The organism is Lelliottia sp. GFLA7 (assembly GCF_056490165.1).
Map to the genome: position 1 here is coordinate 1 of NZ_JBWLAQ010000001.1, position 57,671 is coordinate 57,671.

Annotated in this window: 50 protein-coding genes and 3 pseudogenes (1 of these 53 running past the window's edge); 26 read left to right on the forward strand and 27 right to left on the reverse strand. The window is 51.3% G+C overall.

The window, feature by feature from the left end; translation table 11 throughout:
• Positions 1 to 415 precede the first annotated feature (415 nt).
• Genes AC07RN_RS00005 through AC07RN_RS00015 form a run of 3 tightly spaced genes read right to left on the reverse strand, consistent with a single transcriptional unit; the run spans position 416 to position 3,571 of the window.
• Positions 416 to 736, reverse strand: coding sequence for a YdbL family probable chaperone protein (locus AC07RN_RS00005; protein WP_478335248.1), 321 nt, complete (start codon positions 734 to 736; stop codon positions 416 to 418).
• A 7-nt stretch (positions 737 to 743) separates the two neighbouring features.
• On the reverse strand, positions 744 to 935 hold the full coding sequence (locus AC07RN_RS00010) for a YnbE family lipoprotein (protein ID WP_012017335.1): 192 nt from the start codon (positions 933 to 935) through the stop codon (positions 744 to 746).
• Positions 932 to 3,571 (reverse strand): YdbH family protein, encoded by a 2,640-nt coding sequence (locus AC07RN_RS00015; protein WP_478335249.1) that lies wholly within the window; start codon positions 3,569 to 3,571, stop codon positions 932 to 934. Before AC07RN_RS00015 ends, AC07RN_RS00010 begins: the two co-directional genes overlap by 4 nt.
• 210 nt (positions 3,572 to 3,781) lie before the next feature.
• Between AC07RN_RS00015 and AC07RN_RS00020 the strand changes: the two genes are divergently transcribed.
• Positions 3,782 to 4,771 (forward strand): 2-hydroxyacid dehydrogenase, encoded by a 990-nt coding sequence (locus tag AC07RN_RS00020; protein ID WP_478335250.1) that lies wholly within the window; start codon positions 3,782 to 3,784, stop codon positions 4,769 to 4,771.
• A gap of 104 nt (positions 4,772 to 4,875) precedes the next feature.
• Here the strand turns inward: AC07RN_RS00020 and AC07RN_RS00025 are convergent, their stop codons facing one another.
• Both AC07RN_RS00025 and dcp read right to left on the reverse strand, forming a co-directional pair.
• Positions 4,876 to 5,406: a hypothetical protein gene (locus AC07RN_RS00025; RefSeq protein WP_478335251.1), complete on the reverse strand. Its 531-nt coding sequence runs from the start codon at positions 5,404 to 5,406 to the stop codon at positions 4,876 to 4,878.
• A gap of 339 nt (positions 5,407 to 5,745) precedes the next feature.
• On the reverse strand, positions 5,746 to 7,785 hold the full coding sequence (dcp, locus tag AC07RN_RS00030) for a peptidyl-dipeptidase Dcp (protein WP_478335252.1): 2,040 nt from the start codon (positions 7,783 to 7,785) through the stop codon (positions 5,746 to 5,748).
• Positions 7,786 to 7,938: 153 nt separating this feature from the next.
• Here dcp and ydfG point away from each other — a divergent pair, with 153 nt between their 5' ends.
• Positions 7,939 to 8,685 (forward strand): bifunctional NADP-dependent 3-hydroxy acid dehydrogenase/3-hydroxypropionate dehydrogenase YdfG, encoded by a 747-nt coding sequence (gene ydfG, locus AC07RN_RS00035; RefSeq protein WP_407434708.1) that lies wholly within the window; start codon positions 7,939 to 7,941, stop codon positions 8,683 to 8,685.
• A 91-nt stretch (positions 8,686 to 8,776) separates the two neighbouring features.
• Positions 8,777 to 9,463: a GntR family transcriptional regulator gene (locus tag AC07RN_RS00040; protein WP_478335253.1), complete on the forward strand. Its 687-nt coding sequence runs from the start codon at positions 8,777 to 8,779 to the stop codon at positions 9,461 to 9,463.
• Between the two features lie 43 nt (positions 9,464 to 9,506).
• Here AC07RN_RS00040 and AC07RN_RS00045 read toward each other — a convergent pair whose 3' ends face one another.
• Positions 9,507 to 9,938, reverse strand: a complete 432-nt coding sequence (locus tag AC07RN_RS00045; protein ID WP_478335254.1) for a universal stress protein — start codon at positions 9,936 to 9,938, stop codon at positions 9,507 to 9,509.
• 294 nt (positions 9,939 to 10,232) lie between these two features.
• Here AC07RN_RS00045 and ydfZ point away from each other — a divergent pair, with 294 nt between their 5' ends.
• Positions 10,233 to 10,436, forward strand: a complete 204-nt coding sequence (ydfZ, locus tag AC07RN_RS00050; RefSeq protein ID WP_012017327.1) for a putative selenium delivery protein YdfZ — start codon at positions 10,233 to 10,235, stop codon at positions 10,434 to 10,436.
• A 44-nt stretch (positions 10,437 to 10,480) separates the two neighbouring features.
• Here ydfZ and AC07RN_RS00055 read toward each other — a convergent pair whose 3' ends face one another.
• The 5 genes from AC07RN_RS00055 to AC07RN_RS00075 form a co-directional block, all read right to left on the reverse strand.
• Positions 10,481 to 11,944: a mannitol dehydrogenase family protein gene (locus AC07RN_RS00055; RefSeq protein WP_478335255.1), complete on the reverse strand. Its 1,464-nt coding sequence runs from the start codon at positions 11,942 to 11,944 to the stop codon at positions 10,481 to 10,483.
• A 226-nt stretch (positions 11,945 to 12,170) separates the two neighbouring features.
• On the reverse strand, positions 12,171 to 13,550 hold the full coding sequence (locus tag AC07RN_RS00060; protein WP_478335256.1) for an MFS transporter: 1,380 nt from the start codon (positions 13,548 to 13,550) through the stop codon (positions 12,171 to 12,173).
• Positions 13,551 to 13,600: 50 nt separating this feature from the next.
• Positions 13,601 to 14,620, reverse strand: a complete 1,020-nt coding sequence (locus AC07RN_RS00065) for a Zn-dependent oxidoreductase (RefSeq protein WP_012017324.1) — start codon at positions 14,618 to 14,620, stop codon at positions 13,601 to 13,603.
• Positions 14,621 to 14,634: 14 nt separating this feature from the next.
• On the reverse strand, positions 14,635 to 15,849 hold the full coding sequence (manD, locus tag AC07RN_RS00070) for a D-mannonate dehydratase ManD (RefSeq protein WP_235135537.1): 1,215 nt from the start codon (positions 15,847 to 15,849) through the stop codon (positions 14,635 to 14,637).
• A 109-nt stretch (positions 15,850 to 15,958) separates the two neighbouring features.
• Positions 15,959 to 16,285 (reverse strand): YnfA family protein, encoded by a 327-nt coding sequence (locus AC07RN_RS00075; RefSeq protein WP_012017322.1) that lies wholly within the window; start codon positions 16,283 to 16,285, stop codon positions 15,959 to 15,961.
• Between the two features lie 152 nt (positions 16,286 to 16,437).
• Between AC07RN_RS00075 and AC07RN_RS00080 the strand changes: the two genes are divergently transcribed.
• Positions 16,438 to 16,776 carry a DUF1283 family protein gene (locus tag AC07RN_RS00080; protein ID WP_478335257.1) on the forward strand — a complete coding sequence of 113 codons (339 nt, stop codon included), beginning with the start codon at positions 16,438 to 16,440 and terminating at the stop codon, positions 16,774 to 16,776.
• A gap of 24 nt (positions 16,777 to 16,800) precedes the next feature.
• Complete coding sequence (gene speG, locus AC07RN_RS00085) at positions 16,801 to 17,361, forward strand: spermidine N1-acetyltransferase (RefSeq protein ID WP_012017320.1); 561 nt, start codon at positions 16,801 to 16,803, stop codon at positions 17,359 to 17,361.
• Positions 17,362 to 17,383: 22 nt separating this feature from the next.
• On the opposite strand, the gene AC07RN_RS00090 is transcribed toward speG, so the two are convergent.
• Both AC07RN_RS00090 and AC07RN_RS00095 read right to left on the reverse strand, forming a co-directional pair.
• A complete protein-coding gene (locus AC07RN_RS00090; protein WP_478335258.1) occupies positions 17,384 to 18,094 on the reverse strand; it encodes a YnfC family lipoprotein in 711 nt (236 codons plus the stop codon).
• Positions 18,095 to 18,223: 129 nt separating this feature from the next.
• Complete coding sequence (locus AC07RN_RS00095; RefSeq protein ID WP_478335259.1) at positions 18,224 to 19,255, reverse strand: methyltransferase; 1,032 nt, start codon at positions 19,253 to 19,255, stop codon at positions 18,224 to 18,226.
• Between the two features lie 307 nt (positions 19,256 to 19,562).
• Here AC07RN_RS00095 and AC07RN_RS00100 point away from each other — a divergent pair, with 307 nt between their 5' ends.
• From AC07RN_RS00100 to osmV, 6 genes are all read left to right on the forward strand, one after another.
• A complete protein-coding gene (locus tag AC07RN_RS00100) occupies positions 19,563 to 19,868 on the forward strand; it encodes a DUF1161 domain-containing protein (protein ID WP_012017317.1) in 306 nt (101 codons plus the stop codon).
• A gap of 130 nt (positions 19,869 to 19,998) precedes the next feature.
• Entirely contained in the window at positions 19,999 to 20,613 is a 615-nt protein-coding gene (gene dmsD / locus AC07RN_RS00105; protein ID WP_478335260.1) for a Tat proofreading chaperone DmsD, read from the forward strand.
• 289 nt (positions 20,614 to 20,902) lie between these two features.
• Positions 20,903 to 21,616, forward strand: coding sequence for an osmoprotectant ABC transporter permease OsmY (gene osmY / locus AC07RN_RS00110; RefSeq protein WP_478335261.1), 714 nt, complete (start codon positions 20,903 to 20,905; stop codon positions 21,614 to 21,616).
• 18 nt (positions 21,617 to 21,634) lie between these two features.
• Complete coding sequence (osmX, locus tag AC07RN_RS00115; RefSeq protein WP_478335262.1) at positions 21,635 to 22,531, forward strand: osmoprotectant ABC transporter substrate-binding protein OsmX; 897 nt, start codon at positions 21,635 to 21,637, stop codon at positions 22,529 to 22,531.
• A gap of 8 nt (positions 22,532 to 22,539) precedes the next feature.
• Positions 22,540 to 23,187, forward strand: a complete 648-nt coding sequence (osmW, locus tag AC07RN_RS00120; RefSeq protein ID WP_133632265.1) for an osmoprotectant ABC transporter permease OsmW — start codon at positions 22,540 to 22,542, stop codon at positions 23,185 to 23,187.
• On the forward strand, positions 23,187 to 24,335 hold the full coding sequence (gene osmV, locus AC07RN_RS00125) for an osmoprotectant ABC transporter ATP-binding protein OsmV (protein ID WP_478335263.1): 1,149 nt from the start codon (positions 23,187 to 23,189) through the stop codon (positions 24,333 to 24,335). The genes osmW and osmV overlap by 1 nt, the downstream gene beginning before the upstream one ends.
• A gap of 69 nt (positions 24,336 to 24,404) precedes the next feature.
• Here osmV and bioD read toward each other — a convergent pair whose 3' ends face one another.
• The 3 genes from bioD to AC07RN_RS00140 form a co-directional block, all read right to left on the reverse strand.
• A complete protein-coding gene (bioD, locus tag AC07RN_RS00130) occupies positions 24,405 to 25,100 on the reverse strand; it encodes a dethiobiotin synthase (protein ID WP_012017311.1) in 696 nt (231 codons plus the stop codon).
• Positions 25,101 to 25,226: 126 nt separating this feature from the next.
• Complete coding sequence (gene mlc / locus AC07RN_RS00135; RefSeq protein WP_012017310.1) at positions 25,227 to 26,450, reverse strand: sugar metabolism global transcriptional regulator Mlc; 1,224 nt, start codon at positions 26,448 to 26,450, stop codon at positions 25,227 to 25,229.
• Between the two features lie 133 nt (positions 26,451 to 26,583).
• Positions 26,584 to 27,477 (reverse strand): LysR family transcriptional regulator, encoded by an 894-nt coding sequence (locus tag AC07RN_RS00140; protein ID WP_478335264.1) that lies wholly within the window; start codon positions 27,475 to 27,477, stop codon positions 26,584 to 26,586.
• Positions 27,478 to 27,597: 120 nt separating this feature from the next.
• On the opposite strand from AC07RN_RS00140, the gene AC07RN_RS00145 reads away from it, so the two are divergent.
• From AC07RN_RS00145 to AC07RN_RS00165, 5 genes are all read left to right on the forward strand, one after another.
• Positions 27,598 to 28,851: an MFS transporter gene (locus tag AC07RN_RS00145; protein ID WP_012017308.1), complete on the forward strand. Its 1,254-nt coding sequence runs from the start codon at positions 27,598 to 27,600 to the stop codon at positions 28,849 to 28,851.
• Between the two features lie 73 nt (positions 28,852 to 28,924).
• Positions 28,925 to 30,409, forward strand: a complete 1,485-nt coding sequence (locus AC07RN_RS00150) for a carboxypeptidase M32 (RefSeq protein ID WP_012017307.1) — start codon at positions 28,925 to 28,927, stop codon at positions 30,407 to 30,409.
• A 149-nt stretch (positions 30,410 to 30,558) separates the two neighbouring features.
• Positions 30,559 to 30,957, forward strand: a complete 399-nt coding sequence (gene asr / locus AC07RN_RS00155; protein ID WP_012017306.1) for an acid resistance repetitive basic protein Asr — start codon at positions 30,559 to 30,561, stop codon at positions 30,955 to 30,957.
• Between the two features lie 91 nt (positions 30,958 to 31,048).
• The gene (gene ydgU, locus AC07RN_RS00160; RefSeq protein ID WP_150099611.1) at positions 31,049 to 31,132 is read left to right on the forward strand and encodes a small membrane protein YdgU; all 84 of its coding nucleotides are present in this window, start codon (positions 31,049 to 31,051) and stop codon (positions 31,130 to 31,132) included.
• 101 nt (positions 31,133 to 31,233) lie between these two features.
• Entirely contained in the window at positions 31,234 to 32,055 is an 822-nt protein-coding gene (locus AC07RN_RS00165) for a trypsin-like serine peptidase (protein WP_012017305.1), read from the forward strand.
• Between the two features lies 1 nt (position 32,056).
• Here AC07RN_RS00165 and AC07RN_RS00170 read toward each other — a convergent pair whose 3' ends face one another.
• The 4 genes from AC07RN_RS00170 to AC07RN_RS00185 form a co-directional block, all read right to left on the reverse strand.
• The gene (locus AC07RN_RS00170) at positions 32,057 to 34,219 is read right to left on the reverse strand and encodes a bifunctional diguanylate cyclase/phosphodiesterase (RefSeq protein ID WP_478335265.1); all 2,163 of its coding nucleotides are present in this window, start codon (positions 34,217 to 34,219) and stop codon (positions 32,057 to 32,059) included.
• A gap of 83 nt (positions 34,220 to 34,302) precedes the next feature.
• On the reverse strand, positions 34,303 to 34,632 hold the full coding sequence (gene mdtI, locus AC07RN_RS00175) for a multidrug/spermidine efflux SMR transporter subunit MdtI (protein WP_012017303.1): 330 nt from the start codon (positions 34,630 to 34,632) through the stop codon (positions 34,303 to 34,305).
• Positions 34,619 to 34,981, reverse strand: coding sequence for a multidrug/spermidine efflux SMR transporter subunit MdtJ (mdtJ, locus tag AC07RN_RS00180; RefSeq protein ID WP_012017302.1), 363 nt, complete (start codon positions 34,979 to 34,981; stop codon positions 34,619 to 34,621). Before mdtJ ends, mdtI begins: the two co-directional genes overlap by 14 nt.
• Before the next feature lie 116 nt (positions 34,982 to 35,097).
• Complete coding sequence (locus tag AC07RN_RS00185; protein ID WP_133632274.1) at positions 35,098 to 35,268, reverse strand: protein YdgV; 171 nt, start codon at positions 35,266 to 35,268, stop codon at positions 35,098 to 35,100.
• Positions 35,269 to 35,401: 133 nt separating this feature from the next.
• Between AC07RN_RS00185 and AC07RN_RS00190 the strand changes: the two genes are divergently transcribed.
• Positions 35,402 to 36,436: an AI-2E family transporter gene (locus AC07RN_RS00190; RefSeq protein ID WP_478335266.1), complete on the forward strand. Its 1,035-nt coding sequence runs from the start codon at positions 35,402 to 35,404 to the stop codon at positions 36,434 to 36,436.
• 41 nt (positions 36,437 to 36,477) lie between these two features.
• On the opposite strand, the gene AC07RN_RS00195 is transcribed toward AC07RN_RS00190, so the two are convergent.
• Entirely contained in the window at positions 36,478 to 37,407 is a 930-nt protein-coding gene (locus AC07RN_RS00195; protein WP_478335267.1) for a zinc-dependent alcohol dehydrogenase family protein, read from the reverse strand.
• Positions 37,408 to 37,470: 63 nt separating this feature from the next.
• Positions 37,471 to 38,298 (reverse strand): annotated as a pseudogene (gene umuC / locus AC07RN_RS00200) (translesion error-prone DNA polymerase V subunit UmuC); the annotation flags it as partial.
• Between the two features lie 89 nt (positions 38,299 to 38,387).
• On the opposite strand from umuC (AC07RN_RS00200), the gene AC07RN_RS00205 reads away from it, so the two are divergent.
• The 3 genes from AC07RN_RS00205 to AC07RN_RS00215 are packed head-to-tail and all read left to right on the forward strand — an operon-like array spanning position 38,388 to position 43,121.
• Positions 38,388 to 39,725 (forward strand): tyrosine-type recombinase/integrase, encoded by a 1,338-nt coding sequence (locus tag AC07RN_RS00205; RefSeq protein WP_186753535.1) that lies wholly within the window; start codon positions 38,388 to 38,390, stop codon positions 39,723 to 39,725.
• Positions 39,722 to 42,655 (forward strand): site-specific integrase, encoded by a 2,934-nt coding sequence (locus AC07RN_RS00210; protein ID WP_478335268.1) that lies wholly within the window; start codon positions 39,722 to 39,724, stop codon positions 42,653 to 42,655. Before AC07RN_RS00205 ends, AC07RN_RS00210 begins: the two co-directional genes overlap by 4 nt.
• 19 nt (positions 42,656 to 42,674) lie before the next feature.
• Positions 42,675 to 43,121: a hypothetical protein gene (locus tag AC07RN_RS00215; protein WP_186753539.1), complete on the forward strand. Its 447-nt coding sequence runs from the start codon at positions 42,675 to 42,677 to the stop codon at positions 43,119 to 43,121.
• Between the two features lie 15 nt (positions 43,122 to 43,136).
• Here AC07RN_RS00215 and umuC (AC07RN_RS00220) read toward each other — a convergent pair whose 3' ends face one another.
• From umuC (AC07RN_RS00220) to AC07RN_RS00230, 3 genes and pseudogenes are all read right to left on the reverse strand, one after another.
• Complete coding sequence (gene umuC / locus AC07RN_RS00220; protein ID WP_186753598.1) at positions 43,137 to 44,399, reverse strand: translesion error-prone DNA polymerase V subunit UmuC; 1,263 nt, start codon at positions 44,397 to 44,399, stop codon at positions 43,137 to 43,139.
• Positions 44,400 to 44,401: 2 nt separating this feature from the next.
• Positions 44,402 to 44,821 (reverse strand): translesion error-prone DNA polymerase V autoproteolytic subunit, encoded by a 420-nt coding sequence (gene umuD / locus AC07RN_RS00225; protein WP_478335269.1) that lies wholly within the window; start codon positions 44,819 to 44,821, stop codon positions 44,402 to 44,404.
• 172 nt (positions 44,822 to 44,993) lie between these two features.
• Positions 44,994 to 45,191, reverse strand: a pseudogene (locus AC07RN_RS00230) (GNAT family N-acetyltransferase); the annotation flags it as partial.
• Positions 45,192 to 45,680: 489 nt separating this feature from the next.
• On the opposite strand from AC07RN_RS00230, the gene AC07RN_RS00235 reads away from it, so the two are divergent.
• Complete coding sequence (locus AC07RN_RS00235; protein ID WP_478335270.1) at positions 45,681 to 45,839, forward strand: YnfU family zinc-binding protein; 159 nt, start codon at positions 45,681 to 45,683, stop codon at positions 45,837 to 45,839.
• Between the two features lie 155 nt (positions 45,840 to 45,994).
• Positions 45,995 to 54,577 (forward strand): GH36-type glycosyl hydrolase domain-containing protein, encoded by an 8,583-nt coding sequence (locus AC07RN_RS00240; protein WP_478335271.1) that lies wholly within the window; start codon positions 45,995 to 45,997, stop codon positions 54,575 to 54,577.
• Between the two features lie 18 nt (positions 54,578 to 54,595).
• Here AC07RN_RS00240 and AC07RN_RS00245 read toward each other — a convergent pair whose 3' ends face one another.
• Entirely contained in the window at positions 54,596 to 54,829 is a 234-nt protein-coding gene (locus tag AC07RN_RS00245) for a hypothetical protein (RefSeq protein ID WP_063925936.1), read from the reverse strand.
• Between the two features lie 1,221 nt (positions 54,830 to 56,050).
• On the opposite strand from AC07RN_RS00245, the gene AC07RN_RS00250 reads away from it, so the two are divergent.
• Together AC07RN_RS00250 and AC07RN_RS00255 are read left to right on the forward strand one after the other, a co-directional pair.
• Positions 56,051 to 56,251 carry a hypothetical protein gene (locus AC07RN_RS00250; RefSeq protein WP_478335272.1) on the forward strand — a complete coding sequence of 67 codons (201 nt, stop codon included), beginning with the start codon at positions 56,051 to 56,053 and terminating at the stop codon, positions 56,249 to 56,251.
• Between the two features lie 197 nt (positions 56,252 to 56,448).
• Positions 56,449 to 56,925, forward strand: a complete 477-nt coding sequence (locus tag AC07RN_RS00255) for a YciE/YciF ferroxidase family protein (RefSeq protein WP_186753549.1) — start codon at positions 56,449 to 56,451, stop codon at positions 56,923 to 56,925.
• Between the two features lie 197 nt (positions 56,926 to 57,122).
• Here the strand turns inward: AC07RN_RS00255 and AC07RN_RS00260 are convergent, their stop codons facing one another.
• Positions 57,123 to 57,296 carry a GnsA/GnsB family addiction module toxin gene (locus tag AC07RN_RS00260; RefSeq protein ID WP_186753551.1) on the reverse strand — a complete coding sequence of 58 codons (174 nt, stop codon included), beginning with the start codon at positions 57,294 to 57,296 and terminating at the stop codon, positions 57,123 to 57,125.
• 178 nt (positions 57,297 to 57,474) lie between these two features.
• Between AC07RN_RS00260 and AC07RN_RS00265 the strand changes: the two are divergent.
• Positions 57,475 to 57,671 (forward strand): annotated as a pseudogene (locus AC07RN_RS00265) (IS3 family transposase); it runs 936 nt beyond the window's last position.

A 57,671-nucleotide genomic window follows, 5' to 3' on the forward strand; every position in this document is an offset into this window, starting at 1 on the left:
TGTGGTGGTACAGCACGAAAGTGGGGGTGGTCGACCTGAAGAAAAAGTCGATCACCCTGGGTAAAGGATGTTAAAAAGTGTTCACCATGTCTCCGAACACCTGTCTGCCATGTCTCCGGACCGTACACCCACGGGGAGAGGGAGAAAACACACAACGGCAGCACCGCCGAGCGCCGAGCGCCGAGCAGTAATGTCCCTGACCCGCTACGCGCGAAAAATGAAAACGGATGCAGAGGTTTTAGTGAAGGGTTTGCCGGCGGTTTAAGTGAAGTATTTGCCGACGCAAGCCCTTTATCAGCGGCCTTTACGATGGTCACTCTTTATCAGCGGCCATTACGATTATCACTTTTTATCAGAGGCGTGCAGGCCGTACTTTGGCGTCAAACCTTGCGAAGGTTTCAGGCACAATCAGGGCTTACTTTTTCAACCATTTCCCGTTAATGCCTTTGACGTATTCGCCCGGCTGCGCCCGTGAAACTAGCTTTTCCCCCGCCATTTTTGCCACTTCATCCACCGGCAGATTATTGCTGTCAGCCAGTTTTTGGTAGCTCTCACTGCGCGCGGCGTTGATGTCGCTCACCAGCGCCAAGGTTTCTGGATCCTGACGGACCGGCGCGAGGTAACCACTCAGCGTTTCCCCAACGCGCCCCTGCGCACGCGCTTCATTTAGCGTTATCGCCTGCGCCTGAGCGCTGATAGCCAGCACCAGAAGGCCGATTGCGAGTCGTTTTTTCATGGCATCCTCAGAACAGATCGCTGCGCGATTTCAGCAACGTTTCGACGTCTTTATCCACTTTAATATGGATTTCGTGTTCGATTTTGACGTTCATATTGATGGTGATCGGCTCTTTGGGGGCGGCCACTTCGATACGTGGCGTACAGCCTGTCAGCATTGAGACAATCACTACGCCCAGCGCGCCTGCCAGCTTTTTCATCGTTGTTCCTCACATTCCTTGCCTGTCGGACAGCGGGCTTCAGGTAACGCCGCATGTTGCTCAAGCCATGCCTGTAAATTATCGCCATAGCGCAGGCTGCGCCACAGGGTGAAAATGTTCTCTTCATGGGTGTAATTGAGGTTCACCGCATTGCTTTTACCTTCGACGCGGCTGGTGCCTTTTATAGCCGCCTGCATGGTCAGGACACCTAAATTATCTACATTGATTTTCGTCCACGAGCGAGAAATTTCCATATAACGAAGCCAGTTAATCGCCACGCCCGCCACCATATTGTCTTTGACGATGGCATCTGCCGTGTCTTTATCAATGCGTAACGTCATCGGGCCGGGGTTGGTTAACCAGCCGTCTTTGATTATCCATTTTTCGTTTTCCAGCCAGAACGGCAGCGCCCCGCTGACCGGGCCGGACATCGTAAATTGCTTCGGATTGACTGCGCTTATCAATTCGCTGGCAGAAATATTCTGCACCCGAAGCAGCGCCGGATCGTGTTGGGGCATCCGCAACTGTTGCATCGTGATTTTCCCACCCAGGACGTCGGTGCTGACGTTGGTGAGCAGGAGCGGATTGTCTTCATTCCACGGGTAATCGCCTTGCAAATCGGCCGTGATATTCCGCGCGGTGACCTGGTTAACGACTTCTGCGATACGCAACGTCACCGGACCGCGCGTTCCGAGCGACCATGTACCCTCGCTAAAGCGGAACGGCAGGACAAAATCCGCGCCGTTGATTTGGTTATCCGGCATCCAGACGCTGCCGCTTTTCAGCACGCCGTGCCCGCCCGCTTCAAAGCCCTGACCTGCAGCCGCCGAAAATGCCACTTGCGCATAAAGCTCACCCTCGCGCAAGTTCATTTTCCAGTCGGGCGGAACCAACGGCTGGAATACGTTGAGTGATTGTTTTGGCCACCACGCCTGGCCGCGCAGGCGTTCTCCGTCCCAACGACCGTTTACCTGAACCGGGCCAATCTTGCCCGCATGCAGATCGCCTTTAAACTGGAAAAACGTGGGATCACGCCCGTCGACGCTGAATTTAAGCGTCGAGGGCGGGAGTACGCTCCCGCCAGAAAACGTCGTCTGCTGCGCATCTAGCGATAGCGCCCCGCTAAAGTGCGGAGTGGTTTCATCACGCTGCCAGCGTACCGGGTGCTCCAGCACCAGTCGGGGTTTGCTCACCAGCATGGTGCCGTATTCCAGCTTATCGAATCCAGTCGACAACGCGGTCAACTCGATAGCACTGTCGCGCCATTCGCCTTTCCCGGCCACATCCCAGCGCGCATTCATCGGCGTGAAATGTCCGTCACCCCAGTAGCGCCAACGCCACAGACCTTTGTCCGCCAAAAAGTCGTTTGCCTGTCCGTCGAGATGCAGCACAAAATCACCCATCTCGTTTTCATGCGCCTTGAGGATCGCCTGCAAACGCCCGTCGACGCCGTTTTGCGAGAGCTTAACCCCCGCCAACGGCCAGCGAATTTCGTCTATATTCAGAGAATCAATAATTCGACCGCGCGAACGCAGCAGTGCGCCCGGTTCAAACGTCAGCTGCGGATCAGCCAGGCTGCCCGTAAATTGGGCCGGAAGAATGGCATACAGAATCAGATCGTTTTGTTTGGCTTCGCCCGTCAGCTGGAGCGGCATGGCGCTGTTGTCCATGCTGAGTTTGCCCGGCCCGAGGGTCAGCACCGCGTTCCCTTTACCGGCATCGCCCTGCGTCAGGATGTTCAGACGACCGCTGATCGTTGCGGATTCGAGGCCCTGCTGCCAGTTCTCCACTTTGACGCCAACGCGCCCACTCAGCGGCAAACCGGAGAGATCCCAGTGCCAGCGTCCGTCACTGACCGTTAACTGTTCTGCGGTAAGCTGCCAGGGCAAATCAAGCAGCGGATCGGGATTACCCCGCGCCATGACCACCAGCTGCCCACGGTTGTCTTCCCAGTCGAGATCGGCATCCACCAGCGACGGAATTTGTGGCACGTTAAACGTCGCCTGCGCGTGGCCTTGCACGGGAGCGCCATCCAGAATTAATGGCAGAGTAAATTCACCGGCCAGCTTGATAGGCTGTTCCGCCTGAGGAAGGTGAAGCTCGAACTCACTGATGGTCAGGCTTTGTCCACGTAATGTGCCGCGTACTTTGACCTGTTCACCCTGATAAGCGATTTCCTGCATTGATGGCGTCAATGATACGTTGAGCTTTCCCTGCCACTGTTGCCATGGCGACAACGTCAAACGATCGATGGTGAGCCAGGTGTACGGCAGCATAGATTGCCATTCGGCGAGCGTTTTGGGCGCGGCCTGGGATTGCTCGGCTTGCGGCAATTTATTGAGGCAGGCGGTATTGAGATCCAGCGCGCCGACCTCAAGTTTCCAGCGACTGGGGTGCGAAAGCGTGGCGTTCTCGACGCGGGCGATTTCGCAATCTTCGACCAGATAGCGGAGATCGGGAATCACAATGTGGTTACGGCTGAGGCGTGGGCTTTGCTCGAACGCAATGCGCGTCCCGACGGGCAGCCAAATCCCGGCAAGCGTCGGTACCCACTGGGCGAGCGTCATCAGCAGCGTCAGCGGCAAAAGTATGATCAGTAACAGGAGCGCGATTGCGGCTTTGTATTTACCCTTCATGGGCAGTTAATATCCTGATTTTGCGAAATAAATAAGCCTGCATTGCCCCGTATTGTGTCATGTTTAGCCAATCAAGTGTAGCCAACGCCTTTTTTAAGGATAGATGCTGTAAAATTATTCATCGAACTTATTGAAATCAATAATATTTTAGAAATTGTAAGAATATTTTAATCATGCTAACGTGAATGTAAAATCACTGGAGAAAGTCTTATGAAACTCGCGGTATATAGCACGAAACAGTACGATAAAAAGTATCTGCAGCATGTTAACGAGTATTACGGATTCGAACTTGAATTTTTCGACTTTCTGCTGAACGAAAAAACCGCCAAAACTGCGCATGGCTGCGAAGCCGTCTGTATTTTTGTGAACGACGACGGTAGCCGTCCAGTTCTGGAAGAGTTGAAAAAGCATGGCGTGAAATACATCGCTCTGCGCTGTGCCGGCTTCAATAATGTCGATCTGGACGCCGCCAAAGAGCTGGGTCTGAAAGTGGTTCGCGTTCCGGCGTATTCGCCTGAAGCGGTTGCGGAACATGCCATCGGCATGATGATGTCGCTTAACCGTCGTATTCACCGCGCTTATCAGCGTACCCGCGATGCGAACTTCTCTCTCGAAGGCCTGACCGGCTTCACTATGTACGGCAAAACCGCCGGGGTGATTGGTACGGGCAAAATCGGGATCGCCGCCCTGCGCATTCTGAAAGGTTTCGGCATGCGCCTGCTGGCGTTTGATCCGTACCCAAGCGCCGCTGCGCTAGAACTGGGTGTTGAGTATGTCGATCTGCAAACGCTGTTCTCCGAGTCGGACGTCATTTCTCTGCACTGCCCGCTGACGCCGGAAAACTATCATCTGCTGAATGAAAGTGCGTTCGAACAGATGAAAGACGGTGTGATGATCATTAACACCAGCCGTGGTGCTCTGATTGATTCTCAGGCCGCCATCGAAGCGCTGAAAACGCAAAAAATCGGCGCGCTGGGGATGGACGTTTATGAGAACGAACGCGACCTGTTCTTTGAAGACAAGTCTAACGACGTGATTCAGGACGACGTGTTCCGCCGCTTATCCGCCTGCCATAACGTGTTGTTTACCGGGCACCAGGCGTTTTTAACCGCCGAAGCGCTGATCAGTATTTCGGAAACGACGCTGGGCAACTTGCAGCAGCTGGAAAAAGGCGAAACCAGCCCGAACGAGCTGGCGTAAACATCTTAAAAAGCCGGGTTAAAATCCGGCTTTTTTATGCTGTGCTATTTTAGGGAACAACATCCCCTCGACGAACAGTAAGCATCCTGTACCTACGACGCGCACTACCCATTACCTTTGTCAGAGACAATAGTACATCGAGTAACAGGGCCATTTTCATATCCCTGAATCTCGAAGTCCGGGAAATCGGTCACTGTCACCATGCTATCGGATTGATAACTTTCAGGTGCATTACGCAGTTGGGATTCATTGTTTTTGGCCATCTCCGCAGAGTATGGACTTGTTATGCTGACGCTGTTCGGATCGATTTTATGTGTTTGGCCTGTTTCGTCTGTAATGACGTTGAGGCGGTAGTGTTGTGTGATAACAGGTAGGGTTGTGCCATTAGGTACAAACGTTGCGATAACCTGATATGTCCTGGTGCTACCCCGATTTGAAATCACCGTCATACTGTTTTTAAAATCCAGTGTGACGGGCTTTTGGTCGACGATAATATTCAGTGGAACATGACAAACAAGCTGACTACCCGCCTTTTGTTCTGCATTTAAACGCAATATTTCTTCATGCGCTGCCCCAAAACAAATTGCCGGGGTCAGCAGGAATGTTGCAAAAGCGAGGCATCTAAACATACTCATATTTTCCTTTCTTATCATACATTTCTAATATACGTGCGTTGTCTCATCTTAAAAACACCCCCTTGATAAATTAACTATGAAGATGCGCATTTACGCTATATATCATGCCAGTTCTCAAGCAAAGAGAAACGATTACCCGTTAACGAGACCTCCCCCTGCGGGGCCTATTGGATAAAAGTTTTTTTACATGCATCGATGTAAGGAAATATAGGATCCAAAACGTGACAATATTTGGGATGGTTAACCGTGGAATTGCGGACGCGGAGCCATTTTGTGAAAGGAAATCGAATATAAAAAACCGGGTATCGCACCCGGTTCTTTTTCCAGCATAAATAAAGCTTATCCGTTCAAGCCACGATTCACCAGCATCGGTTCAAGCTTTGGATCGTGTCCACGCCAATCACGATAAAGTTCAGCTAAATCCGTGCTGTTCCCGCGCGATAAAATGCCTTCACGGAATTTCTGTCCGTTCTCGCGCGTCAATCCGCCGTGCTCTTCAAACCACTGATAGCCGTCGTCGGCCAGCATTTGCGTCCATAAATAGGCGTAATACCCCGCCGCGTATCCACCGCCGAAAATATGGGCAAAATAACTGCTGCGATAGCGCGGTGGTACGGCAGGCAGATCCAGCCCCTCTTTTTTCAGCGCGGCAGATTCGAAGGTGTCGAGTTCTTCCACGTTTTCCTGCGCATCAATCGCATGCCAGTTCATATCCAGCAGCGCCGCGCTAAGCAGTTCGGTCATGTCGTAACCTTTGTTAAACTGCGTGGCATTGAGCATTTTCTCGCGCAGGGCATCTGGCATCGGTTCGCCTGTCTGATAGTGCCGGGCAAAACGGGCAAAAACCTGCGGATGGCTGGCCCAATGCTCATTGATTTGCGACGGGAATTCGACGAAATCGCGCGGCGTATTGGTCCCGGATAAGGTAGCAAAACGTTGATTGGCAAACAGGCCGTGCAGGGTATGGCCAAATTCATGGAACAGCGTGATGACGTCGTCCCAGGAGAGCAGCGCCGTCTGCCCGTTGGCCGGTTTTTGATAATTACAGACGTTGTAAATCACCGGGCGTGCGGCAAACTCGTGCGATTGCTCAACGAAATTACCCATCCACGCCCCGCCACCTTTGGAATCCCGCGCGAAGAAATCGCCGTAAAACAGCGCCATGCCTTCGCCGTTATGATCGAATATTTCCCACACGCGCACATCCGGGTGGTAGACGGGAATATCAAATCGCTCGACAAAACGGATGCCAAAAAGCTGGCTGGCCACCCAGAACGCACCATCCTCCAGCGCTCTGTTAAGTGCTAAGTACGGTTTGATTTGCGATTCATCCAGTGCGAATTTCCCCAGACGCACCCGCTCGGCGTAAAAGGCCCAGTCCCAGGCCTGCACGCTGAATCCGCCCTGCTCGTCGTCGATTACCGTCTGGATATCCGCCTGTTCCCGCTCGGCGCGAGCGCGTGCTGCCGGAACGATTCCGCGCATAAATGCCAGCGCTGCCTCCGGGGTTTTCGCCATCTGATCGGCGGTGCTCCAGCTGGCGTAATTGTCAAAGCCAAGCAGTTGCGCCTGCCGCGCGCGTAACGCCACCAGCCGACGAACGATGTGCTGCGTATCGTTTTCATCACCTTTTTGGGTGCGTAACCAACCGGCCTTAAACAGATTTTCGCGCGTTTGTCGATCGCGCAACGCTGCCAGCACGGGCTGTTGAGTGGTGTTCAGCAGGGGAATCAGCCAGCGATCGGCTAGCCCTTTGTCAGTGGCGGCCTGCGCGGCAGACGCGATTTCATCGGGCGATAATCCATCGAGCTGATGAACATCATCCACCACCAGACCACCGGCTTTATCCGCTGCCAATAGACGTTGATTAAACTGGCTGGTCAACGACGCTGACTCGGTATTGAGCGCTTTTAGCTCCAATTTTTGCGCATCACTGAGTGTTGCGCCCGCCAGGACAAAATGCTGATACGTCTGTTCGACCAAGCGACGCGACTCGCCATCCAGCGATTCCCGCTCTTGCCAGACGGCCTCGACGCGAGAAAACAGCGCGTCATTCAGCCAAATATCATTGGATAACCCCGCAAGTTCGGTAGAGAACGCCTCATCGAGTTCCTGAAGATAATCGTTGGTATGGGATGACGTCATGGCGAAAAATACGCTGCTGACGCGGGAAAGCATGACGCCACTTTTCTCCAGAGCCAGTACGGTATTGGCGAAATCGGGCGCAGCCGTGTCTGCAATAATGGCGGCGATTTCCGCCCGCTTCTGGCGCGTCGCCTCATCAAACGCCGGGCGATAATGGCTGTCCTCCATAATATCAAAACGAGGCGCCTGGTAAGGTAACAAGCTGACTTCAAAAAACGGATTGGCAACGGACATGTTTAACTCCTGCGCAGTATCATTTTCCCAGAGTAAGACAGGCCGCTGCGGGCTGCAATCCCTGGCACACGTCGGGTAACAAAAGTTGCCTTAACGCCGTGCCAACGGGCGTGCTATGGTAATACAACACAAAAAGCGTTGAGGAACAGTGAGATGATTATTTTAGTTACCGGGGCAACGGCGGGTTTTGGTGAAAGCATCACGCGTCGCTTCGTCGCCAACGGACACAAAGTGATTGCAACCGGCCGTCGTCAGGAGCGTTTACAGGAGCTGAAAGACGAGTTGGGCGACAGTATTTTGACGGCACAGCTCGACGTGCGTAATCGCGCCGCAATCGAAGAAATGATGGCAAATCTGCCTGCGGACTGGCGTGCTATCGACGTGCTGGTCAACAACGCCGGTCTGGCGCTGGGCATGGAACCGGCGCACAAAGCCAGCGTTGAAGACTGGGAAAACATGATCGACACCAACAATAAAGGGCTGGTGTATATGACTCGTGCCGTTCTGCCAGGCATGGTCGAGCGCAACCGTGGTCACATCATCAATATCGGTTCCACCGCGGGTAGCTGGCCTTACGCGGGCGGCAACGTCTACGGCGCGACGAAAGCGTTCGTTCGCCAGTTCAGCCTGAATCTGCGTACCGATTTGCATGGCACCGCTATCCGCGTCACGGACATTGAGCCAGGCCTGGTCGGCGGCACCGAGTTCTCTAACGTGCGATTCAAAGGTGATGATGCGAAAGCAGGCAAAACCTATGAGAACACCGAAGCGCTGAGCGCTGAAGATGTCACCGAAACGGTCTGGTGGGTGGCGACGCTGCCAAAACACGTCAATATCAACACCGTCGAAATGATGCCGGTCAGTCAGAGCTTTGCCGGTTTAAGCGTGCATCGCGGCTGATAAATTCCTGCCCGGCCTTCGGGTCGGGTATGGGATGCCCGTCAAAAGAATGGTAGTATTCACGGCTTAACTCTCTGAGAAATCACACGCTATGGCCGCTGAATCGCAACTCAATCCCACCCAACCTGTTAATCAGCAAATTTATCGCATTTTACGTCGCGATATCGTGCAGTGCCTGATCCCACCAGGAACGCCCCTCTCTGAAAAAGAGGTGTCGGTGCGTTTTGACGTGTCTCGCCAGCCGGTGCGTGAAGCGTTTATTAAACTGGCGGAAAACGGTCTGATTCAAATCCGCCCGCAGCGTGGCAGCTATGTGAATAAGATTTCGCTCTCGCAGGTGCGTAACGGTTGTTTCGTTCGACAAGCGATTGAGTGCGCGGTGGTGCGTCGTGCGGCCTCGCTGGTGGACGATCATCAGTGCTATTTGCTGGAACAAAATCTCCATCAGCAGCGCATTGCCATTGAGCGTAAACAGCTCAACGATTTCTTCCAGCTAGACGATGAATTCCATCAGAAGTTAGCGCAGATTGCCGATTGCCAGCTGGCATGGGACACCATCGAAAATATCAAAGCGACCATTGACCGGGTGCGTTACATGAGTCTGGATCACGTCTCACCGCCTGAAATGCTGTTACGTCAGCATCACGATATTTTCACCGCACTGGAAAAGCGCGATGGCGAAAGCGTTGAAAAAGCAATGACCCTGCATTTGCAGGAAATTGGAGAGTCCGTGCAGTTAATTCGCATGGAAAATAGCGACTGGTTTACCGAAGATTAATTTATGCCGCATTCGCCGGAGCGTGGCGGACGCGGCATAATATTTAACGCACGACTAATACTGGAATTTTGGCATAACGGATCACGGATTCCGCATTTGAGCCTAGCAGATGTGACGACATTCCCGGCGTTTTTGACCCAATCACAATAACGTCGTAATCCTCTTTTGTACTCATCGCGATAATTTCATCGCGCACGTTGCCAAACCGCACTTCAGTTTTAATATTCTCAGGCGCGATAGCAAATAAACGTTTCAATGCGTTCATCTTTTTCTCTGATTCCGACACCATAAATGTCTCGAATTTTTTGATGTCAGAGTTGAATCCTCGCAATAAAGAGCGGCTGCTGTTCGGCAGGATGTTCAGCAGCGTGATGCTTGCGTTATCGGTTCTTGCCAGGAACTCGGCGTGGCGTACCGCTTTATCACTTAAGTCCATTTCAAATACATCAACAGGCATCAGTATTTTCTTGTACATAAGCCTTCTCCTTCTCATATAAATAGATTCTGTTCACTAAAAATAGAGTGCCATGCAGAAGCCAAACAAAGGTTAAACAGTCCGTCGCTGAAACTATCGCTAAAAGAAAACAAATGTCGGGTTTGTCAGTTCACGTCGTTATTCGTCAGAAGGATGTAAGATAAAAATTAACGAAAATAAATGTGATTTTGATCAAAAACAAAAAAATAAGATCTGAACAGGCGTATTTATATTCGCCGTCAGCGGTGCAGAAATGACAGCGTCGCGATGTGTTGAATTTGAGGAGTGATAATTATGATGACCTATGACCGTAACCGTAATGCTATTACGACTGGCAGTCGCGTGATGATTAATGGCACGGGCCGCACGGGGAGAATTACCGCTATCCACACGGATGGCCTTACCCCAGCGCAAGTACGCCGCGGCAAAACGGTGGAAGTAGAAGGATGTGAAGGGAAGTTTGAACCGGTCGAATTGATTCGCCTGGGGATGCACTGATCTTTGCAACGATATGCCGCCGCGAACGGCGGCATAATGGAGCCCTACATTGCTGCGGCGTACTGCGCGACAGTCGCTTGAGCGCCCTTTTCTACTAACGTCAGATACGATTTCATCACCGCGTCCACAAACGTTTCTTCCAGCGGCAACTCTTTGCCGAAAATCGCCTCAATGCCGAGCAAAGCCCGTACGCGGCTCTCCCCTTCGACACTCCCGTTTACCGCGGCCTGAATCACGGTCAGTAATGGATCGCAGACTTCAATTGCATTTCCGCGCTCATCAATACCGCCGACATAACGCATCCAGCCCGCAATCCCCAGCGCCAACAGCGGGAAGCTACGCTGATTCACAAGATGCCAGCGCACAGAATCCAGCATACGCTGTGGGAGTTTTTGGCTGCCATCCATCGCGATTTGCCAGGTACGATGGCGCAGCGCCGGGTTGCTGTAGCGCGCAATCAGCAACCCGGCATAACGCCCTAAATCGACACCTTTCACTTTCAGCGTTGGGGCTTGCTCTTTTAGCATCAGCGCGTGTGCGGCGTGACGATAATTTTCGTCTTCCATACAGTCATTAATGTGCTGGTATCCCGCCAGATAACCGAGATATGCCAGGAACGAGTGGCTGCCATTCAGCATGCGCAATTTCATCTCTTCGAACGGCACCACGTCGGATACCAGTTCAGCACCGGCCTTTTCCCACTGCGGACGGCCGGCAACGAAATTGTCTTCAACTACCCACTGGCGGAACGGCTCGCACGCCACACCGGCAGGGTCACGCACGCCCGTGATGCGTTCAATTTTATCGAGCGTTTCGGCCGTGACTGCGGGAACGATGCGGTCGACCATCGTCGAAGGGAACGTGACGTTAGCTTCGATCCAGTCCGCCAGCTCGGCGCCCACCGCGCGTGCATACGCGCAGGTGACATTGCGCATCACATGGCCGTTTTCCGGCATGTTATCGCAGGACATCACGCTGAAAGCCGGTAACCCCAGCGCTTTGCGTCGCGCCAGCGCCTCAACCACCACGCCCGGCGCTGATTTTGGTTGATGCGGGTTTTGCAAATCGGCGGCGATTAACGGGTGATCGAACATCAATTGCCCGGTCGCAGGCGCATGGCAGTAGCCTTTTTCAGTAATGGTGAGGGAAACAATGGCAACCTGTGGCTCACACATCGCGTTTAACACGGTTTCAAGGCCGTCAACCTGAGCGTGAAGCGCCTTTTTCACGACACCCACCACGCGTGCGGTCCAGGCATCAGCAGACATTTCCGCCACGATGTAAAGATTATCCTGGGCAGTGAGATCGGCAATCTGCTGCTCGCCACCAATCAGGTTAACTTCGCAGTACCCCCAGTCGCTGGCATGCTCAGCAGCCAAAATATCGGTATAAACCGCCTGGTGTGCACGATGAAATGCCCCAAAACCGAGATGGACAATCCGTGCCTTCAGAGTGTCGCGATTGTACTGTGGGAGCGTGGCGTTGGCCTTTAACAACGGGTTTTCCATGATTGTGACTCGTTTAATAAATGAAGCTGAGATTCGCTGTCGCTCCTGAGAACGACAGCGCCTGCTGACTACACCAACTAGAATGGTAGTTGAGGTAAAAAATGACTGCCATTAACCATACTGATACTTCCGATTCAGTTATTGATTTATATTAACTTTTGGTCACGTGGTGTGACATGATCGCCAGGTTGTGTGACAAGTCACGCAAGTTATAAACCAGTCATTGCTAACGACGCGATGACAGTGCTCCGAACCCTACCGACTCTTTGCGAGGTAATTCAGCTGCATCCTCGGCCAGACTCAAATCACGGTCACGCACTTCTGGCATCAGAATCGCGGAAATCAGACCCACAATTGAATAGGCAATCATCATCACCACGATAGGCCACCACGAACCCGTCATGTTACAGAAAATCCCCGCCAGTACCGGACCGAAACCAACGGCAACCAGTCCGCCCGCCTCTTTTGAAATCGCCATCCGCGTGAAGCGGTTACGTGAGCCAAACATCTCGGCCATGGTGATATTTTCAAGGGCGAACAACCCCAGCACCGCGAAGTTATGAATGACGATAATGGACATCATAATCACGCTCGGGCTGTAACTCTTGTCAACGATAATCGACAACATCGGGTACGCCAGAATAATGGCCGATATGTTGAGGATAATATAAGGCAACCGGCGGCCGACCTTATCTGACAGCCAGCCCAGCAGCGGGATGGAGATAAACCCAAGAATCGAGCTAATCATTAATGCATCGGTTGGGATGCTTTTATTAAACAGCAGTGTCTGGACCAAATAGCCTGCCAGGAAGGTCTGGATCAAACCGGAGTTGCCCGCCTGACCAAAACGCAAGCCGGTGGCAAGCCAGAATGATTTGCTTTTGAACATCGCCCCGAGGGAAATATCTTCCGCTGTTACAACCGGCCCTGTTTGCGCGTCATTCACTTTCTCAAACACCGGACTTTCTTTCAGATTCATTCGCAGCCAGATAGCGAAGATCATCACCACCACGCTTGCGAGGAACGGAATACGCCATCCCCACGCGATCAACTCTTCACGGTCCAACGCGAAGAACATCACCGCCCAGATTGCCGTCGCGCTCAACGTACCGCAGTTGGTCCCCATCGCCACCAGTGACGAGATAATGCCGCGTTTCCCTTTCGGGGCATATTCCGCCAGCATGGTGCCTGCACCAGAGATTTCTGCGCCTGCGCCAAGCCCCTGAATGATGCGTAACGTCACCAGCAAGATGGGTGCAAAGATGCCAATTTGCGCGTAGGTCGGTAGCACGCCGATAAGCGTGGTGCAGATGCCCATCATCGTGATCGTGATAAACAGCACCCTTTTACGCCCAATGCTGTCGCCCATTTTGCCAAAAATAAACGCGCCAACGATACGCGCAATATAGCCCGCACCGTAAGTCCCCATCGCCAGAATTAACGCCATGGCGGCGGATTGTTCAGGGAAGAAAATCTCGTGGAAGACCAGTGCGGCCCCCAGTGAATAGAGCTGGAAATCCATAAACTCCAGTGCAGTACCGAGCCAACCGGAAACGGCTGCTTTCACCAGATCGGATGTCGTTCTTTGAGGTTGTGCTTGAGTCATAATGGCTATCTCTAAAAGGTAAGATGCGTACCACTTATCCGCGTTTGTTGTTATTGACCGAACGTGAGCAAGACTTTGCAGCACTGCCGCTGATCTTTCTCAAACAGTTCGATTGCGTCTGTTACGTGGTGATAGTCAAAGGTATGGGTAACCAGTTTTTCTGGATTGATCAGTCCTTTTTCCAGCCAGTCGATAACGACCGGGAATTTGTTGGCGTTGAGGCGTGTAGAAAATATCGACAGCTCTTTGCCGGTGATGCCCTGCTGCACAATTTGGCTTGGTTCGCTGGAGAAGCCCATCAGCACAATCCGCGCGGCCGGTGAAGCCAGGGTAATCGCCTCCTGTAAAATCGATGGATGACACGCGGCATCAATGATTAAGGTCGGTTTAACACCCTTCTCGTCCAGTACCGCCTGAAGGGACTGTTCAGCATTATTGATGACCCAGTCAGCCCCGCTGCGCTGTGCCATCGCCAGACGTTCTTCAATACGATCGACGACGATCACCTGCTTCACGCGATAAACGCCTTTCAGCGCCTGTACGGTGACCAGCCCCATCGGGCCTGCGCCGTAAATCAACGCCACATCATGCTCTGTAGGCTGTGCATGCCCGGTGACATTGGCCGCGATAGTGAAAGGCTCTACCATCACCGCATGTTTATCTTCAATCGCATCGGGAATGTGCCACGCATTTTTCGATGGCACGACAGCGTATTCACTGAATCCCCCATCGCGATGCACACCCAATACCACCAGCGAAGTGCACACGTTTGGCTTGCCGACTGAACACGGATAGCAATTCCCGCAGCTAATGACCGGATCTACGGATACACGCTGACCAAGGCGCGTCTCATCAACACCCTCGCCCACCGCGTCAATCACGCCGAAAAATTCATGGCCGATTACGCGTGGATATTTTGCAAATGGATTATGGCCACGATAAATATGGCTATCAGATCCGCAAATACCGGCGAGTTTGATTTTGACGCGCACGTCACCTGCCGCAGGAGCAGGTAACGGACGTTCTTCAATCACCAGTTCATTCGGTTTTTGAATCACTACGCTTTTCATTTTTTGCTCCTGTCTTACCAGTTCCACAAGGTGCCATCTTCGAGCCGCGCGATCGGTAAATACGCGGGATCGTATGGATATTTGGCGGCCAGTTTTTCGTCGAACTCAATGCCCAAGCCCGGCTTTTCACCCGGATGCATGTAGCCGTTATCGAAGGTCCAGCTGTGCGGGAAGACTTCCAGCATTTGCTCGGAATACCCCATATATTCCTGTACACCGAAGTTTGGCACCCACAGGTCGAAATGCAGCGCGGCAGCGTGGCAAATCGGCGACAGATCTGACGGGCCGTGTGAGCCAGTACGAACCTGATACAACGAGGCAAAATCGGCGATGCGGCGCATCCCGGTGATTCCCCCCGCGTGGGTCATTGTGGTGCGGATATAGTCGATGAGCTGTTCTTCGATCAGCTGTTTGCAATCCCAGATACTGTTGAATACCTCACCCACGGCAATCGGCGTGACCGTGTGCTGGCGAATTAAACGGAAGCACTCCTGATTTTCGGCAGGGGTTGGATCTTCCATCCAGAACAGGCGGAATTCTTCGATGCTCTTACCAAAACGCGCGGCTTCGATAGGCGTCAGGCGATGATGCATATCATGCAAAAGATGCTCGTCGTAGCCAAACTTACTGCGCACGGCGTCAAACAGTTTTGGCGTGAAATCGAGGTATTTTTCGGTCGACCAGAGCTGCTCTTCCGGCCAGTCACCTTTGGTCGCAGGCTCGTATGCCAGCCCTTTTCCTTTTGACATCCCGTAGGTGGTTTTCATTCCCGGCACGCCGCACTGGACGCGGATCGCCTTGAAGCCCATCTCTTTATGACGCGCATAATCTTCCAGCACATCATCAATGGTGTGCCCGGTGGTGTGACAATACACCATCACCCCTTCGCGTGACGCGCCACCCAGCAATTGATAAAGCGGCATCCCCGCGGCTTTGGCTTTGATATCCCACAGCGCCATATCCACCGCCGAGATCGCTGACATCGTGACCGGCCCACGACGCCAGTACGCGCCTTTGTAGAAGAACTGCCAGATATCTTCGATGCGGTGTGCATCGCGCCCAATCAGCTGCGGGCAGAGGTGATCTTTCAGGTAAGACGCCACAGATAGTTCGCGTCCGTTCAGGGTGGCATCACCCAAGCCGACGAGACCGTCATCGGTGGTGATTTTGAGGGTGACAAAATTGCGCCCTGGGCAGGTAACAAAAACTTCAGCCCCGACAATCTTCATAATCCGTTCCTTGCATCGTGTGTTGTGATGAATGAAATTTACTCAACTGAACTACTACCATACAAGTATTATGATCGAAAAATCATCGCTTGATCACAAAATACGGGGCTTATGTCCGACCCCATCCGGCAACGATAATCAACATGCCGCAAAGCGCAACCAGCGCCCCCGCCCAGTCGTAGGCGCTTAATTTCACGCCATCAACGACGCGCAACCAAAGAAGCGCCGTGCATACATAGACTCCGCCGTAGGCCGCGTAAACGCGCCCACTCGCCGCCGGGTGCAACGTTAACAACCAAACGAATAAGGCCAAGGCGATGCCTGCTGGCAGCAAAAGGAACACCGACGCGCCGCGTTTTAGCCAGAGCCAGGGCAAGAAGCAGCCGATGATTTCGCACAGTGCGGTCGCAAAGAAAAGCAGCGTTGTTTTGATCATAATTATTATCGAGTGAGTCAGGGTTTAGACATGATACGCGATAATAAGATTTACTTTTCCATACCTGATGCGCGGGTATGCCGCCATTTTGGTTTGGTGTAGAATTGACGTCGGGTAAACCACTTCTTCGCGCCCAACAAAAGGAACACGCAATGACGACTTTACGCAAACGCCTCTGCCTGGCGACCCTGCTTTCCCTGACGGCACTCGCCTTCACCGCGCCGGTTTCTGCGCAAACCAGCAAACTGATTATTGAATCAGGTGATAGCGCCCAAAGCCGCCAGAATGCTGCCATGGACAAAGAACAATGGAATGACACGCGTAATCTTCGCCAGAAGGTAAACAAACGCGCTGAAAAAGAGTGGGATAAAGAAGATGTCGCGTTTGATTCACGCGATAAATGCCAGCAAAGCGCGAACGTGAATGCCTACTGGGAACCGAATACCCTGCGCTGTCTGGATCGCCGGACTGGCCGTACCGTTGCGCCATAAAAACGACAGCTAGAAAGGATAATCATGGCCAGCCCGTTAGCAGTAAAACTCAGACCGCTTGAGCGCGAGGATCTGCGCTTTGTGCATCAACTCGACAATAACGCCAGCGTGATGCGTTACTGGTTCGAAGAGCCTTACGAGGCATTTGTCGAGCTGTCTGACTTGTACGACAAACACATTCACGACCAGAGCGAACGTCGTTTCGTGGTGGAGTGTAATGGCGATAAAGCCGGATTGGTTGAGCTGGTTGAGATCAACCACATTCACCGCCGGGCAGAGTTTCAAATCATCATTTCGCCGGATTTCCAGGGGAAAGGCCTCGCCACCCGCGCGGCAAAACTGGCGATGGATTATGGGTTTACGGTATTAAACCTGTATAAGCTCTATCTGATTGTTGATAAAGAAAATGAAAAGGCGATACACATCTATCGCAAGCTTGGCTTTATGGTGGAAGGCGAGCTAATACACGAGTTCTTTATTAACGGTGAATACCGCAACACCATCCGAATGTGCATTTTCCAGCATCAGTATTTAGTGGAACACAAAGCACACGGCACCACGATTTTGAAACCAACCGCGCAGTAAATGCGCGGTTTTTCATGCCCAATCAATAATAATCAATGCTGTTTTTAATCGTAAACTTGCGCTCAACCGCAGGCTTGACGCTCTCATCCTTAATACTCAGATCGCAGCTCACCGGGTTGTCATGGCCATCGTATTCACAGCGTTGTTGCACCGTGCCAAGCTGCTTATCGTTGAGCAAACTCACCGCGGAATAATCCAGTTTTTTGCGCTTATCTTTTGATGGCGTTGCAGCCACGGAAAGCTGCTGCCCGCCAGCTTTTGTGATTTTACCCAGCGGATAACCATCAGCATCGTAGCGATAGTTCACTTCCATCTCTTTTCCGTGCGCGCTAACAATGAAACCTTTGTCGTCAGTATCCCAGGTCACGCCCGCAGAGGGTAATTCAGCCAGCTGGCATTTGCCCTGCAGCTTGATCTTTTGCTGCTGCGTCTCGGCATCGAGGTAAAAATTGGCATCCAGCACCAGCGCAACGCCCGTATTCGCGTCGAGATCGTGCAGCTCGAGTTTGTCGAAACACCCTTCAGCAGACAGGGTGCCGGTAACACGTTTGCTTACTTCACCCTTTTCGTTAAACAGCGTCTGGGTGAAATCTTTAACCGGTCCACGTAGTGGGTCAAAATCAAATTCATTCGAAAAACTGGCCATCTCTGGCGTGAACGACAGCGGCGCGGAGGCGTTATCACATCCTGCCAGTACGCTTGCCAGCGCAATCATCACTGCTAATTTCTTCACATTTTCACCAATACGTGGACGTTAATTCCAATAATATTAGCAATATACAGATGTTTACTTTCGGGGAAAACCTCAATTAAGACTATTTATACCCTGTTGAGCCAATAACGCGTTATCTGACGATAAAATTTAGGCTAAAACAGCTTCTATAATCGATAAATAGGACGGTGTATGTATCACCCGGTTGAGTTTTAACCCGGCATCTGCCAGCATATCGGCATATTCTTGCTCAGTGCGCGCTCGCCCTCCGTCAAAGCTGGTCAATAATAATAAGTCGATTTCATATCGCCCCGGTTCGTTATTATTGTCTTTAATAACAGGTTCCAGAATTAATAATCGGGAGTTTGGTTTCATCGATTTCCGACATGTCTGTAATATTTTACTGGCTTGAGCATCTGGCCAGTCCATTAAAATATATTTCAATAAATATATATCGGCTTGCGGGCAGGCTTCAAAAAAACTGCCTGCGACGGTTGTCCACCGGGTATCGTCGCCCAATAAATGCAGACGATTTCCAGCAAGCACGTTTTCCTGATCGAATAAGATACCGTTAAGAGAGGGATTCCTGCGCAACACGTTTAACAGCAAATTACCAAATCCACCAGCGATATCGACAACCGTGGCCCCTTCTGGAAAATCATAGCACTCGACAAGCACTTCATTTTCCACACTCGACATCGAAGACATTCCCGCATGAAAAACATTTTCCCTGGTTGCCGAACTATCTTGCCCCCAATAGTCATAGAAAGACATCCCGAACAAATCCTTAAACACTTGTTTTCCTGCAACAATATCGCTTATTTCCGCCGCCGGTTGCCAAAAGGTTTTATCCGTCAGCATCAGAACCGCTGCTCGTAAAGAGTGATTATGGTTGGTGCATAAAAATCGTGCTGCCGGTGTGAGTGAGAACAAACCATCCGGCGATTCATGGAATACCTTGCGGGAAGACAGTATTCTCATCACTCGCTGCAAAAATACCCCGTCGACATTCAGCTCATCCCCGAGTTGTCCGGCTGTTTTATCACCGTCAAGGAGTCGGTCAGCAACACCTAGCTCTGCCGCTGCCCGTAATGAGGCCTGCCAGACAAATCCCATACTCTGCTCTAACAAATACACGGCATCTTTACGCTCTACTTCAGATAAATTTGTTTGCGTTAACATTTCATTTCCTTATTTGATATATTGATAAAATAACTAAAACGAAACATCTGCTTGCAAGCCTAAGCATCAAATATTAAACACGCCAATCTACACGCGCAGTTTTAAATCACGCGATGGAAAGAAGTCTCTACGTTTTTTCTATAATGTAAAAAATAATGGCCAATCTCTGGTGTATATTTCCCATTTTAATTTTTAAACATAGCGTAAATATTATTTTCTAAGATTTTTCAGAAAGTTGCCTTACAGGGCAGAGAGTGAAACCCAGCCTGCTAGAATGAAAGACACACACAGACAAAAGGAGTTTTCAATGAAACGGTTAACCTGGATTACCACCCTGTTGTTGATTGGTGCTTCACCCGCGGCACTGGCCGCCCCGGATTCTTGCGAACGCGTCAAAAGCGATATTCAACAGCGCATTATCAATAACGGCGTACCTGAATCGGGTTTCACGCTGAATATTGTCCCTAACGATCAAGCCGATCAGCCGGACGCGCAAGTTGTGGGCCATTGCGCCAACGATACGTTCAAGATTCTCTATACGCGCACCAGCAGCGGTAATTCTCCCGCCAGTAGCGCAGGTGCACAAGAAAACGCGCCAACCGAGCCGCAATAATCCTCCGCATAATGCGCCCGCCATTGATGGGGATTAATGTTTAATCCCCCTGATTACGCCACACTCTCTCATCATTCTCCCTCCCTAATTTTGAAGCGTGAAAGCACTCACGCGAGCAAGGAATGTTGTGATGAAAGAGGTTTCAACCCGCGAGTCATTCGCCGTGTGCGCCCGAGTCCTCGGCGCATTATTTTACTTTTCTCCTGACAGTGAGCAGGCAGCGCCGCTGGTCGCCGCGTTAACAACGACCGACTGGTATCGCGACTGGCCGCTGGCGGAGAAATCGTTACTGCCCGTGGCCGATAAACTGCGCGCAACCGCGGATGAAACCCTGCCCGAGGCCTGGCAACGTCTGTTTATTGGCCCTTGGGCGTTACCTGCGCCACCGTGGAGCTCCGTCTGGCTGGATCGTGAGTCCGTGCTGTTTGGGGAGTCCACACTCGCACTGCGTCAGTGGATGCGCGATAACGGCATTACCTTCGACGTGCCGCAAAACGAGCCGGAAGACCATTTCGGGACATTGCTGATGCTGGCCGCGTGGTTGCGTGAAAATGGTCGCGATAACGAATGCGATCAACTGCTGGCATGCCACCTGCTGCCATGGAGTCAGCGTTTCCTGGCGGTATTTGTGGAAAATGCTCGCCATCCTTTTTACGTCGGTATCGCTGAACTTGCCCAGATGACGCTGGCTGACTGGCAATCCCACCTGCCGATCCCGGTCGTTGAAAAAAAGCTTTATCGTTAACCCTTCCCCCGTCCGCACGGCTAAATGCTCTGCCGTGCGCGCTCTCATTTGTTACGGCGTCACTTTTCACCTGTTATGTTTAGGAGAATTCTGGCGACACGCCTTCAGCCCTTCTCCCGTAAGGCATAACCCCCTGTTTATGTTGCTAACGCTGCTTTACTGATTTTGCCGCTTCGCTGGAACCCTTCCCATTCGCTTGCTATAGGTCATGTACCCCTGCCGATACATGGCATAACAACAGGCAATCAATGGGTTGCAATAACGCATGCGCACAGGGAGACACATCGCAATGCACTCATCTTTACTGAAACGCACGCTGCTTTTCGTCGGCGCGATAGTTGTGGTCCTCGCGCTGCTGACGTGGGGAATTGGACTGGATACGATAAAAGCGCGTCAGGTAGACCTGCTTTATTTGGGTCAGCAACACATGATTTTGGTCTTCTCTTCGATGTTTTTCGCCCTGCTGGTCGGGATCCCGAGCGGAATACTACTTAGTCGTCCGGCGGCGCGCGGTGTTGCCGAATACGTGATGCAAATCTTTAACGTCGGTAACACGCTTCCGCCGCTGGCCGTTCTGGCGCTGGCGATGGTGGTGCTGGGTATTGGCGATAAACCGGCGATCGTCGCGCTATTCCTCGCCTCACTGCTGCCGATTGTGCGTAATACCTATGCTGGTCTGTGCTCGGTGCCCCCTTCTTTGCTCGAAGCCGCGAACGGCATCGGGATGACGAAATGGCAGCGTTTATACCAGGTGGAAATCCCAAACGCCTTACCGGTGATGCTGTCCGGTATTCGTATTGCGACCGCGATTAACGTGGGTACCGCACCGCTGGCCTTCCTGATTGGCGCCAGCAGCTACGGCGAACTGATCTTCCCGGGCATCTATCTGAACGACTTCCCGACGCTGATTTTAGGCGCCGCAGCGACAGCACTTTTCGCTTTGATTCTGGACACGTTGCTCGCTGCGCTGGGTCGAGTCATGAGCCCGCACGTCGCGCGATAACAATAACAAGGAGCCTTTATGAGACTGTCTTCAAGCCTCGCCGCGCTGGCTGCAGCCGCATTCTTCGCGACACAGGCGCAGGCCGCACCGCTAGTTTTGGCCACCAAAAGCTTTACCGAACAACATATTCTTTCGGCCATGACCGTGCAGTATCTGCAAAAAAAAGGTTTTGAGGTGCAGCCTAAAACCAATATCGCGACGGTGATTTCGCGTAACGCCATGATCAACAAACAGGTTGATATGATGTGGGAATACACCGGGACCTCGCTGATTATCTTTAACCACATCAATAAACGCATGTCGCCGCAGGAGTCTTACGACACCGTAAAACGCCTGGATGGCAAGCTGGGTCTGGTCTGGCTGAAACCCGCGAATATGAACAACACCTATGCGTTTGCGATGCAGCGTAAACGCGCCGAAGCAGAACACATCAATACGATGTCGGATATGGTGGCGAAAATCGAACAGGTGCGTAAAACCGATCCGGATAACAACTGGATGCTGGGTCTAGACCTTGAATTCGCCGGGCGTAGCGACGGCATGAAACCGTTGCAGGAAGCGTATCAGATGGAACTGGATCGCCCGCAAATTCGCCAGATGGACCCAGGGTTAGTCTATAACGCCGTGCGCGATGGGTTTGTGGATGCCGGGCTGGTTTACGCCACCGACGGACGCGTTAAAGGATTCGACCTCAAAGTGCTGGAAGACGACAAAGGCTTTTTCCCGAGCTACGCCGTGACGCCAGTCGTGCGTAAAGACACGCTGGATGCGAACCCAGGTCTGGAAGAGGCCTTGAACACCTTATCCAGCCAGCTAAATAACGACGTTATCACCGAGCTGAATAAGAAGGTAGATATCGACCATCAGTCACCGCAGCAGGTCGCTCGTGATTTCCTGCGTAGCAAAGGGCTATAGGAGGCGCTATGGATACGATTCACTACATGCTTGATAACTGGGGCTTTCTGCTCACGCTGACCTTTCAGCATCTGTGGCTGGTGGGATTAGCGGTGGGTCTGGCGATCATTATCGGCGTGCCGCTGGGGATCCTGATTGTGCGTCACAAATGGCTGGCGACGCCCGTGCTGGGAATTGCCACGATCGTGCTCACCATCCCGTCGATTGCGCTGTTTGGTTTGATGATTCCGCTCTTTTCGCTGATCGGTCAGGGGATTGGTGCCCTGCCCGCCATCACCGCCGTGTTCCTCTATTCACTGTTGCCGATTGTGCGCAACACCCACACCGCGTTGGATAGCCTGCCACCGGGCCTGCGTGAAGCCGGGCGCGGGATTGGCATGACGTTCTGGCAGCGTCTGCGTTGGGTAGAAATCCCAATGGCCTTACCGGTGATTTTTGGCGGGATCCGTACCGCCGTGGTGATGAATATTGGCGTGATGGCCATTGCTGCCGTGATCGGCGCAGGGGGTCTGGGTCTGCTGTTACTCAACGGCATTGGCGGCAGTGATATTCGCATGTTGATCGCCGGTGCATTAATGATTTGTCTTTTAGCTATTGTGCTCGACTGGCTGCTTCATCGCCTGCAGGTCGTGCTGACTCCGAAGGGGATTCGATAATGATAAAACTGGAAAATCTCACTAAACAATTTTCGCAGAAAAATGGCCAAACGTTTAAGGCCGTTGACAACGTGAACCTCAACGTACCTGAAGGCGAAATGTGTGTTCTGCTTGGCCCGTCTGGCTGCGGGAAAACCACGACGTTGAAGATGATTAATCGCCTGATTGCGCCGAGCAGCGGCAATATCCTGATTAATGGTGAAAATACCAACAAAATGGACACCGTGACGCTGCGCCGTAACATCGGCTACGTGATCCAGCAGATTGGCTTGTTCCCTAACATGACCATTGAAGAGAACATTACCGTCGTCCCGCGCATGCTCGGCTGGGATAAAGCGCGCAGTAAAGCGCGTGCCGAAGAGTTGATGGATATGGTGGCGATGGACCCGCATAAATTTCTTAACCGCTATCCACGCGAAATGTCCGGCGGCCAGCAGCAGCGTATCGGCGTGATCCGTGCCCTGGCGGCGGATCCTCCGGTGCTGCTGATGGATGAACCGTTTGGCGCGGTAGACCCGATCAACCGCGAAGTGATCCAGAACCAGTTCCTGGAGATGCAGCGCAAGCTGAAAAAGACGGTCATGCTCGTCAGCCACGACATTGACGAAGCACTCAAGCTGGGTGACCGTATCGCCGTGTTCCGTCAGGGGCGGAATGTGCAGTGCGCCAGCCCGGATGAACTGCTAGCAAAACCCGCCAATGAATTTATCGGCTCGTTTGTGGGTCAGGACCGTACGCTCAAGCGCCTGCTTCTGGTGTCGGCGGGTGACGTCACGGATCAGCAGCCGACCCTTACGGTGCGCGAATCGACCTCGTTGCCGGAAGCCTTTGCGACTATGGATGACAACGATATCCGCGCGATTACCGTTGTGGATGACATGGGAAAACCGCTGGGCTTTGTGAAACGCCGCGAAGCGCGTCAGGCCACCGGTTTTTGTGCCGACGTGCTGCATCCATTCAGAATGACGGGTAAAGCGGAAGACAACCTGCGCGTGGTGCTGTCGCGTCTGTACGAGAGCAACACCAGCTGGATGCCTATCGTTGACGAAGACGGCCGCTATAACGGCGAAATTTCTCAGGATTATATTGCAGAGTATTTAAGCTCCGGTCGTACGCGTCGGGCGCTGAATATTCACAGCGACAGTTAAATCCCACGTTTTACAGGCAATAAAAAACCGGGCGCTCAACTGCCCGGTTTTTTGATTTCTGAGGACGCGCTATGCCACGACCCGGTCTACCGTTAGGGCGTCATCAAACATCGTGAGATCGATGTAATGAGCCAGATCGCGCTGTTCGGCGCGGGGCAGATAAGGCAGTTCACCCACCAGCGGCCCCGGCAGTTTCTTGCTGAGCACCTCGATGATTTCTGCATAATGCGCAAGGCCAGGATTGATACGGTTAGCCACCCAGCCGACCATCTGCAGGCCGTCGTTCGCGATGGCCTGAGCCGTCAACAACGCGTGGTTAATGCACCCTTCCTGAATCCCCACCACCATCAGCACCGGCAGTTGTTCCTGCACAACCCATTCGGATAAAGGACGCAGATCGTTCATCAGGCTACGCCAGCCGCCCGTGCCTTCCACTACCACATGATCGGCCATCGAACTCAGCTCAGCCAGACCGTTAGACAGTAAGGAATAATTAATAAGACCACTGTGCGCGACGCTACTTTCGTTTTCACTCAGCGCAATGGGATTGATCGCATGATAAGGCAGTTCAAAACTTGAGACGCTTTGCAGCACCAGCGCATCTTTATTGCGTAGGCCTTCTGGCGTCTCTTTACTGCCTTTCGCGACCGGTTTGTACCCCGCCACACTCTTACCACCCGCCGCCAGGGCTTGCAGCAACGCGCGGGAGACCACTGTTTTGCCAACAGAGGTATCGGTACCCGTTACAAAGAAACGCTTAAGCATGACTTACTCCACCGTTATGCTTTGAAAATATAAACCAGGTAAATAATTCAGTGGAGTGAGTCTAAGGTATGCGCGCAGAGTCCAGATTGAGTTAGCGCAAATTTTATGGCATCAGTGAAAAAACAGTTAACCCTGTAACAACCGGATCAATAGCGAGCCGTTATACATCGCATCTTTCACCAGCGCCGCGCCAGCCATGGTGCCTTGATTAGAAAACTGGGTGCTTTCTACCACGATATTTTTGCTGTACGCCGGAAGGGATTGCTGTCGAATACAGTCGGAAATCGCCGGGAACAGAATATCGGCGGCCTGGCTCAGGGGTGAGCCAATCAGGATTTTTTGCGGATTAAAGAGATTCACCATAATGGCCAAAATGCGCCCGACGTTGTTCCCCACGCCGGTAATAATATCTTTTGCCAGCAGATCGCCCTGCCGCGCCGCGCCACACAGCGAATCCATGGTTAAGGGTTGTCCATGCAAAGACGAGCTCATGGACTGGCTCAGGCGCAACTGCGCCAGCTCCATCACACTTTCGACGCTGGCGATAGTTTCCAGACAGCCATGATTACCGCAATAGCAGCGCTTACCGTAAGGGTCAACCTGCGTATGGCCAATCTCCACCAGGCTGCTGCTGCCCGCATGCAGTAACCGTCCATCGGTAATGACCCCTGCGCCCACATTGTGATCGATAACCACCTGAATCACATCACGCGCACCGCGGGACGCGCCAAACAACGCCTCCGCCATCGTCCAGGCGCTGATATCGTGCTGAATATAGACCGGCACGCCCGTATGCGCTTTGAGCACTTCGCCCAGCGGCATGTCTTTCACATCGTCATAAAACGGCATTCGGTGGACAATCCCATTTTCCGTATCAATGATTCCGGGCATGGTGATCGCAATCGCCGTTAAGCGCTCCAGCCTTTGCTGATGACGGATAAAGAATTGATCGATATGAATAACGATACGCTCGAGCAGCGTTTGTTCAGACTGGAGCGGCAGCTCAAGGCGGTCTTCCACCACCATTTTGCTGCTCAAATCACGCAGCGCGAGAAACACTTCGCCACGACTGATTCTGATCGACAGGTAATGCCAGGCTTCTGTTTCCACCACCAGGCCGACCGCAGGACGGCCACGGCTGCCAGGGTCCTGAATTTCGGTTTCCTGCACCAGGTGGGCTTCCAGCATTTCTCGTACAATTTTGGTAATACTGGCAGGCGCCAGTTGAGCCAGACGAGAAAGATCGATACGCGAAACCGGACCAAGCTGATCAATCAGACGGTACACTGCGCCCGCATTGGTCTGCTTAATCTGATCAATATGTCCAGGCTGACTATCAGCAGCAACCACCTCTTACATCCTTATTTTCGCGCTTCGAAATAAACTTTGGGCTATGGTGAAGCACTTGACACGTAGTCGTCAAATATTTACTTAGCCTTGTGATTTACCGCACATTTTTCGCGGGCATTATAGCAAAAATTGCTTACCGGGCCCCCTCAATCAGCTGTTTTTTGAAACGCTGTGCCGCGTTGCTGAGCTCGTGATGTTTTGGCCAAACCAGCCACATTTCCGATACGGCATCCTCTTCAGCTATCGCCACCCAGCGCATTTCACTTAGCTGCACGCGTTTAAACGAGGCGGGCAAAATCGACACTCCTAATCCGGCGGCGACCAAACCGATAATCGTCATCGCCTCACCGACTTCTTGCGTAATCACAGGCGATAACCCGTAACGACGCATCAAACCCAAAATATCATCGTACAAACCGGTCCCGACATGGGGATCGAAAAAAACAAACGGCTCCTGCGCCAGCTCGGCCAGCGTTACTGACGGCTGCGCTGCCAGCGGATGATCCCGCGGGATCATCGCCATTAACGGTTCCCGTAAAATCACCTCCCACGCCAGCGTGTCGGGTAGCTGCGTGTTGCGCATCAGCCCCAGATCCAGCGATCCCTCATTCAGCGGAACAATCTGTTCGCGGGTATTAATCTCGCGGGTCTGGATATGCACATCCGGATAATGGCGACGAAAGGAAGACAGCGTATGCGAAACCGCGCTGATAAACGGGGCTGACGAGGTAAATCCGAGACGCAATTCACCCGTCTCGCCCAGATGTAAACGCTCTGCGCGGGCAGCCGCGTCATTCACCAGACTCAAGACCTGTCGGCTATCTGCAAGAAACTGTTTGCCCGCAGCCGTCAGGCTGACGCTGCGGTTAGTGCGGGCCAGTAATCGCGCCCCCACCTGCTGCTCCAGGATCTGAATCTGCTGACTCAGCGGTGGCTGGGAGATATTTAGCCGCGCCGCCGCACGGCCAAAATGCAGCTCCTCGGCCACGGCAATAAAATAGCGTAAATGGCGCAACTCAATATTCATATGTTTAACGTATCATTTAAGATTATTAATATATTAGACAGAATATTACCAATTTCCTACCCTGATCCTGTGGTCATTCCCATCCCCCGTCATCGCGGGACGTTTTCGCAAGGATTTTACGTGAGTCGTACAACAACCGTTGATATCGCCCCGGCAAGCGACATTGATGATTTACCCGCAGCACCTCAGCCAGCCCAATTTATCAAACGTGGTACAACCTCTTTCATGCGCGTCACGCTGGCGCTCTTCTCGGCAGGACTGGCGACATTTGCCCTGCTGTATTGCGTTCAACCTATTCTGCCCGTGTTATCGCATGAATTTGGCGTGTCGCCTGCCAGCAGCAGTATTTCGCTCTCGATTTCAACCGGCATGCTGGCGGTTGGTTTGCTGTTTACCGGCCCGCTTTCGGACGCTATCGGACGCAAACCGGTAATGGTCACGGCGTTACTGCTGGCCTCTGTGTGCACCCTGCTGTCGACAATGATGACCAGCTGGCACGGGATTCTGGTGATGCGCGCGCTGATTGGACTGTCATTAAGCGGCGTAGCGGCAGTTGGCATGACCTATTTGAGTGAGGAAATTCACCCCAGTTTTGTCGCCTTTTCGATGGGCTTGTACATTAGCGGGAATTCGATTGGTGGCATGAGCGGCCGCCTGCTCAGCGGTGTTTTCACCGATCTCTTTAACTGGCGCATCGCGCTGGCGGTGATTGGCTGCTTCGCCCTCGCCGCCGCACTTATGTTCTGGCGAATTTTGCCGGAATCACGTCATTTTCGTCCCACGTCGCTGCGACCCAAAACGCTGCTGATCAATTTCCGCCTGCACTGGCGCGATAAAGGTTTGCCGCGCCTGTTCCTGACCGGCTTCCTGTTAATGGGTTCGTTCGTCACGCTGTTTAACTATATTGGCTATCGCCTGATGCTCTCGCCGTGGCATTTGAGCCAGGCGTTTGTCGGCTTGCTGTCCGTGGCGTATCTCACCGGTACCTGGAGTTCGCCCAAAGCGGGTGCAATGACCGCGCGTTTCGGGCGCGGCCCGGTCATGCTGACGTCTATTGGCGTCATGCTAGTGGGATTGCTGATGACGTTGCTCTCATCTTTATGGCTGATTTTCGCCGGAATGCTGCTGTTCTCCGCCGGTTTTTTTGCGGCGCATTCGGTCGCCAGTAGCTGGATTGGCCCGCGCGCGCGTCGCGCGAAAGGCCAGGCCTCTTCGCTGTATCTCTTCAGCTATTATCTGGGTTCAAGCATCGCCGGGACGCTCGGCGGCGTCTTCTGGCACCGTTACGGCTGGAATGGCGTCGGTGGATTTATCGCGTTGATGCTCTGCGCCGCGCTGTTGGTGGGGATGAGTCTGCATAAACGTCTGCATTAACGTTGAATAACCTCGTGTTTCAGTCGGTCGGATGCTACTTTTTGTGATTGCCCGATTCAGACACGAGGACTTCATGAACAACAATAACTATCAACAACTCACCCGCACGTTCCAGCGTCTCTCCCGCTTCTCGCACCTTTCCTCCATCGCCAGCTGGGATATGTTCGCCATGATGCCGCCGGGCGGCAGCCAGGCACGAGGTGAAGCGCTGGCCGAGATGAGCGTATTGCAGCATCAGATCCTCACCGATAAGAAAGTCGGTGAATGGCTGGCGTCTGCTGAAAGCGAAGATTTAAATGACGTCGAACAAGCCAATCTGCGCGAGATGACACGTCTCTTCCAGCAAGCGTCTTTACTGCCGGAGTCGCTGGTTGAAGCCAAATCGCTGGCGGGGAGCAAATGTGAACACGCCTGGCGTACGCAGCGTCCGGCCAACGACTGGCAGGGTTTTTCCGCCAATCTCAAAGAGGTCGTCAAACTCAGCCGTGAAGAGGCGCGCCTGCGTGCCGAAGCGAAAGGCTGCACCCCTTATGATGCCCTGCTAGACATCTTTGAGCCGGATATGACCAGTGCCCGCCTTGACAGTGTATTTGGTGATTTGAAATCCTGGCTCCCGGATTTGCTCGCCCGCGTGGTGGAAAAACAGGCGCAACAATCGTTTGTTCCGCCGCAAGGGCCTTTCCCAACCGCCGTTCAGCGTGAACTCGGTCTGGAAGCCATGCAAATGCTGGGCTTTGATTTCAATGCGGGCCGTCTTGATGTGAGTGCGCATCCGTTCTGCGGTGGCGTCCCTGAAGATGTCCGCATCACGACGCGTTACGACGAAAACGAACTGCTGAGCGCGCTGTTTGGCGTGGTGCATGAAACCGGTCATGCGCGTTATGAGCAAAATCTGCCGCGCAACTGGCTCGGGCAGCCCGTCGCTTTGGCACGTTCGACGGCTATTCACGAATCACAAAGCCTGTTCTTTGAGATGCAGCTCGGGCGCAGCAACGCTTTCCTGAAACACCTGCTCCCAGCTGTTCACGCGCGTTTTGGCAGCCAGGCCGCCTTCAGTGAAGAGAACTTTATCGCCTGGAACCAGCGCGTGAAGCCGGGCTACATCCGCGTCGATGCGGACGAAGTGAGCTATCCGGCGCACGTCGTGCTGCGCTACGAAATCGAACGCTCGCTGATTAACGGTGAAATTGAAGTGGAAGATATCCCGGCGCTGTGGGATGAAAAAATGCAGTCATGGCTCGGTCTGTCGACCAAAGACAACTACCGTAATGGCTGTATGCAGGACATCCACTGGACCGACGGCGGCTTTGGCTACTTCCCGTCGTACACGCTGGGGGCGATGTATGCCGCACAGCTGTTTAGCGCGGCCAAAAACGCACTGCCAGGGCTGGAGGCATCTATTGCAGGTGGCGATTTCTCTGCGCTGTTTGACTGGCTGCGCCAGAATATCTGGCAGCACGGCAGCCGCTTTACCACCTCGCAGCTCATTGAGCAGGCAACCGGTGAAGATCTGAATAGCCGTTATTTCCGTGAACATCTCACCTCCCGCTATCTGTAATACCCCGCGCCGGGGCTAGTCCCTGGCGTTGTACATTACGTTACACGCCGAAACCAATGACTCACGGAAGCCTCGACCCCAAATGGATATAGTTATTTCAACGGCCCCGCAGTGGGGTTAAATGAAAAACCAAATTCGAGGGTATGAGAATGAAAAAAGTATTAGCTCTGGTTGTTGCCGCTGCTATGGGTCTGTCTTCTGCTGCGTTTGCTGCTGAAACCACAACGTCTTCCGCTGCACCTGCTACCGCAACGGCGACCACCACTAAAGCCGCACCAGCGAAAACTGTGCACCACAAAAAACACAAAAAAGCGGTTGAGCAGAAAGCTCAGGCTGCTAAAAAACACCACAAAAAAGCAGTGAAAAAACAAGAAGCTGCTCCGGCAACGACCACTGCTCCTGTTGAGCAGAAAGCCCAGGCTGCGAAAAAACACCACAAAGCCGCTGCTAAACCTGCCGTAGCGCAGAAAGCGCAAGCCGCTAAAAAGCATCACAAAAAAGCAGTGAAACACGAAGCGGCTAAACCTGCTGCTCAGCCAGCTGCGTAAGCGTTCGAGCTAAATCGCGCCCCTCGGGGCGCGTTGTAGACCGGCGCTGAATCGGAATTGGATCAGCGCCGTTTTTATTTCCGGAGGCCGTATGCTGCGACGCTATCGGTTTGAGTTCATTCTTATCACGCTTATTTTATGCGCGCTCATCACCTGTCGGTTTTATCTTTCCTGAATGTAGCACGCTGATTTTACTCCCACTTTCTCGCCGTCCCGTCTATAGTATTTTAATAGGGTTCACTTTTAATAATCATAATTACCCCACCAGAGTGTGATATGCGGAAAATAGTTGTGTGCTTACTGGGAACGTTCTGCCTCTTTTCTGGTTTTAGCCATGCGGATGACGGCGACGACGACGCGGTGAACGCGAAAGAGATCAAAACGCTTTTTTTTGGTCATGATGACCGTACGCGTGTCGCCGATCCGACTGAATCACCCTGGGATGCCATTGGGCAACTGGAAACCGCGAGCGGTAACTTATGCACCGCAACCTTGATCTCCCCTCATCTGGCGCTGACCGCCGGACACTGTCTGCTTATTCCGCCGAAAGGCAAACCAGATAAAGTCGTTGCGCTGCGTTTTGTCTCCAAAAAAGGCGTCTGGCGTTATGACATTCATGGCGTGGAAGGTCGCGTCGAACCGTCGCTGGGTAAACGCTTAAAGCCCGACGGCGATGGCTGGATTGTTCCCCCGTCAGCCGCGGAGTGGGATTTTGGATTAGTTATTTTGCGCTATCCGCCGTCCGGTATCACGCCACTGCCGTTATTTGACGGCGATAAAGCCGCGCTGACCGAGGCGCTAAAAGCCGCCGAACGCAAAGTCACCCAGTCCGGTTATCCGGTCGATCATCTGGATTCGCTCTATACGCACACCGATTGTATCGTCACTGGTTGGGCGCAAACCAGCGTGTTATCGCATCAATGCGACACGCTACCGGGCGACAGCGGTTCACCGTTGATGTTGAAAACCGATAAAGGCTGGCAATTGATTGGCGTGCAGAGTTCGGCTCCGGCGGCCAAAGATCGCTGGCGCGCGGATAACCGTGCGTTATCGGTGACCGGTTTTCGCGACAAACTGGAAACCTTGTCGCAGGAATAACTCAGCAGTATCTGACTTTACGTAATTCAATAATCGCCTCGATGGGCATCGGCCGACTGAACCAGAATCCCTGCAGTTGGTCACAGCCCGCGAGGCGCAGCAGTTTCATCTGCTTTTCGTTTTCCACCCCCTCGGCAACCACCGCCATGCCCAATGCGCTCGCTATGCGCACCGTTCCGCTGACCAGGGCGATCGCCTGCTCGTCGTTATCCACCAGCCCGGCCAGGGATTTGTCGATTTTGATGGTATCGAAATTAAAGCGGCGCAAATATCCAATGCTGGAATAGCCCGTTCCAAAATCATCCAGCGCGACGGCGGTTCCCAATGCTTTCAAATTGGCGATGGCGGCGCGGGCGCGTTCAGGATTTTCCAGAACGTAAGTTTCGGTGACCTCAAGCTGTAGCCGATTTGCCGGAAAACGGGTCATCTCAATGACTTTCGCGACCTTTTCTTCAAACTCGGGATCGCGAAATTGAGCGGGAGAAATATTGACTGACAGTTTCAGATCGCTGAACGGCTCAAGGTCATGACAAGCGCGGCGCAGCACGAACTGGCCCAGGCTATAAATCAGCCCGCTGGTTTCAGCAATGCTGATAAATTCATCCGGTGTTAGCTCGCCCGCGGGACGACGCGGCCAACGCACCAGCGCTTCAACGCTGGTCATTTTCTGGCTGCGTGCGTCAATAATCGGCTGATACCAGACATCAAATTCATCACGTTCCATGCCGTCGCGAATTTCGTTTTCTATCGCCAGTTGCCGCTCGCGGGCGCTGTTCAGCTCGGCATCATACTGTGTGATGCGACCTTTTCCGGTGATTTTGGAGTGGTACATCGCAATGTCTGCCCGGCGGAATAATTCCGAGCTGGTACAGTCGATCAGCGTGCCGCTGGCGAGCCCAATACTGGCGCTGATATGGAGGGTGCGTTCACCAATGCGTACCGGCGCATCCAGGAACGCCAGAACATCGTTTGCAAAGGTCAAGGCCTGCGCCTGGGAGTGGTCGCCGCCAATGGTCATCGCGAATTCGTCGCCGCCCATTCGGGCCAGCATGCCGCCCTGCGGCACCCTCTCGCGCAGCGCCTTTGCCAGCAGAATAATGAGCTCATCGCCCACGTCATGACCGTAAATATCATTCACATCCTTAAAGCCGTCCAGATCGATGAAGACCACTGTTTTCACGTCGATATCGCCGCGCAAACTCACCCGTTCCAGCTCTTCGATCAACGCGCGTCGATTCGGCAGATGACTCAGCCAGTCGGTACGCGCTACGCGTCTGGCCTGGCTTTCGCCCCGGGCGAGTTTGTACAGCCCCACGCTGCTCACCAGAATAAACAGCAAAATCAGCGCCGAGGCCAGAACAACGATTTGGGTGATTTGGTTGGATGCCGCACTTGCCGCCTGCGCACCGGGCCGCTGCGGCTGCCAGTTGAGGTAACCCAGAATTTCGCCCGCCGAACTTTTTAGCGGAATGCTGGATTCGCTGGTGTGATCCCGGGTGAAATGCAGGTTTTCAATCTGGAAGGTATTGCCCAGATCGCTCAGGATCTGCGGGTTGATATGACGCGTAATCACCAGATAACGGCGGACGTCATTCTTCACCTGCAAGCGTCCCACCATGGGACGAATCAGCCCAATCCCGACAAAGGCGACACCCTGACGCGTGCGGGTGATCCCGGCATAAATCGTCGTTTCGGCCTGCAATGCCTTTGCGTTTTCACGGATCAACGCTTTCAGACCGTATCCAAAAAAGTCGAGGTTGGTTTCTTTAAACGGCTGACTCTTAAATGAGCCCCACATGACATGAAAATGCTCGTCGAGCACGAAGGTTCCGTCGTACAGGTTATTGATTTTAAAGCCTGCTCCCCAGGTGTTATACAGCCAGTCGGTATTTAACACCGGCGGATACACTTCCCGCACCGCGTCATCCCAGACGGCATTATCAATCACCAGCGACCAGACGCGGTTCGCCGACGTCTGGATCGCACCCTGAACGGAGAGCGCAGAGCGGTGTTCATCTATCTCATTGGTTTTAGTGCTGATCAGGTGCAGCGAAAGGTAAAGCAGCGCGACAACGGAAACGACCAAACCGATCCCTGCCATAAAAATCATGACAAACAGGGTTTTTGCGGAAGGAATATTGCGCCAGCTTAGGGGGTTATACATTCGCGGCTCTCTTGAAAGGGCGTATTTCTAAGCGTAATACAGCGCACGAATTTCGCTGCCCGTAAATGCAGGCAGCGATCACATCAGGCCAGTTTTATCATTACCATACCTGCCAGTAGCAGAACCAGACCAATCCAGCCTTTGCGATTGAGCCGCTGGCCGAACAGAACCCAACCCGCTGCCAGCGTGGCGGCGATACCGAAACCACCCCACAGCGCGTAGGCGACCGACAGATCGATCCCTTTTACCGCCTGAGAAAGTGCGCTAAATGCGCCTAATACTGCCGCGATGGACAGCAAACCGAACCATTTTCGGCGAAAACCATCAGAAAATTTCAGGAACACGTTGGCGATAATTTCCAGCACGATGGCGAACGCCAGCCAGGCTGCATGAATCCATTCAAACTGTTGCATGGGCCTGCTCCTTCGGCTGTTTTGTCGGTTTGCGCGTGCCTGATTTAATCAGCACAATACCCACCACCAGCGTTGCCAGACCTGCAATTTTCATTGTTGACAGGGCTTCATCAAATAACATTACGCTAAACAGCGTAATCAACAGAATACCGATACCCTCCCACAACGCATACGCCACGCCGAGCGCGATTTTTTTTACCGCAAACGACAGGAAAATATACGAAAGGGAAATCATCACCAGCATTAAAATAAAGCCAGTATTGTCATCACTAATACTTGCCCACTTCATCGACAAAGTACCCGTAATTTCAGCCACGATGGCCAAGGCTAATAGTATCCAGTAAAACATGGTCTTCTCCTGCTTGAGAATATAATCCATTGCAGCTTGTCGAAAACGACAAACCCAAAAAAATGAAATACGTCAGATAGCTAAACGCGTGGCGTTAGCTCAGGCAGAAGGCAGGACTATAGCGCGTTGCGCCAGTGTTGCTCACCGGACAGCAGGCAGAGAGAGGTTGAGAAAATAGCGGTGTTATTTGAAAAGTACGTCCTGAACAGATTGTCCATAATATTACAATTATCCGCGGTATTGCTTCTCGTCATTGCGGATGAAAATTGTCCTCGGTAGTTAAACACGCCTGATTTGTACCACAAGCTAAGAATTAACTCAAAAATTTTTCATTTCTTTACCCTGCTTGTTTAACTTACATTCGCATATTAATGGCGCATCGCTATTATTATAAAAAAAAGGATTAGAGCAGGAACTCACATGGCTAAGCCCATCATTACTCTGAACGGATTAAAAATCGTCATTATGCTTGGAATGCTGGTGATCATTCTCACCGGTATCCGCTTTGCCGCCGATATCATCGTGCCTTTCATTTTGGCGCTGTTTATCGCGGTGATCCTTAACCCCTTAGTGCAGCGAATGGTCCGCTGGCGCATACCGCGGGTGCTGGCGATCTCGCTGCTCATCACCATTATCATCATGGCGATGGCGCTGCTGGTGACCTACCTCGGAACATCTTTGAACGAGCTGGCGCGAACGCTGCCGCAGTACCGTTCAAAACTGGTGATTCCGTTGCAGCAGTTGGAACCCTGGCTGCAGCGAGCGGGTATTGAGGTGTCCGTTGAGGAGCTGCTGAAGTATGTCGATCCGAATGCGGCGATGACGCTGGTGACGGGTCTTCTGGCGCAGCTTTCCAGCGCCATGACCTCCATTTTCCTGCTGCTGCTGACCGTTGTGTTTATGCTGGTCGAGGTGCCGCAACTGCCGGTCAAACTGCAGCAGATGATGGTGCGACCGGTTGAGGGCATGGGCGCGATTCAACGCGCGCTGGACAGCGTGTCGCGCTATCTGGTACTCAAAACCGCGATCAGTATTGTGACGGGGCTGGTGGCGTGGGCCATGCTTGCCGCACTGGATGTGCGCTTTGCGTTTGTGTGGGGCTTGCTGGCCTTCGCACTCAACTATATTCCCAATATCGGCTCGGTGCTGGCCGCAATCCCCCCGATTGCTCAGGTGCTGGTCTTTAGCGGTTTTTACGATGCGTTGATCGTCCTGGCGGGCTATCTGATTATTAATCTGGTCTTCGGTAACATTCTGGAGCCAAGAATGATGGGACGCGGGCTTGGACTTTCCACGCTGGTGGTCTTTTTATCACTGATTTTCTGGGGATGGTTGCTCGGCCCGGTGGGCATGCTGCTCTCTGTTCCGCTGACGATTATTGTTAAAATCGGTCTGGAACAGACCGACGGAGGACAAACTATCGCCGTGTTGCTGAGCGATATGAGCCACCGATAAGTTTTCGCGACAGCTCTCTCTCACGAGAGGGCTGGAACGCGTTAGTCGGGCATCGCGAACATGGGCTTAGCAAGCCGTCCTGCCTGGCGATAATTCGCCAGCGCCGATCGCCACTCAGCCAGCGGAAACAACGTCACGTCGCCATAGCAACTTGCCTGCAGTTTCGGCCAGATTTCGCAAAATTCAGCCTGCCATTGATCTACGCTTAATGCATCCAGATAGTTTCGAATATGGAACCACCGCACCTGCGGCTGCTGCCTGAACGGCTGACCCGAAAGCAAACCGTAGCAGACAAAAAGCCCTGTCTCAGGCATCGCATCCAGAATCCTGTCCGCTAACCTGCCACCCGTGGCGTCGTACACAATTTCTGCCCGTGCAGCAATAGCGCTAATGGCCGCCGTATCCTGCTGCGAAACGGGAATAATACCCATCGCCCGCAGCCTTTCGCCATGCGCAGGAGAACGGTGAATCCCATACACCGCGTCAGCGCCCGCGTTGATCGCCCATTGCCCGAGCAGCGCGGCGCAGTCGGACCCGGCCGCCGTCAGCACGATCCGCTTTCCCTGGGGAGAGTAAAGATTGAGCATCATTTGGGCAGCCAGCGGGTTGATGTACGCGCGAGCCGCCAGCGTTGAGTCGATGTCGTCCGGCACGGGGATCGCCAGCGCCGCAGGGCAATCCACAATGTTTTGCCAGGTACCCTGCCCGCGTAACGGCAGCACGCGCTCCCCGAGTAAATGTTGTGGCCCATCCGTTACCACGCCGACCCCTTCGTAACCTGCCACCGCAGGCAGCGGCGTCCGATGACGGTAGGCGCCCGTCATGGGAATGAGATCCGACGCATTCACCGGGGAAAAGAGCATTTGCACGCGGATCTGCCCGGCAGGCAGCGGTTCGGGTGATCTCCGTTCGATTTGCAGAACGGATTCAGGCTCACCAAAGGCGCGATACCCTAAAGCAGAATGATTCATTATCGGATGCCTGGATAGGTTTCATCAGCAAAGCTTACTGTCATGTTCCCTGAGCGGAAATGATTATTTCGCCACAGGTAAATCCGCGTATCGCGTCGTATAGGCCGGAGAGAGCATTTCCCGTTTCATCGCCCAGCTTTTTTGAATACCCTGCCCGGCAAACCATATCGTCCCACGCCCTGAGACATTCAGCTTGTCAATGGTCTGCATCAACGTCTGGCTGTCGGGTCGCGGCGGATATTCATCAAACAAATTGAGCTGCGCGACGCCCTGGCTGAAAAAATCACTCAGCATGATGCCCGCTTTCATGTAGCGGAAACCGTCTTTCCAGATCCTGTCCAGCGCCTGGCTGGCGACGCGAATGATATCGCGGGTATCGTTTGACGGGATCGCCAGACGACCGCTGGCCTGCGGGCCATAAAACACGTCGTTTTCGGCGTGCGGACTGGTGCGCATAAATACGCTAATGGCGCAGCAGTACTGTCGTTCCGCTCTAAGTTTCTCGGCGGCCCGTTCGGCGTAAGCACAAATGGCCTGCTGCATCTCCTGATATTCCGTAATGCGATGACCAAACGAGCGGCTGCAAATAATCTGCTGCTTCGTCGGCACGCACTCATCCATTTCGAGGCACGGCTCGCCCCGGAGTTCACGCACGGAACGCTCCAGCACAACGTTGAAGTGTTTGCGGATAACCCAGGTTGAGCTGTCGGCCAGTTGCAACGCCGTTTCAATGCCCATCATAGTGAGCGTTTTAGCAATCCGTCGCCCCACGCCCCACACTTCTCCGACAGGCATCCGGGTCAGCAGTTTTCGCTGGCGTTCGCTGTCAGACAAGTCAACCACGCCACCGAGCTGGGGCCATTTTTTCGCGGCAAAATTAGCGGCTTTTGCTGTGTAACACTGCTGTTCTACACTCAATCAAAAATCCAGTTACATCAGTACATCTGCCATATGCTGCCAGCATTAGAGGAGAGGTATATATGTTTCGGTTACGTCGCGGTAGCGGTGATTTTCTCTTTCATGTGACAGATTCTCAAGGGTTGCCACATTTATCGTTGACGGTTTATGCATGTCGAGCCGACAGGTACCATTCACCAGCCACATTTAAGGCTTATCTCAGGCATCTTCTGGCATTTTTTTCCTGGGCTGGACAGGATGAAACAGTGAAGCGACAGCATTGGGATTTGCTGGGCAACAGTAGTCAGGTCCGTGCTGTACTCGAACATTTCCTGACAACCCAGCTGCACTGTACTCTGTTTTTCGCCCGCGATCTGTCAGGAGGAGATATTCGCAAGGTGCAGGTTACTTGGGGAAAAGCCCACCGGATAAATCATCTGTTAGCTGCGCTGCGATCTTTTTATCAGTTACTCATCTCGATGCAGCTGTATCCCCATCCTCACCCTCTTGATTTACCCCAAGCCAAAAATATGATTGCCGAAATCCGGCAGCAGTATTTTGATGACTTTGTGAGAATAAATCAGCGACCGCCGATGCCACCAGACAGTGGCATTGACCATTGGCGTCCTCTCAGACTGACTTCTTCGTATTACAGAATTAAAGATAATCAATGGATTCCTGAGTATCTGGACGATCCGGAACTTATGGGGCATGTACTGGCCTCAGGCGAACAGGGCGGCTGGAACCTACAGGATATAGCGCTCGTGAGAATACTATTCGATACGGGCTGCAGAATACATGAGGCCTGTGCGCTGACCATGCATGGCTGGAAGGTCAGCGGTTTTCGCAACATGTTCATGTCGCTAAGTAAAGGCAGTCGTGGGAAGCGGGTCAAGAATATTATCATCACGGATAAAACGCTGAAGGTGCTGCTGCGCTATATCAGAAATGACAGGCCTGATCTGCTGCCATATATCAACGGGCGCACCACTTTGCCTCCCGAAAATGTTCACCGGCTTCCTCTCTTCTGTACAAAAAGAGGTCATCCACTGACACCGGACAACTTTAGACGTTACCGGTGGACGCCTGTGCTGGCCGCTGCCGGGCTTAAGATACGCACGCACCAGGTTCGACACTGGTTTGTCACGATGGCGCTGAACGAGATCCACCGTAGCGCCGTTTCAGAGGCTGATCTTCTGCAGAAACGCAGCGCCCTGCAGGTATTAATGGGATGGAGATCCGATATGTTGCCAGCTTATGATCAAGCCCGACAGCGTCATGATTTGCCATTGCTGGCAAGTGCAATACACACCTACATCGAAGACAAGCAGTTGGAGGCTCAAGCTGCTTGTGATGTGCCCGATGACAAGGAAAGTCAGGGCTCGCTGATGCTGAAAGAAATGTTGGAGGGGAAACTATGAGCATTGATACTCAACCTGTTGCACGGCGCCGTCATACATTATTTTTTGAACTTACTCAGCGTGAAGAACGGGGAAACTGGTTCAGGATTGAAGATTTACCGGGCACCCGTACCGGACGGCCTGCACTGAAAAGAGCGTTGATGCCTTACATTGAGAATGTTATGGCTCAGCTGCTTGGTACTACGCCCATGTGCGATAAGACGTTTCTAAGATGGGAGCAGCAATATCTGACATTTGATTTTTTCATCCGATGCAGCAGATATGCACTGGAGATTAAATACCGATATATTATTTATTGCATTGAGGATGGGCTCAGAAACAACTATGAAGAGTATATATTAAAAATAAGGCAGCAGTGTTGTGCTGCAGATAAAGATATTTTCAGCATCGTTGAGAAAATTAAGTTCAAGGAGCCTATAGCCAAACCAGCTGCACTCTCTGGCTCTATTTTACGCCTGCCTCTGGATGAGCGTGAAAAGGTTGTTTATAAATTATACGACTTTTATAAAGCGCAGGCTGAACCCTTTAAAACTTCAGAAATATCAGATCAATTCGGCATAGATTTACATATCATATCTAGGTATGGACGTTGTTACATTAGCGAACTGGCTGATCTGCTTCTTGACGAAGATGTTTCTGATGATTTGGCCTACTTTGAATGGAACAGAACGGTAACGACCTTCAAGTACTCACTGCAAAATACAGCAAGAGCAAAAGAGATTGGCGAGAAAAAAGTGGCTCTTGCCATTGATTATTTAAGTCGAAATCAACGTGAAGTGACATATTCAGAAATAACCACCATAGTCTGCCTTGACCATCGGCTAGTTAAAAGAGCGGTGGATCAATGGGAAAAGCGCACTGATAAAAAATTGGTGAAAAAAGATGCCTGGAAAACAATCTCTCTGGATGAGCTGATCGCCACACTCGACCCGGTTCTTCATACAATACCGCTGACGTTTCTGGATTCGCCTGCAACAGGTAAACCAATGACCAATGCGCAGATACGTATGATTTACGAGATTAAGCAACCGAGGCTGAGAAACACGGCATTTTTTATCATGGCGACTTGTTACAGTAACAGAAGAAATGACATTACTTTTTTTTATTACATGCCCAGGTTTCTTAACGCAACTGGCCTGGATGACATAGACCAGTTTGACTGTGAGACCTTTTTCAAAGCGTATCATCAAGGTGACCTTATCCCGGAAGACAACATAGGGCAGCGGGCTAGAATAATTCAGACGTATTTTCGGTTACTCGTTAAACAAGCAGATTACTTCAGCAAACTTAACGCAGACCAGCGAGAAAAATTTACCCCCTTTGCACTACCGCGCGTGTCCGACGATTTATTCTGGAAAAAATCCACCCTACACAGAGCTGTCTCACAGGAACAAAAAAACAAAAGAAAGTCTAAAACAGCCGTCCTGCACCAGAAGTTTTATTTTCTTCGCGATTTTGTGGAAAGAAGAAAGTTGCAGATCAACAGGCTACATCAGGAGATACAAAAGGCGTTTAAGCAATTTGAAAAGTCGGGGAAAAAGACACCGCTGGTTTTTGAGTATACAGAGTCTGTTGTCATGGAAAACAGAGGCGAACAGGCATATACGCACAGGTTTAAAGTCTGGGACGCAAAACTATTGAGGCAGGCACATGAGCAGGTCGCTGAAGTCGGAATCTATCGATTTCATGATGCTAATCCGCATCATACTATTCACGACTCGGATGTAAAATTCACTACTTATGAGGGAAGCTACGATAAATATCACAAGCCCGTTGAAGGGTTGTGGTTCGCTGAACTGATCACGCTTGCCGCGTTCACGGGCACTCCTTCGGCTGAAATCACTGACCGATACGGGGTATCTAAGACGTCTTTTCAGGGTCCTATCACCACTCCTTACGGATTTACAGCCAGCCGGTGGCAATACCTGTTGAGTAAAGATTTGGGGCTGATATTTATTCCTGTTGAAATTTTGATGGTCGATGCTTTGTTGGCGCATTCTGTTGTACAGATCATGTCAAAGACAGGGGCCAGGGCACATGAGTTTTTGCAGATAAGGTTAGTCCCAGAGCATCTTTATCGGATCAATCTGGCAGAAAATAAAGAGTGCATTTTATTTAACGCGGTTCCCAAAGGGAGATTAAAAGAGGAGCCTTTTTATATTGATAATAAGTGCATGGAAAGTCTTTATGAATGGTGGGGTTACCAAAGAAGTAGAGCACAGGCTTTTCCCGTGATTAAAGCAGCAGCATGCCTGGGACCAAAATTAAAACCTGCGAGTTACCTCTGGCAAAACGATGAAAAACATTTTACACAGAAAGACATTAACGGCGCGCTTTCCGTTATGCTCCATGGGCTTTCATTGAAAACACCTGACGGGCAATCTATAAAAGTCACTAGCCATCTGCTCAGACATAGTTTTGCAACAGAAATGCGTACACTGAATACGCCACTGGACGTACTAGCTTTGTTGATGAAGCAAAAAGATGTCAACGTTACCGAATATTATGCCAGGCATACGCCTTCTCAGTTGGTCGAACTGCAACAGCAAATTTTCACTCAGCGACATGACTTTTCCAGGCAACATATCCGCACGAAAGGCGATATTGCTCAGCAATTGACAGAGGCTGTCGGTAAGGTTGGAGCACTGATCCCTGTTACGGGCGGATGTTGTACGATTGCGAATGCGTGCCCGGCCAAGTTTGCTTGTATTGGCTGTGCAGGGAATGCTCCCGATCCCGCCAGACGCGATGACGTCCTTGTATACAGAGACGCCTGGGTAAAGATGGCTGAACTGGCCGGGCAGCAGAATTTGCCGGCGGAAAAGAGAAAAGCTCACGAAATTATAGGCAGCTGCGACGACATGCTGGAAGAAATGGATTTGATTGAGCAGGTCGATACCATCAGGCGTAACCTGCAGTCCTCATCCTGACCCACAAGAGGTTGGCGGTATGACAAATAAAAACATGAGCGGTATTCATGCCTGGCAACGCAATCGCGTTGAAAACAGTGCGTCATTGGTTAAACGTGCGATTGATGAGCTCCTGTCAGGGAGGCTAAAAATCAGCCTAACGACGATTGTTCGGGCTTCAAAAAGCGTAGACCCTACGGGAAAAGGCGTATCTGCTTCCACCATCTTGCGGAACAGGCAATGCCATGCAATGTACAAAAAATATGCAACACTGAACGGCAGTAGCCGGAAAAAACGTACCATTTCGGACTCTGAACTTAATGATCCCACGGCGTCAGAATTACGGAGAGCTTATCTTCTTGCGAGTAAGAGCAAAACAGCCTTGATTGCGAAGGTTATTCTGCTTGAACGTGAGCTTGAAAACTGTGAAATACAGAATGGCAACCTGCGAGAGAAAATACTGTCACTGCAGCTACTGTACCTGTAAGGCCAGCATTCATTTTCATTTAGCGACAGGCAGATCTGAGTAGCGCGTAGTGTAAGCCGGTGACAGCATCTCACGTTTCATTGCCCAGGGCTTCTGGATGCCCTGACCCGCAAACCAGACCTTTCCTTTTCCTGACGCGTTAATGCCGTCGATTACCGTCATGAGTGCCGTGCTATTAGCTTTCGGGGCGAAACTATCAAACAAATTAAGCTGTGCTGTGCCGCGACTAAAAAAGTCAGCCAGCATAACACCCGCTTTCATGTAACGGTAACCATCGACCCATATTCGATCCAGTGATTCTGTCGCGGCACAAATAATGTCACGCGTATCATCCGAAGGTGTCGGTAATTTCACCGATGATTGGTTTCCATAATAAATTTCATTATCTGCGTGCGGGCTGGTGCGTAGAAAAACGCTAACAAAAGCACAAAACTGGTGTTCGCTACGCAATTTTGCCGCAGCACGCTCCGCATAGGTGCAGACAGCCTGACGCATATCGGCATACTCGGTAATACGATACCCAAAAGAGCGACTGCACATAATCTGTTGCTTATTTGGCGAAAATTCTTCAAGCGCCAGACACGATTCACCACGCAGTTCACGCAACGTTCTTTCCAGAACAACGTTGAAATGCTTTTTGATTACCCACGGTGAGCTATTGGCTAAGTCCTGCGCTGTACAGATCCCCATAGCGTTCAGTTTTTTGCTGATGCGCCTTCCTACCCCCCATACTTCCTCTACAGGTACGCGCTCTAACAGCTTTCGCTGACGTGATATGTCGGATAAATCAACCACACCTCCCGTACCAGGCCATCTTTTTGCTGCGTAATTTGCTAGTTTTGCTAACGTTTTGGTTTGCGAAGCACCGATCCCGATCGTGAGCCCGGTATTTTTAAGCACCTGGTTTCGCACGGTTTTGCCAAAATCCGTCAGCGACATGCAACTGGCTACACCAGATAAGTCGATAAAGGCTTCATCGATTGAATAGATCTCGATGGCTGGCGACATCTCCGTCAGCGTCTGCATAACTCGCGCGCTGAGGTCAGCATAAAGGGCATAGTTTGAGCTGAATACGTGTACTGCGGAGGGGAATGTTTTATTTTTCAATTTAAAAAAAGGTTCTCCCATCGTAATGCCGAGCACTTTTGCCTCTGCTGAACGCGAAATTACGCAACCGTCGTTGTTAGAAACCACCACCACAGGTTTTCCCTTTAAATCCGGGCGGAACACCGTTTCACAAGACGTATAAAAGTTGTTGACGTCAGCCAGAGCAAACATCGTCATTGATGTGACTTCACTGAAAATGTCACTACGCCAAATATTTCCAGATCTTCTGGATGATGAAACGTAATGGGTGAGTAATTGCTATTGTAAGGAACCAGTTGCAGGACGGGATGCGTGCGCAACTCTTTGACGGTAAATTCTCCGGCGACAGCCGCAATTACAATATCGCCGTGACTTGCCGAAAGCGAACGATCAACCACCAGAAGGTCACCATCTCCAATTCCAGCATCCGTCATGGAGTCACCGCTTACTTTAATAAAATATGTGGCGTTAGGGTGGGTTATCAAAAGCGTATTAAGATTTAACCTATCTTCGACGTAGTCTTGTGCGGGGCTAGGAAAACCACAAGGTACCCGTTCCGCAAAGAGAGGAAGATGGATAGAAGGGACAATCTCTATGGGATAAAAAAGCTGCATAATGAGGAACTCAAGATAACTGTATTTATATACAGTATCACGGGTTTTTTCGCGTATTCAACCTTCTTCTAAGCATGTTTCTGAAACCGTTTGAAGTTGCGAGGAATTTAGGTTTTACCGTGTAAGCAGTAAACTGAGTAAGTTTGTTTTTATTGGTTTTTTTTAGACTTTGTCTAATAGCACCACATCCTATCACTTCGCCATGAGTATTCTTTGCCAATACCCACAATGCTTTGTCATCATTCATTGCATCAACGTTGAAGTTGCTTTTGCCGTTATCACCCGTAATAGCGGCAAGCTCCGCTGACAGCATTTCGATTAAGCGATGGGAATCTGAAGAAAATGGATCTGATTTCTCTATTGTGATCATGGGTATACCCTATAAAGAGATTTTGACCAGAATAAAGTCTCCTGCCTTGAAAAGCATCACTTCTCAACAGGTGATGGAACACCGGTGATTCCTGCTATTCTGAGGATGCGATGTCCGTTCCTCGCTCAAAGCTGTCTGTCATGCCTGCTTATAAACAGGCTTAACGTAGGATATTTCCCGTTTTTTCCAAGCGGGCCCCTTTTTGCAGAAACGCCCATACGCTCCTCCTATGCTCAAACTATAGGGCAGAATCGTCTACCGGGGTGTGGTCAGTCCATCATGTACCTCTGGTAGAGCTTTATTCTCATTTTGTTATGCTGAACAAAGACAATATACCACTACAACTATCGATGCCTTAGTCATGGAAAGTATGTGACTGAAAAATACAAATTGGGCATGAGGCTGTCTGAATGCGTTAAAAAAACAAAATAGATTAAAATATAATCAAACGTGATAGGGTAGGGCACATTCATTGAAAGGTTAATCATCATGTCTATCATCGATTACGCAATGAAACTCATCAGTGGTGCAGCCACAGTCACTTGTCCCATTTGTGGGTCTAAATCGACCCAGCCAGTCTCAAAAATCCGTCTGAAAAAAGCCATGCTTTGTCCAGGATGTAAAGCTCTGTTTATACCAACACGATAGCGCCTTCCAGAGAAGCATGCATAAACTGATGTTCTATACTCAGATATAAACCAGCAGCTGTTAAATCCCTGATGACTTACACCCATCCTGAGAGAACCCTTCTGAACTGATTTCGCAACTGCTCCTGCGCGTTAACGTCGCATCAGAGCAACGCTATGAATATAAATCCCAGGGCGTGGCTTCGCCGCCCCCGTCCCCTGACGCAAACTCCCGGCTGGGCTCCGTTTCCGGTTAACGACCCGGCGGGTGAAATTCCTCTGCGGCCAGAGCTGTTTTCAACACCTCAGATGGAGCGTTATGGTCAAAAACTGGCGCGTACCCATAAAATTTCTCCAGATAAACTGCCTTACTACCTCCTTAAACGGCTCGGTGAAAATGAGGCCGTCATTACGCAAAACTGTTACGAACTCAATGCACGTAAAAAAACGACCATTATGCCCGCCGGGGAGTGGTTGCTGGACAATTACTACCTTATTGAGGAGCAGATCCGTATCGTCCGCCAGCACTTGCCGAAAAGTTTTGGCAAAGGGCTGCCTTCACTGTCCTCCCCACACCGTTGTCCGCGAATTTATGATATTGCCGCAGAGGCCATTGCGCATGGCGATGGGCGATGGGATATCGCCAGCCTGACCAGCTATATCACGGCTTATCAGACAGTCACGCCGCTTACGTTAGGCGAAGTCTGGGCTTTGCCGGGCATGCTCCGCCTGTCCTTAATCGAAAACCTGCGCCGCGTCAGTGCCGAAGTCGTACAAGCCCAGCAAGAACGAAGCCTGGCCGATACGTGGATAACACGAATTTTCGAATGCGCAGAGAATGATCCGGCTGATTTAATCATGGTGATCGCTGACATGGCGCGTTCACGCCCTCCGTTGAGCAGCGCATTTGTCGCTGAACTGGTACGCCGTCACCAGGGCCATGGCAACGCGCTCGCCCTACCTCTGACCTGGGTCGAACAGCGCCTGGCCGAACAGGGCATCACAACAGAGATCCTCATTCATCGCTTCAATCAACAGCTCGCTGCCAGTCAACTCTCTGTCAGCAACAGCATCGCCGGTTTACGCTTACTGAGTGAAACTAACTGGGCTGATTTTGCTGAAACCATTAGCGTGGTGGAACAGACGTTACGGCTTGATCCCGCAGGCATATATTCCCGCATGCACTTTGATACCCGGGACCATTATCGTCATGTTGTTGAGCTTCTGGCCAGACAGAGCCACTTCACTGAGCCTGAGGTGGCAAACCATGTCCTGGCACTTTCCCGGGAAACCACTCCTGGGACGCAAGCACATCATATTGGTCATTATCTGGCAGGCGAAGGACGTCAGCAGTTGGAAATTCAGCTGTTGGCTGAAACGTCCAGACTCATACGTCTGCGGCACAGTTTCAACAAAATCCCACTTCTGTCATGGCTAGGCAGCCTGAGCCTGTTGACCACGGCAACGACAGCAGGGATATTGCACGAAACGGCGCATCAGGGAATGGGCTGGTTGTTGTTACTGTTGGCATTACCCCTTATTGTTGCTGTCAGCCAGTTAATAAGCGATATGCTGAGTGAGATCACGACCCGTTTCCGTATCCCTCTGCCGCTGCCACGAATGGATTTTTCGGCTGGTATCCCGGCTGATTGCGCGACTATGGTCGCTATCCCCTGTTTACTGACCAGTCACGAAAGCATCTGCAAACTTCTCACCAGCCTGGAAGTTTGCTGGCTTGGTAATCAGGACGAAAATCTCTGTTTTGCGCTTCTTACCGATTTCGCTGATTCGCCCAGCGAAAGTACTGAAGAAAACCAGGCTCTGTTAAATCAGGCCATCACAGAGACACAGAACCTTAACCGGCGATATCCTGGCAGCCGTCCAAACTTTTATTTGCTGCACAGAAAGCCGGAATGGAACCCTCTGCAGGGCGTCTGGATGGGTTATGAGCGCAAACGAGGAAAACTGGCTTTACTGAACGACTGGTTACGCCATCCTGCGGCACAGTTTGCCAGTGTTGAGGGCATGCCAGCAGATCAGTTACCCGGGCACATTAAATATGTCATTACGCTGGACAGTGATACGGTTCTGCCGCGAGATACCGCGCATAAGCTGATCGCCACCATGGCTCACCCCATGAATAAGCCAGAATATGATCCTTTAAAGCTGAGGGTAGTAAAAGGTTATGGAATTCTACAGCCAGGACTGGCAGAGGAGATTCCACGCAACGGACAAGGGCGCTATGCCGCCTTGAGCAGCAGCGTACCAGGTAATAACCCCTATTCGATGATGTCTTCAGATATCTATCAGGATCTCTTTTGGGAAGGATCCTTTGTCGGCAAGGGTATTTACGATGTTGATATTTTTGTTCAGGCCACCGCAAACACCTGCCCTGAAAATCTGGTCCTCAGCCATGACTTACTCGAAGGTTGTTATGCCCGCTCCGGGCTGTTAAGCGAAGTCTTACTCTATGAGCAGTATCCGAATAATTATCTGTCGGATGTTGCTCGTCGCACGCGCTGGATACGTGGAGACTGGCAACTCCTGAACTGGCTTAGACCTCATGTCAGAAAAGCGGATGGAACCAGCGTTAAAAATCCATTATCCGTGCTGTCATGCTGGAAGTTATTCGATAATCTGCGCCGCAGCCTCGTGGCGCCTTCTTTACTTGTGCTCCTGTTTTGCGCTTTGATTTGGGTTCCCAATCCCTTTTACTGGCTAGGAGTGGTAACACTGGTTTGGCTGTTGCCAGCGGTCTTAAGTATCACCCATGATCTCTTGCGTAAACCTCCTCGCCGCTCCCTGCGTCAGCATCTGTCGCTGGTCGTCGCCAGTGCGCTGAAGCGACTTTCCCGCATCGCGCTTAATTTTGCCATACTGCCACATGAGGCCGGATACACTCTGTACGCGATTGGCGTAACGCTCTGGCGCCTGGCCATCAGTCGACGAAACCTCAGCCAATGGGCCAGTCACAATCCCGTAAGTGACCAGGTAAAGGTATCTGCTGTCCGTTTTTATCGGGCAATGTGGCTGAATGTGGTAAGTGGTATAGCATTAACGGGGCTTACCTTTCATTTTGCACCGCAGCTCCTGGTAATCGCATTACCTGTCAGCATTCTTTGGTGTCTGGCGCCTCTGCTGATGAGTTGGCTGAGCCGTCAGCCTGTGCGCAAAGTGTTTTCACCCAATAAAGAACAGAAAGAACTGCTGCGTCAGACAAGCCGCGAAATCTGGGCCTTTTTTGAGACGTTTGCCACGGCGAAAGAAAACTGGCTTCCTCCTGACAATTACCAGGAAATCCCCGAGCCGACGATCGCGCATCGCACTTCTCCCACAAATATTGGGCTTTCCCTGCTTGCAAACCTGACGGCCTGGGATTTTGGCTATCTGCCTGGCGGCGAAGTTTTGCATCGCATCACACAAACACTCGACTCGCTGGATAAAATGGAACATTTCCGGGGGCATTTGTATAACTGGTATGACACTCGCACGCTTGCCCCACTCAGCCCTCGCTATGTTTCAAGCGTCGACAGCGGAAATATGGCTGGTCATTTACTGACACTACGTCAGGGGCTGTCCGCCATGCGTAAGCAGCCCGTATTGAACGGTGAACAGATACTGGCCGGGCTGAACGATACATTGTCTATCCTGGAAAGACACTGGGGTCAGAACACGCCTACCAGCCTGCGGCTGTTGCGTAAACAGTGTCTCAGTGCGATGTCGTTACCTCCGACACACATTTTTAGTGCTCTAAAAAAAATGAGGACGCAAAGCAACCATCTGAAGATGCTATACAATCAGGAGGATAGTTTTGTTGTGCGCTGGACCGAGCATCTCGAGCATCAGCTGGTTCAGCTTTGTCACGAGTGGACGCATCTGCTTGGCTGGTTAACGCCACTGTATAAGGATCAGACGTTACCGTCACTGAACTGGCTTGCGACGGCGACCTATTCCGGTGAAGGGACACCTACGGCATCCGTGATAACGCAAGCCCGCCTGCGCCTGGATATAATCACCGAACTTGAACAGCGCCTGGACGACCACGCACGAATGGATTTCGCCTTTCTGTACAGTGAAGCGACCAGCCTGCTCAGTGTCGGCTACAACTGTGACACGAATACACCCGACAAAAGCCATTACGACCTCCTCCCATCCGAAATTCGACTGACAAGTTTTCTTGCCATCGCAACAAATCAGTTGCCGCTTAAAAGCTGGTACACCCTGGGGCGACTCTTCACAACGATTGATAATGAAACCGCGCTGATGTCATGGAGCGGTTCAATGTTTGAATACCTGATGCCAAATCTGGTGATGCCTGTCTGGCCCGGTAGTCTTCTTGATGAAATGAGTCAGTCGGCCGTAATGCGGCAGATAAGTTGGGGAAAAGAGCGCGGCGTGCCATGGGGAGTTTCAGAGTCTGGTTACCATGCTTTTGATGTTCAGCATAACTATCAGTATCAGGCATTTGGCGTCCCTGGTCTCGGCCTTCGCCGTGGGCTGGCCGACGATATGGTCGTCGCTCCCTATGCCACACTTCTGGCACTGCCGGTCTCGCCACAAAAAGCCTGTGAGAACCTGTTCAGACTGAAAAAAACCGGTGCTCACGGTGAGTACGGTTTTTATGAAGCACTGGACTATACGCCCTCTCGCCTGGCGACCGGTCAGCTTTATGCCGTAGTACAGTCCTGGATGGCGCATCATCAGGGAATGGCGTTTCAGGCGCTGGCTCATGTGTTGCTTGATGCCCCTATGACAGCGCGTTTCATGTCCAGCACCGCTTTCCAGTCGGCGAGCCTGCTGTTGCAGGAACGCGTGCCTGATGCCGTCGATCTATACAGCCCGCGTCGTCACTTCGAGTCTCATGAAGGGAGAGTCAAACCGGTTCGCTACGAACCGCGCATTTTCACCGCAGCGGATAGCCCGGTCCCCGAGGTTCAGCTGCTATCCAACAGCCATTACCATCTGATGATGACTGCGGGCGGCGGGGGGTATAGTCGCTGGAATAATCTTGCCCTCACGCGCTGGCGCAGCGATACCACCCGCGATAACTGGGGGGCATTCTGCTATATCAGCGATCCGCAAACAGGTGAGATATGGAGCAATACCTGGCTTCCCACAGGGGACGATTCGGGTGACAGCGACGAAGTGATATTTACCGATGCAGGTGCTGAATTCCGGCGAAACTTCGGGTCACTCAGCGTCAGAACACAGATCGTCGTCTCCCCGGAGGATGATATTGAACTACGGCGGGTCACACTTGTGCATCGGGGCCGCCTGCCGCGAACCCTGGAACTGACGACGTATGCCGAAGTCGTGCTCGCACCTTATGCCAGCGATCTGTCTCATCCTGCCTTCAGTAATTTGTTTATCCAGACGGAGCTTGATCCCGATCGCGACGCCATACTCTGCCATCGTCGTCCGCGTTCGGAGCATGAAAAGAGCCCTTGCCTATTCCACATGATGGTGGTGCATGGTGATAAGCCGAAGAGCGTTTCGTTTGAGACCGACAGAGCTAAATTTCTTGGGCGTGGCCGAAGTCCTGCTGATGCAATGGCTAACAGCGAAAACGGACCGCTTAGCAACACGTCGGGGTCTGTGCTAGACCCCATACTGGCGATACGCCATGCTGTCACGCTGCAACCCGGACAGCCGATCACCATTGATATCGTTTATGGTATCAGTGAAAGCCGTCAGCAAAGCCAGACACTGCTGGAAAAATATCGTGATCATCCCATTGCTGACCGTGTTTTTGAACTGGCCTGGTCTCACAGTCTGGTGGTGTTACGCCAGATGAATGCCAGTGAAGATGATGCCACCTTGTTTAACCGTCTCGCCAGCGCAGTACTTTATCCAAGTCAGGAATGGCGCGCAGACGGCCAGGTAATTAGCCGTAATCGGCGTGGTCAGTCCGGTTTGTGGGGCTGGGCTATTTCAGGCGATCTGCCGATTGTGCTGCTCAGTATCGCCAGAGAGGAGAGTATAGCCTCCGTTACCACCCTTATTCAGGCGCATCGCTACTGGAGACTAAAAGGGCTGGAAGTGGATCTTGTCATTCTGAATAACAGCCCCGGTGGCTACCAGCAGGTCTTGCAGGCGCAGATGATGGATTTAATTTACGCGGGTTCGGGTGCCAGCCTGCTGGACAAATCCGGCGGGATTTTTGTCCGTAATGGCGAACATCTGTCTGCGGATGATAAACAGCTTTTGATGAGTGTGGCCTATCTGTATCTTGATGACCGCGCGGGTGGCATTAATGAACAGCTCAGCCTGCGAATGAATACGTCAAAAACACCGGCCAGGGCATTTATCTCGTACACCATGACCGGACGCAATCAACATACTGACTGGACTCCTGATACCAGTCAGCTGCGCCATTTCAACGGCTACGGTGGATTTTCTCAGGATGGCCGGGAGTATCAAATTGTCCTGAAGGAAAATGCGCCCACTCCGGCGCCCTGGTCCAACGTGCTGGCAAATCGCTGTATTGGCAGCGTGATCTCTGAAGCGGGGCAGGCCTATAGCTGGTATGAGAATGCCCACGAATATCGCTTAACGCCCTGGGAAAACGATCCGGTGAGCGACCGTAGTGGTGAAGCCTTTTATTTGCGCGATGAAGAGAGCGGCGCGTTCTGGTCCCCCACTCCCTTACCAGTACGCGGGAAGGGGGATTATCTGGCCCGTCATGGTTTCGGCTACAGCGTGTTTGCGCATCGTGAGAGTGGTATAGACACTGAGCTGACGGTGTTGGTCGCCGAAAAAGATCCGGTGAAAATTGCCATCCTGACGCTCAGTAACAACTCGGGCCGCACGCGTAAATTATCCGTCACGGGTTATGTGGAGTGGACGCTCGGGGAATCACGAACCCGTACCGCCCCTCACATTGTGACGCATTCTGCCAGCATACCGGGTGGTTGCAGCGTGATGGCAAACAACTTTTACGGCGCAAACGGTGGCGGGCGAACTGCCTTTTTTGCCGTCAGTGGCATTCACTGCTCGCTAACCGGTGATCGCCGTGAGTTTATTGGGCGTAATGGTTCCCTGCAAAACCCTACAGCCATGAAACAGCACAGCCTTACGGGGAAAACGGGCGCCGGTCTCGATCCATGCGGGGCGCTACAGTCGATGGTCACATTAATTGATGGTGACCAGAGAACGTTTATTTTTGTTCTGGGAGCGGAAGAAAATCAGGCCCAGGCTCAGGCGACGCTTGCCCGTTATTTGAATGAAGATGCCGCGCATCAGGAGCTGAATAGGGTGCACGATTACTGGCATAGCGTGCTTGATAAAATTGTGGTAACTACCCCTGATTCCACGGTTGATTTACTGGTTAATGGCTGGATGTTGTACCAGACAATGGCTTGTCGGCTTATGGCTCGCAGCGGTTACTACCAGTCTGGCGGCGCATTCGGTTTTCGCGATCAGCTACAGGATTCGCTGGCGCTGAGCCACGCAGCACCGGAACGGCTGCGCGAACAGATTGTGCTATGCGCCTCACGGCAATTTATTGAGGGGGATGTGCAGCACTGGTGGCATCCTCCTCACGGTAACGGCGTTCGCACTCGCTGTTCGGATGATTATCTCTGGCTCCCGCTCGCCGTATGCCACTACGTGGAGACAACGGGTGACACCGCAGTATTGGAGCAAAGAATTCCTTATCTGGAAGGCCGCCTCCTCCAGCCCGGTGAAGAATCTGTCTATGATTCTCCCGTCATCAGCAACATCGAAGAGACGTTGTGGCTGCACTGCGTAAAAGCGATTCAACATGGGTTGCGGTTTGGACAGCATGGGCTGCCACTTATGGGGGCGGGTGACTGGAATGATGGTATGAACCAGGTCGGCATTGAAGGCAGAGGCGAAAGCGTCTGGCTGGGGTTCTTCCTGTACGATATTTTACAGCGATTCGCTACGCTCGCAGAACAGCAGCAGGACGCCAGTGTCGCGTTGATGTGTCGTTCTCAGGCGCTGCAGTTGCAAAAAAATCTTGAGACCTCCGCCTGGGATGGCGAATGGTATCGGCGGGGATATTTTGATGATGGCACACCTCTGGGATCTAAAGGCTCGCAGGACTGTCGGATTGATGCCATTGCGCAAAGCTGGTCTGTGCTGTCCGGGGCCGCCAGCCCAGATCACAGCAGACGGGCCATGCAGGCTCTGGATAAGTATCTCGTGGATAGCGATGCGGGGCTCATCAAACTGCTGTCCCCTCCATTCGATAACCACGGGCCAAACCCGGGTTACATTCAGGGCTATTTACCGGGCGTGCGAGAAAATGGTGGGCAGTATACGCATGGTGCCATCTGGGCAGTGATGGCGTTTGCCAGAATGGGCAATAAAGCGCGAGCCTGGCAACTGTGGTCAATGATAAATCCCATAAACCACACACTGAATGCTGGCGAAGTGGCAAAATATAAAGCGGAGCCGTATGTCATGAGCGCGGATGTCTACAGCGTGGAGCCACATACCGGGCGTGCAGGGTGGAGCTGGTATACCGGTTCAGCCGGTTGGGCATACCGTCTGCTAACCGAGGAACTTCTGGGAATAAAACAATACGGTACGTCCTTTACCCTACACGCCCAGTTTCCCGATGAATGGTCATCTTTCGGCTTAACGTATCAACATGGCTACAGCCAGTATCACATCACCGTTTCTCGTGGCGGCACGGAGTACCAGGTCTTAATGGACGGCGTCATTTTACCGGACGACAGAATTCCTCTGCTTGATGACGGTCAAAACCATACAGTTGATATCATTCAGAAGTGAAAAAGCTAAAAATGCGCATTAACGTCTTCCGTTAATGCGCTGATTATCTCTGAGAACGTCAATAGCCGTCTGCATCGCGATTTTATCATCCCTTCGTTTTTGCTTTTCTTGCATCACCTGAAGGTACTCAAGCAGCGTACGGGTGTTAATTGGCCTGCCCTGTTTAGCCACTTCCAGTACGGCGTTACCAAGGATGATTTTCACAGGAGGCAGCTGTGCCGGATACCAGTCAAGGGTGTCTTCTGATTTCATCATAAAATTCTCACTGAAGGGTATTTTATCACCTGTTCCCGCTTTGCTTTCCGGGGTTGAATTTATCGTGCATAAATAACCACATGGAACATAAGCAAAGTATTACTCAATTAAGGCGTATAATGAATAGTAGAACATTTATGTCTTGCACAAACTGACTCAGGAATTTCGAGGTCAGATTCATGCATACGACGTCACTACTGCACGAGCTAAAATTCGGTGCATGAAGGTACTCACACCGAAAAAGAAACAGAGTAATGATAATGTACTGATTTCTCTTATGCTATAAAGGTAATACTGATGAAAACTAATAAAAATTATTTTATTGAAGGCAAGATCATAGAAAATAGGCTGTTAGGAGAACCAAACAAGATTTTTTGTATCCACAGAGTTATGTTTAACAATGGGAGATATGCAATAGTTCGCGCGGCATCCGGTATATGTTTCGCCCCCGGAGAGATAATTCAACGAAACGATGGTGAATGGTTTTATAAGCAGAGTAAGACACCCCTGCTCTCTTTTGAATATATGGAAGAAAATGAATCATGTAGGCAGTTAATAGAATATTATTAGTGCAATTAGGATTTTTCTTATCATGTTCAGTGTGAATATCATCAGAAAAAATCCTCACACTTAGGTGAGAAAGTTTGAGGGCCAGGATTGATCTGGAAATCTGCTTTGTAAGCAGTGCATCCTGTAAAAAACACAGACAGAACAGTCGGCGCATGACATCCAGGTATGAAAAAGCAAATTGACGCACTTGTTATGCGCAACGGTGGTAACCGCGATGGTTTTCATCATTAAGACCATACTTTTTTCAACGTAATACCGCTCCACAGCTGGGTATAGGCAACGATCTCGAATGAGAAGAGCTGCATGCTTTCTTTTCCTCTACTTACCTTCGTCGGCATTTTGTGAGACAGGCTTAGATTATAATGTTCTGAATAAAAAATAACGCGATTATTCAAGCGAAACGACAAACCGCCAAAAAATAAAATTCGCGTGATGATTTAAATGTCTTTTTTAAAATCTTAACATTCCGATATGATGAAATAACGGTTTCGCTTTCATAATCCGCTTTCATCATTTAGATATGAAACATCAATAATAGTTGTGCAATCTTATTAGTGTGCTAGTTTTAAAATGTACCAAGAAGACCTCGCCGTGTTTATTTCATAGACACCGTTAGGCTCCGGAAAAAATATTTGGAGAAAAGTCATTATGTCAAAATTTAGTGAACATTTGATTAGACTTTTAGAAACTCGTGAAAAGTCATCCGACGCAGGTAGAAAAGACGGGAAACGCGGCGGAGAAAAAGACAAAAATGAGCGTGAGAGCGGAACAAAAAATACAGGAAAAGGCACCTCAAAAAAAAATAAAAAATCTTCCCATATCCTGTGCGATTCTCACCTGATTTTTTAGACAAAATATTTATGACCACAATCTTTTTTATTATCTAAAATGTTTTAGTGACGGTGCATCGCTTAACGCATCATTATTTTTATCCTTTAACAACGTTGATTTTTAAGTGCGGAACGGATTTCTTTACATCGTTACGTTCTTTTTTTTTAAAATAATGGCAGCGAAAAACTGCTTCTCAAATTATTATCGGAGCGAAAATGCAAATTACAACACTTGAAGACCTCTTCTCTCATGATCTGTCTGATGTCTATAGTGCAGAAAAGCAAATCCTTCGGGCCTTGCCTAAAATGTCACGAGCGGCTTCGGACCCACAATTAATTTCTGCTTTTGAACAACACCTTGAAGAAACTCGTGTACAAATTGAGCGTCTCGATCGACTGGTAGAAACGACAGACTTTATTTCCATCAACGGTATAACATGCCAAGTGCTTGAGGGGCTGGCTGAAGAAGCACAGGAAATTATGGATTCAATTGATGCTGGACCTGTCAGGGATGCGGGGCTTATCGGGGCTGCACAGAAAGTGGAGCACTATGAGATAGCCGCCTATGGAACATTGCATGCTCTCGCCTTGAAGCTTGGGTTAAACGAGGCCGCAGAATTGCTTGCGGAGACCCTTCAGGAAGAAAAAGAGACGGATAAAAAATTAACCGCGATAGCGGGTTTGCATAACTGAATTCTCCCAGAGATCCACAGCGTAAGATTATGAATCTCTTTGAAGGCCAAACATTTTATATATTGAAGATTTCTTAGCAGAGTTTTTACTTAAGCCTGTTTATCGTATAACAAGTTTGAGATTCTGTCCCTTTACATTATGTTGTGATTATGGAATCTGTAAAAGGCCGCGAGCGCGACCTGATGATTATGGAATGCCTAGAGAAGGTGTATTTTAATCTGATAACCTTCAAGACCGGCCATCGTTTCCTTAGGGATAAATTCAATTGAGGAAAGTTCTTTTCCTGTCTTTTTTCTTAATTCCGCAGTTTTTTTCACAATAAGCGCTGCAATTTCCTCTTCAGCTTTTCTTACAAGTTCATTATTATCCATCATTTTACTCCTTTAGAACATTTGGCTTTCTTGCAAAGAAAGGTGAATAATTATCGAATATGATAACTCCCTATAAATTATAGACTATCACTTTGAATACCGCTTGGGAGCGAACTGAATCGCCACAGGTTTAATAGACACCTCAGAGTCATTTAAGATGGCTTAAAGAGAGGTGCCCATGAGCGGTAGGCGTTATCCCGAAGAGTTTAAAATTGAAGCAGTCAAACAGGTTGTTGATCACGGTTATTCTGTTGCCAGCGTTGCAACACGTCTCGATATCACCACCCATAGCCTTTACGCCTAGATAAAGGAGTACGGCCCGGATTCTTCCACTAATAAAGAACAGTTAGATGCTCAGACCGAGATCCGCCGTCT

What these genes read in the sequence shown, in the direction of transcription:
- AC07RN_RS00005 (WP_478335248.1), bottom strand. Translation starts at nt 736, where the DNA reads ATGAAAAAACGACTCGCAATCGGCCTTCTGGTGCTGGCTATCAGCGCT.
- AC07RN_RS00010 (WP_012017335.1), bottom strand. Translation starts at nt 935, where the DNA reads ATGAAAAAGCTGGCAGGCGCGCTGGGCGTAGTGATTGTCTCAATGCTG.
- AC07RN_RS00015 (WP_478335249.1), bottom strand. Translation starts at nt 3,571, where the DNA reads ATGAAGGGTAAATACAAAGCCGCAATCGCGCTCCTGTTACTGATCATA.
- AC07RN_RS00020 (WP_478335250.1), top strand. Translation starts at nt 3,782, where the DNA reads ATGAAACTCGCGGTATATAGCACGAAACAGTACGATAAAAAGTATCTG.
- AC07RN_RS00025 (WP_478335251.1), bottom strand. Translation starts at nt 5,406, where the DNA reads ATGAGTATGTTTAGATGCCTCGCTTTTGCAACATTCCTGCTGACCCCG.
- dcp (WP_478335252.1), bottom strand. Translation starts at nt 7,785, where the DNA reads ATGTCCGTTGCCAATCCGTTTTTTGAAGTCAGCTTGTTACCTTACCAG.
- ydfG (WP_407434708.1), top strand. Translation starts at nt 7,939, where the DNA reads ATGATTATTTTAGTTACCGGGGCAACGGCGGGTTTTGGTGAAAGCATC.
- AC07RN_RS00040 (WP_478335253.1), top strand. Translation starts at nt 8,777, where the DNA reads ATGGCCGCTGAATCGCAACTCAATCCCACCCAACCTGTTAATCAGCAA.
- AC07RN_RS00045 (WP_478335254.1), bottom strand. Translation starts at nt 9,938, where the DNA reads ATGTACAAGAAAATACTGATGCCTGTTGATGTATTTGAAATGGACTTA.
- ydfZ (WP_012017327.1), top strand. Translation starts at nt 10,233, where the DNA reads ATGATGACCTATGACCGTAACCGTAATGCTATTACGACTGGCAGTCGC.
- AC07RN_RS00055 (WP_478335255.1), bottom strand. Translation starts at nt 11,944, where the DNA reads ATGGAAAACCCGTTGTTAAAGGCCAACGCCACGCTCCCACAGTACAAT.
- AC07RN_RS00060 (WP_478335256.1), bottom strand. Translation starts at nt 13,550, where the DNA reads ATGACTCAAGCACAACCTCAAAGAACGACATCCGATCTGGTGAAAGCA.
- AC07RN_RS00065 (WP_012017324.1), bottom strand. Translation starts at nt 14,620, where the DNA reads ATGAAAAGCGTAGTGATTCAAAAACCGAATGAACTGGTGATTGAAGAA.
- manD (WP_235135537.1), bottom strand. Translation starts at nt 15,849, where the DNA reads ATGAAGATTGTCGGGGCTGAAGTTTTTGTTACCTGCCCAGGGCGCAAT.
- AC07RN_RS00075 (WP_012017322.1), bottom strand. Translation starts at nt 16,285, where the DNA reads ATGATCAAAACAACGCTGCTTTTCTTTGCGACCGCACTGTGCGAAATC.
- AC07RN_RS00080 (WP_478335257.1), top strand. Translation starts at nt 16,438, where the DNA reads ATGACGACTTTACGCAAACGCCTCTGCCTGGCGACCCTGCTTTCCCTG.
- speG (WP_012017320.1), top strand. Translation starts at nt 16,801, where the DNA reads ATGGCCAGCCCGTTAGCAGTAAAACTCAGACCGCTTGAGCGCGAGGAT.
- AC07RN_RS00095 (WP_478335259.1), bottom strand. Translation starts at nt 19,255, where the DNA reads ATGTTAACGCAAACAAATTTATCTGAAGTAGAGCGTAAAGATGCCGTG.
- AC07RN_RS00100 (WP_012017317.1), top strand. Translation starts at nt 19,563, where the DNA reads ATGAAACGGTTAACCTGGATTACCACCCTGTTGTTGATTGGTGCTTCA.
- dmsD (WP_478335260.1), top strand. Translation starts at nt 19,999, where the DNA reads ATGAAAGAGGTTTCAACCCGCGAGTCATTCGCCGTGTGCGCCCGAGTC.
- osmY (WP_478335261.1), top strand. Translation starts at nt 20,903, where the DNA reads ATGCACTCATCTTTACTGAAACGCACGCTGCTTTTCGTCGGCGCGATA.
- osmX (WP_478335262.1), top strand. Translation starts at nt 21,635, where the DNA reads ATGAGACTGTCTTCAAGCCTCGCCGCGCTGGCTGCAGCCGCATTCTTC.
- osmW (WP_133632265.1), top strand. Translation starts at nt 22,540, where the DNA reads ATGGATACGATTCACTACATGCTTGATAACTGGGGCTTTCTGCTCACG.
- osmV (WP_478335263.1), top strand. Translation starts at nt 23,187, where the DNA reads ATGATAAAACTGGAAAATCTCACTAAACAATTTTCGCAGAAAAATGGC.
- bioD (WP_012017311.1), bottom strand. Translation starts at nt 25,100, where the DNA reads ATGCTTAAGCGTTTCTTTGTAACGGGTACCGATACCTCTGTTGGCAAA.
- AC07RN_RS00140 (WP_478335264.1), bottom strand. Translation starts at nt 27,477, where the DNA reads ATGAATATTGAGTTGCGCCATTTACGCTATTTTATTGCCGTGGCCGAG.
- AC07RN_RS00150 (WP_012017307.1), top strand. Translation starts at nt 28,925, where the DNA reads ATGAACAACAATAACTATCAACAACTCACCCGCACGTTCCAGCGTCTC.
- asr (WP_012017306.1), top strand. Translation starts at nt 30,559, where the DNA reads ATGAAAAAAGTATTAGCTCTGGTTGTTGCCGCTGCTATGGGTCTGTCT.
- ydgU (WP_150099611.1), top strand. Translation starts at nt 31,049, where the DNA reads ATGCTGCGACGCTATCGGTTTGAGTTCATTCTTATCACGCTTATTTTA.
- AC07RN_RS00165 (WP_012017305.1), top strand. Translation starts at nt 31,234, where the DNA reads ATGCGGAAAATAGTTGTGTGCTTACTGGGAACGTTCTGCCTCTTTTCT.
- AC07RN_RS00170 (WP_478335265.1), bottom strand. Translation starts at nt 34,219, where the DNA reads ATGTATAACCCCCTAAGCTGGCGCAATATTCCTTCCGCAAAAACCCTG.
- mdtI (WP_012017303.1), bottom strand. Translation starts at nt 34,632, where the DNA reads ATGCAACAGTTTGAATGGATTCATGCAGCCTGGCTGGCGTTCGCCATC.
- mdtJ (WP_012017302.1), bottom strand. Translation starts at nt 34,981, where the DNA reads ATGTTTTACTGGATACTATTAGCCTTGGCCATCGTGGCTGAAATTACG.
- AC07RN_RS00190 (WP_478335266.1), top strand. Translation starts at nt 35,402, where the DNA reads ATGGCTAAGCCCATCATTACTCTGAACGGATTAAAAATCGTCATTATG.
- AC07RN_RS00195 (WP_478335267.1), bottom strand. Translation starts at nt 37,407, where the DNA reads ATGAATCATTCTGCTTTAGGGTATCGCGCCTTTGGTGAGCCTGAATCC.
- AC07RN_RS00205 (WP_186753535.1), top strand. Translation starts at nt 38,388, where the DNA reads ATGTTTCGGTTACGTCGCGGTAGCGGTGATTTTCTCTTTCATGTGACA.
- AC07RN_RS00210 (WP_478335268.1), top strand. Translation starts at nt 39,722, where the DNA reads ATGAGCATTGATACTCAACCTGTTGCACGGCGCCGTCATACATTATTT.
- AC07RN_RS00215 (WP_186753539.1), top strand. Translation starts at nt 42,675, where the DNA reads ATGACAAATAAAAACATGAGCGGTATTCATGCCTGGCAACGCAATCGC.
- umuC (WP_186753598.1), bottom strand. Translation starts at nt 44,399, where the DNA reads ATGTTTGCTCTGGCTGACGTCAACAACTTTTATACGTCTTGTGAAACG.
- umuD (WP_478335269.1), bottom strand. Translation starts at nt 44,821, where the DNA reads ATGCAGCTTTTTTATCCCATAGAGATTGTCCCTTCTATCCATCTTCCT.
- AC07RN_RS00235 (WP_478335270.1), top strand. Translation starts at nt 45,681, where the DNA reads ATGTCTATCATCGATTACGCAATGAAACTCATCAGTGGTGCAGCCACA.
- AC07RN_RS00240 (WP_478335271.1), top strand. Translation starts at nt 45,995, where the DNA reads ATGAATATAAATCCCAGGGCGTGGCTTCGCCGCCCCCGTCCCCTGACG.
- AC07RN_RS00245 (WP_063925936.1), bottom strand. Translation starts at nt 54,829, where the DNA reads ATGAAATCAGAAGACACCCTTGACTGGTATCCGGCACAGCTGCCTCCT.
- AC07RN_RS00250 (WP_478335272.1), top strand. Translation starts at nt 56,051, where the DNA reads ATGTCAAAATTTAGTGAACATTTGATTAGACTTTTAGAAACTCGTGAA.
- AC07RN_RS00255 (WP_186753549.1), top strand. Translation starts at nt 56,449, where the DNA reads ATGCAAATTACAACACTTGAAGACCTCTTCTCTCATGATCTGTCTGAT.
- AC07RN_RS00260 (WP_186753551.1), bottom strand. Translation starts at nt 57,296, where the DNA reads ATGGATAATAATGAACTTGTAAGAAAAGCTGAAGAGGAAATTGCAGCG.